The following is a 57,671-nucleotide window of genomic DNA, read 5'->3' as shown; positions in this document are numbered from 1 at the left end:
AGCGCGTAGCCGTGGACGTCGTCGGTGACCTGGATGCCGGTGAGCCGACGAGTGCCGGGCTCGTAGGAGTTGGTGATGTAGGCCTGCTCGCCGAACGGGCCGCGCGTGCCGAGCCTGAGCTGGCGCAGGTCACCCTGCGGGGAGAACGCCGCACCCTGGAGGTAGGCGCTCTTGCCGGTGGAGGTGAGCTGCTGTCCGGTGGCGTTGTACGTGTAGGAGACGACCTCGGAGGGCAGACCGCCCACCGCGGGCGACCCGTGCTGGCTCACGGTGCCGTCCAGCCGGAAGCCGGAGCTGAAGGACAGCTTCGGTCCCACCCCGGCGGCGACCAGCGGGTCGCTGTCGGGCAGGACGAGCTGGCTGCCGGTGACGTTGTAGAGGGCGTCGTACGAGGTGACCTTGCTGGTGTAGGCCTTGCCGGTCGTGGTGGCGCCGCCGTCGTAGCGGACGGACTGGGCCGGCTGCCCCTTGGCGACCGTGTCGAAGGTCCAGGCGGCGAGCTTGTCGGCGTCGGTCTTGCTGGTCTGCCACAGGCCCGTGGTACGGCCGAGTTCGTCGTACTCGTACAGCAGCTTCCGCGCGGTGTCCTCGTTCGGCGTGGTGCTGATCACCTGGTCGAGGCTGTTGTAGGCCGTGGTGGTGGTGCCCTTGTCAGGGTCGGTGGCGGACACCTGACGGCCGAAGAGGTCGTATGTGTAGGACCACTTGGCCTGGTCGGGGCCGGTGACGGTGTCCTGCTGGCCAGCCGGGTGGTAGGTGTGGCGCGTGGTGGTGTACTGGGTTCCGGTCGGCTGGGGACCGGCGTACTCGCGGCGCTCGGTCAGCCGGCCGAGGGCGTCGGTCACCATCGCGGTGGCCTGACCCCCGTCGGGGGCGCTGGTGGTGACCGTGTCACCGGTGTAGGTGGTGGTCGTCGTCCAGCGGGTCGTGCCGTAGGTCTTCGTCACGGCCTGCACGGCCCGGCCCGCGCCGTCGTAGACGGTGTCCGTCTGGATGGGGGCCTGACCGCCGGAGGTCTCGACCGGGGCCGGGGAGGGCGGCTCGGTGCTGTCCCAGATGTCGGCCTGCTCGCTGACGGCCATCCCCCGCGTGTCGTACTGGCTCACCGTGATCAGACGGCCGCCTTCCGGCGAGGGGGACTGCGTCTGCCGGAGGCGCAGCTGCGCGTCGTAGAAGGCGTAGCCGGTGTTGTAGCCGGCCGCGTCGCCCTTGAGAGTGCCGGTGGACACCCAGGACATCGCGGAGCTGGTGACGTGGTAGTCGTAGACGAAGTTCGGTGTCTTGCCGAGGATCTTGAGGCGGTTGGGCAGCCACACCTTGGTGACGCGCCCGAGGCTGTCGTACTCGGTCTCGGAGACCTTGCCGTTCGGGTCGGTCGTCCTGGTCGCCGACCCGGTGGCGAAGTCGATCTGAGTGGTGGTCCTGTGCTGCTTGATGTTCTCGACGGTGGTCGAGGTGAGCGGACCGGAGGCCGACGGGGTGTAGGTCGTCTTCGACACCAGCCGGTCGTCGGTGTCCAGAACGGTGAGGACGCGCCCGAGGGAGTCGAAAGTGAAGGTGAACAGCTTCTGCCACAGGGGCGCGTCGGCGGCGGAGTAGCCCTTGGCACGTCCGGTCCAGGTCTGCTGGCCCTTGGTGGGCTGCTGGTCCGACGACCAGGCGGTGGCGGAGGGGTTGTCGTAGACGATGGCCTCGTCGGAGACGACATCGCCGGGGCGGCCGGAGTCAGCGGGCAGGTCCAGGGCCGCGTCGCTGGTCGCGCACGCCCGCGACACGGTGCGGCTGCGGGACACCAGGGAGTTGATGCCGGCCGTGTCGTTGCGGGCGTACCAGGTGCGGGTGCACTTCTCGTCACCGGTGACGCCGTCGTCGCCGAGGTCCTCGACGGTGGCGGCCATACCGTAGTCGTCGTAGGTGGTCCGGACGGTGTGCACGCGGTCGTGGGCGGTACTGCCGCTGGTGATACGGGTGCGTGCGTGGGTGGCCGCGCTGCGCACGTAGTAGGCCTCGGTGTCCGCGTACGACTTGTGTTGCGTGGCGGTGCGCTTGGACCAGGGGTCGTTGACCGAGCCGCCGACCTCGCTGCCGCCGTCGTAGGTGACGGACTCGCGGGTGAATCCGGCGTACTGGCCGGAGTCGGTGATGGCAGGCGCCTTGACGCCGGTGACGGTGACCGTCTTGCGTGCGGTCGGGTCGGGGGTCCTGCCGTCCGGGCCGAGGACGCGGTCGCCGTTCATGCCGCGCAGGTAGACGGTGACGGACTTGCTTTGCGTCCCGGTGGACACGCCGGTGAGGTGTGTGACGCGTTCGAAGCCGCGCCAGTTCGACCAGGTCCGCTCCTTGGCGGGGGTCAGCGGGTCCTCGTTGTAGTGCCAGGCACCGCCGCTCGCGGCGTACTGGTAGGAGTGCTGCACCGCGAGGCCGCCGCCGGTGGGGTCGGTCACGGACACGGCGCTGACCGGGTACTTCTGGAACCAGTCGAGGACGGGCTCCTTCTCCCCGTTGGGCGACCAGTACACCGGGTAGCAGCGCCTGGTGTTGGTGTCGGGCTTGGGCATGCTCTGCCCGTGGGCGCAGTCGGCGGGCAGGTAGGTGACGATGGTCTGCGCGCCGGTCTCCGAAGTGATGGTCCGCAGGCGGGGCTTGTGCAGCGGCAGGATGTCGTCGGGGCCGTCGACGCGGTTGGCCAGCATTTCGTGGCCGAACGTGACGGGGTCGAGGGAGAGGTCGGTGCCGCGCTTGCCGGTGTGCCGGATCTCGTCCAGCCACAGCGACTGGTCGGTGGTGTCGCCGGTGTCGCCCGGGTCCAGGTACAGCTGCTTCAGCGTCCAGACGTCGACCGGCTCGTACGCGGGGGTGGACGCGGCCGCGTTCCAGGCGTACGTGGTGATGGAGGCCAGGCGCTTGCGGGTGAAGAACGTCGGGCCGGCGTTGCCGGTGCACTTGACGTCGGCCTTGCACACCGCGTCGAAAGGCACGTCGGGCCAGTTGTCGCGGGTGGTCTCGGTCAGGGAGTCGCAGCCGGTGCCGGTGGCCAGGCAGCGCTCCGCGTAGCTTAGGACGACCTTGTTCGTGGCCTTGTCGGGGCTCCCGATGCGCTGGCCGTAGCGGATCTCCTTGAGGTAGCCGCCGCGGGTGTAGGCGTCGCCGATGGTGTCGTCGCCCAGCTTGTCGTAGTGATTGGTCTCGGCGGCGTACCAGTAGGAGCTGGTGTTGCCTCGGGTGTCCTCGACGTAGTCGAGGTTCCAGCGCCAGGCCTGGGTCTTGGCCCGGCCGGAGAAGGACGTGCCGTCGCTGTAGCCGGGTTCGCCGCTGTCGTCACCGAAGACGGGCACGGTCCACGCGGAGTTGGTGCTGTCCCCGGCGCCGGCGCCGGGGAGCTTGTTCAGACCGAACACGTACTCGGTGCCGTCGCCGGTGGTGACGGTCCAGTACTCGCCGTTGTCGTCGCCGTTGTCGGCGCCGGTGGAGCGGGTGACCGTGGAGGCGTCGTCGTTCTTCAGCCGCCAGACTCCGGTGGTGTCGTCCTTGACGAGTTCGGACGCCCTGCCGTTGAGGACGAGGGAGGCGTTGTCGTACTTCCAGCACAGATCGAACTTGTCGGTCTGCCCGTCGTCGTCGCAGGAGCCGTACTTACGCTCGATGTAGGACGAGGTGAGGTCGAAGCCCTCACCGACCTGGCTGCCCTGGTTGTTGGTGGAGGCGGTGCGGCCGTCGACGCTGCCCGAGTCGTAGGAGATGGCCAGGTCGGGCTGCGGGCCTGCCGCGGCGGGCGGGACCCTCAAGGGGTAGGACCAGGTGAACGTGCCCGAGCCGCCGCCGGCCTCCCAGGTGGAAGAGGACGACAGCGGGGTGGCCTGGTAGTCGCCAGCCCCCGACTGCGTCCCGGCGGCGAGCGCCAGCATCATCGGCGCGTTGCCGGAGGGCAGGCTCAGCGCGGCGGAGACCCGTTGGTCCGTGCGCTTGTTCGCGGAGTCGAGCTCCGTGCGGGTTCGGCACTCCGACCTGGCCGGGGTGTCGTCGGCGCAGTCCGGCAGGCGGAACATCTGCAGGCGTCCGGCCCAGTCGCCGCCGTACGCGGAGGCGAAGGCGGAGTAGTCCACGTCCAGGTCGGCGCGGCCGCCGGTGGGGGCGGCGACCTTCAGCACCACGCCCTTGACGCCGAGTTCGGCCGCGTCCTGGTGGTCCAGCACCTCGACGGAGAGAGACCGCGCCTTCCTGCCCTTGGTGGGGGCGGCGGCGGAGACGGGCAGCGAACCGGCCCGCTTGGCGGCGACGGTCCGACTGCCCCCGAGGTTGAGGGTGGTCCTTCCGGGTGCGGGCCAGGAAGTGGCGTGCTGCTCGTCGCGGCGGGCGCGTTCGGCGGCCGAACGGTCCGCCTCCGCGGCCTTCCTCATGATGGCGGCGGTCCTGCTGTCGACCCGGGCCTTGAAGGGGTGGACCTTCGCGGAACGCGGCGGTTCGAGTCCGGGGGCGCCCAGCGGCTCGGGGCCGGCGGCGAAGGCGACGGGGGTGAGCAGGCCCGGGATCATCGCCAGGCCGGTGACAGCGGCGAGGCGCCGGGTCCAGCGTGCTCGCCTGCCACCCGAGCGTCCCCGGACGGACCGGGTTGTGCCGAAGGGATTCACGTGGCTACTTCCTGATTCGGGCCGGGCGGCGCTGCGCCGGGCCGTGATCATCAGTGGGACGACATCGACGTGCGGTGAGGGCACGCAGGAAGCGGGTGCTGCCGTGCGGGCGGCCTGCCCAGGGGCGCCGCCCGCACGGTGGGCACAGCGGTCAGGCGCTGCTGACCGGGTCGATGATCTGGGCGTTGATCTGGTCGGCGGTGAGGGCGCCGGTCCAGACGCGCAGACTCTCCAGACGGCCGACCATGTTGTTGCCGGTGGTGCCGCCGACGGTGCCGCGTCCCCAGCTCAGTGCTCCGTCACCCTGCTGGGGGTTCGGGAAGCCGGCCTCTTCCTCGCCGGACTGGCGGGTTCCGCCGACGTACAGGTGGAGCCTGCCCTGCGGTCCGTCGAGACCGGAGTCCCTGCCTTCCTGGGCGTCGAAGACCCCGGTCAGCGTCACCCAGGTGTCGGTCATCGCGAGATCGTCGGCGGACGCCGTGGCGCTCAGGGTGACCTTCCCGTCCGAGCCCGTGGCGGTGCGGGTGAACTCCCACAGGTAGACGTCCTGGGCGATCTTGTCGACCCACAGAGCCCACGAGGACTCGCCGCCCATGCGCTGCCCGGCCACCTGGCCCCGGTACCCGGCCGGCTTGGCCGAGAGCCCCGCGGAGTCCAGCCAGACCGCGGCGGACACGGTGAACGAGCCCGTCTCGTCGACGGCCGGGCCGGCGGACGACGCGTATGCCGTGCCGTCCAGGATCAGGGCGCCTTCCGCCTCGTCGACCGTCGTCCCGGAGACGGTCATGTCCGCGACCGGGTAGGAGCTCAGTTCCGGGATCGCGGTGCCGGTGGCGGAGGCGGTGTCCCAGTGCGCGACCAGTTCGTTGGCCGGTGTCCCGTCCGGCAGGAGTGCCTGGGCGTCCACGACCAGTTCCGCGGGGGACAGAGCGCGCTGCCAGGCCGTGACCTCGTCGATCAGTCCGACGTGGTGCTCTCCGTAGGAGCCGTTCGACTTGAAGCGGCCGAACTGCAGCCCTCCAGCCGCGGTCCACGGGGTGTAGGAGGGCGCGGCCTGCGACAGCACCACGGGCTGTCCCTGGGGGCGGCCGTTGACGAACAGCTGGATGGTGTCGTCGGAGGGGTCGGTGTCGGGGAGGTCGTCGTCGCCTTCCGTCCTGAACACTCCGGCCACGTGTGTCCACACGTTCGCCGCGGGGCTCTCCTGGTCCGCCACCGAGCGGATGTAGGCCGGGCCGGTCGAGTCCTTGTCCGTGCGGTTGAACACCCACTTCTTGAGGGCGCTCGAGTAGTAGAGGGCGAAGGCGCTGCCGTCGGTGCCCGGGGCCGACAGCACCACGCGGTTCGCGGTGGGGTCGGTCAGTTGCACCCATGCGGAGACCGTGAAGGAGTCCCGGGTGTTCACGACGGGTCCCGAGGTCGACGCGTAGCCCGTGCGGTGCATGGGGTCGGACGAGTAGTCGTTCAGCCGGAGCGAGTAGTCACCGTCACCGCGCCGCGCCCGGGAGGACCAACCAGGGTCGGCTCCGCCCAGGGCGGCATCGTGCCGTGTGCCGACCTCTGCGGTGTCCGCGGCGGTCGTCTGGCCGGGTCCGGGGGCGACGTCCAGATGCCACAGGCCGACCGGCCCCTCCGCGGGCTTCACCTTGAAGATGAACTCCTGCGGTACTCCCCAGCGGTTGTGGACGTCCTTCGCCCGCACCGACAGCACCTGGGTGCCGGCCAGCGGTGGGACGACGTCGTCCACCGTCGTCTTCAGCCCGCTGCCACGAGGCACGCTCACGGCCTGTGTGGAGAGCAGCTTCCACTCGTAGGCCGTGATGTCGGTCGAGCCGTCGGAGATGTCGGCGGTGTTCGGCTCGAACACGAAGCTTCCGGGAATTCCCGGGCCGCCTTTGCCCTCGCAGACCGTGGAACAGAGGATGTAGGGCGATACCGGAGTGATCCGCGGCGCCTTCGGCGCGGCCGAGTCCATCGTGAAGTAGCACCACGAGCTGTATCCGGACCAGAGATCACCGGGGACGGTGTTGTAGGTCCAGTGCGACTGGGTGCGTGCCTTGAGGCGGTACGAGGTGCCGTCGGCGAGCTTGCCGCCCGCGATGCGTTCCAGCGTGTTGTCCGGGTCCCAGCCGGAGTCGGGCGCGGAACCCGACCAGGCCTGACGCCAGACATTGTCGCTGCCGCGGGCCTGGAGCAGGAACTCAGCCTGCAGAAGGGCACTTGACCCCGAGAAGACCTGCGTCTGGAGCCGCGCCTGGACCGTCGGCGTCTCCGTCGTGACGACGAGGGGATCCGTGGAGGCCTTGCAGTACGCGGTCGTACCCGTCCCGGGGATGATTCCCACGTTGGTCGGCACGCCGGGCTTGTAGGCGTAGATCACCTGGAGTTCGGCGTTGTCGTCGAACCTCTTCCACGCGCGCGTGTCGGTCTCGTCGTGGGCTCGCAGCATCAAGGTCAGCCGGCTGATGGAACCACCGGCGAAGGAGCGGACGGTACTGGTGAGGTTCTCGTCCGGCTCACCGGGGTTGTCGTTGAACTCGATCCACGCGTCGGGCTGGTCCGGTGAGCAGAGGGTGCCTCGGCCTGCGGCCACGGAGCGGTCGACCATCAGGTCCAGCTGCGAGGGTCCCGGCCATTTGGTGGCTGCGGAGATGTTGTTGGTGCGCACCAGGTCGACCGTGTGCGGGTCGCAGTTGAACGACCAGGTCTCTCGCGCCCTGAAGGTGGCGTCCAGCACGTGCTTGCCGGCCAGCGCGGTCGGAGCGAACTCGAAGTACATGCGGTCGACGTAGCCGGCTCCGCAGGAGTACCCGTCCGCTGTGCCGCACTTGCCGACGCCCTTGTCCCCGTCGAACATCCAGAACGTGTCCCCGTCGGAGGAGATCTTCGTGCGCTCCTGCGCTCCCAGACCGATCGACGGGTCGATGTACACCGGATAGACCGTCTCGGGGCCCCGCAGCAGGCCGAGGTCCGGCCGTACGGCGATGGAGTTCTCGTCCACGCTCACCGGCAGCACCGCGCTGGAGTCCCCGCCGCCGGGCCGGGCCGGGTCCACCGATTCGTCGGCCCCGCTGTCGTCCGCGTCGGAACGCAGCAACTGCACCTGCGGTCCTGACGGAACATCACCCGCGGAGTCCCACATCTGCCCGGCGGGGCCATGGAGGACGGTGTTGCCGTCCTCGTCGAGAGCACGCACGCCACCGCCCGCCCCCGGCACCACGGTCAACCCAGCTCCGCGTGCGCTGAGTTCGACCCTCTCCAAAGCAGGGTTCCGGGCAGCCTCCGGCGTCCTGACGACGAGAACCTCCCGGTATCCCTCAGCCGTGGCCGTCAGTTGCAGGTCCACGCCGTCGAAGACGTCCTGGTAGGTCGCGGTGGCGCCGTCCAGGACGGGCTTCGGCAGCGCACCGGACCATCCGAGGGTGACCGACCGGCCGTGCTTTCCGATGCTGAGCATGTCCGCGCCGGGCCCGCCGCCGGAGAACGACAGGTCGACAACGGCTCCCTTGGGAGCCACCCGCCCGTCGGCCCGGTGCTCCAGCGTGGCGTCGACCGCCCCCCAGCCGCCGTCGGCCCGCTTGACGCGGCGCGGCGTGGTGGACTGCGTCAGGGTGAGTGTGCCGTCGGGGTTGGCGTACGTCGTGGTGTACTCGCCGCGCGCCTCCGTCACCTCGACGGGTTGTCCGGTGGCTTTCGCCCGCGCCAGGGCGGCGGCTTCGCCGGTCGCCGTCTCGGCGGCCGACGCCGCGGGTGCGATCGACCCCGGCAACACCGGCAACAGTGTCAGCACCAGCGCAGCAGCGGTGACACCCCCCAGCGCAGTCGCTCTCCTTCTTCGCGTACGCCGCACGGGGCCCCCACCCCACTGAAACTTCACAGATCCCCCTGGGCACAGCGGTCACACAGGCCACAGTGAGTAAACGTAAGGTTGCCTGAAGCAGTCAACTGAGTGTGCCGCATGTCACAGCGTCAGGTCTGCATGTGGCCTGAGCTGTTGTTTTCCCATGGACGGCGGAGCCGTCGCCTCACTTCCGGAGAAACCGTCAGGCCGTCGGACCGATAGGGCGAAGGCACCCTGCCGGAACAATCCGGTCGGTGCTCGGGAGGCCGGGAAGCGCTCTCGCGTGGTCGTGCCGCCCGGACCGGCACGGCGTGCCGCACGCTGCTGCGTCCGGACGGCGGTCCTGCGCCGGGCGGCACGCGTGCGGGACGCGCGGGTGGGGCGGGGCCGGGCGCGGGGAGGGGAGGGGTGCGCGAGCATGGGGGTATGTCGTCGTCTTCCGGTGTCTTCGGTCCGCTCGAGTTCCAGCTCGTGCTGCTGCGGCGGATGGCCGACCACAATCCCGGGCTGGTGGAGCGGGCCCGGGGGGCGTTGGGGGTGTCGGCCGGGGAGATGCGGGAGGCCAACCGGCGGTGGCAGGCGATGGTGCGGTCGCCGCGGGCGCGGGCGGCCTCGGCGCGGTACCGGTCGGTGCTCGGGCCGCCCGAGTCGACGGCCGGCCGCCGGATCGGGGACCTGGACTGCACCGCCTGGTCGTGGCCCGTGCCGCTCTGGCCCGACCTGCGCTTCGAGGTGCTGCTGGCGCCGAACGGCGCGGTGTGGAACGAGTGGCTGGTCCGCGCCCCCGGTGCGGCGGGCCCCGAGCTGCGCACACTGGCGGACCTCACCCCGTGGTCCTGCACCGTCGACGAGGCCGCCCGGGCCTTCGCCCCGGCCCGCCCGCTGGAGGGGACGGCTCCGACACGGTGGGGCCTGGCCTTCACCGCCCCCGACGCGAGCGGCGCACGCCGTCAGGTGGCGGCCGAGTTCAGCTGGGGACTGCTGCAGCGGGTCGCGGTGCGTTGACCTTCCCCCTCGGTGAAGCCCCAGCATCGACGGCGAAGGACGAGAACGACGCGAGGTACTCATGGACATGCTGACGATCGGCGCCTTCGCGAAGGCCTGCCGGCTGTCGCCGAAGGCCCTGCGCCTGTACGACGAGCTGCATCTGCTGCGCCCGGCCCGGGTGGACCCGCACACCGGGTACCGCTACTACACGGCGGGGCAGTTGGAGCGGGCCCGGCTCGTGGCGTGGCTGCGGCGGATCGGCATGCCGCTGGCGCTGATCCGCGAGGTGTGCGCCCGCCAGGAGCTCGACCCGGCCTCGGCGGCCGCGGAGGTCCGCGCCTACTGGGCGCGGGTCGAGGCCGAGACGGCGGTACGGCGGGACCTCGCCGCGTTCCTCGTCGGCCGTCTGTCGACCGCACGGGAGGACCCCGTCATGCTGGAACTCCGTTACGCCGCCCGCTCCGACCGGGGCCTGGTGCGCCCCGCCAACCAGGACGCCGCCCACGCGGGCCGCCGCGTGCTCGCGGTCGCCGACGGCTACGGCCCCGGCGGCGCGGGCGCCAGCGGCGCCGCCGTGCGCGCCCTGACCGCGCTGGACAGCGCCGAGATACCGGTGGGCGGGGTGCTGGACCTGCTGGAGGACGCGGTGCGCGAGGCGACCGAGGCGGTGCGGGAGGCGGCCGGCCCCGACGCACACGGCACCGACGCACACGGCACCGGCGGGTCCGGCACCGGCTCGGCCGGCTGCGACGGGTCCGGCACCGGCTCGGCCGGCTGCGGCGGGTCCGGCACCACGCTGACCGCCATGGTGTGGACGGGCTCCGCCCTCGCCCTGGCCCACATCGGCGACTCACGGGCCTATGTCCTGCGCGACGGCGCCCTGTTCCGCATCACTCACGACCACACCCTCGTGCAGTCCCTGCTGGACGAGGGCCGGCTCACGCCCGAGGAGGCGGAGACCCACCCCCGGCGGTTCCTGCTGCTGAAGTCCCTGTCCGCGGGCACCGGGCCGCTGCCGGACCTCCGCCTGCACGAGGCCCGCCCCGGCGACCGCTACCTGCTCTGCTCCGACGGCCTGTCCGCCGCCGTCCCCGAGGACGCCGTACGCCGCCTGCTGACCGACGCGGCCACCCCCGCCGACGCCGCCGACGCCCTGACGTACGCGGCGAACGAGGCGGGCGGCCCGGACAACGTCAGCTGCGTGATCGCGGACGTCCTGGCGCCCGCCGGCTGACCGGTGCCACAAGGCCCTTGAGCCGAGAGGCCGCACGGAGCGCCCACGGGGCGGGCGGTGAGCGGGGTCACTGGGTGGGGCCGGGCGCGGGGCGGTCGGGTCGGGTAGGAAGGGGGTGTCCGCCCCGGAGTCCGACGGCCGAACCCGACGAGGAGTGCCCGCGTGTCCTCTCTTCTCTTTCCCGCGCTCGCCCAGGGTCCGGGCGAGCACGTCGCCGTCCGGTTCGGCGACCGGTCGCTGACGTACGCGCAGCTCGCCGCCGCGGCCGGGGCCGTGGCGGCACAGGTGCGCGGCGCGGGCCGGGTCGCCCTGTGGGCGGCGCCCGAGCTGGAGACGGCGGTCGGCGCGGTGGGCGTACTGCTCGCCGGGCTGCCGCTGGTGCCGCTGAACCCGAGGTCCGGTGAGCGGGAACTGGCGCACATCCTGGCCGACAGCCGCCCGGAGGCCGTGCTCGCCGCGCCGGGCGCCGGACTGCCCCCGGCGCTGGACCGCCTGCGGCGCGTCGACGTCGGCACCGGCGCGCACGGCGGCGGGGCCCCCGCCCCGGGGGACACGGCCGGTGACGAGGAGCCCGCGCTGATCGTCTACACCTCCGGTACGACCGGTCCGCCCAAGGGCGCCGTCCTGCCGCGCCGTGCCGTCGCGGCGACGCTGGACGCGCTGGCCGACGCCTGGCGGTGGACGGACGCCGACGTGCTGGTGCACGCGCTGCCGCTGTTCCATGTGCACGGGCTGGTGCTCGGCGTGCTGGGGCCGCTGCGGCGCGGCGGCACCGTGCGCCACCTGGGACGGTTCAGCACCGAGGGCGTCGCACGCGAACTGGCCTCGGGCGCCACCATGCTGTTCGGGGTGCCCACGATGTACCACCGCATCGCCGAGGCGCTGCCCGGCGACCCGGAGCTGGCGACGGCGCTGGCGGGCGCGCGCCTGCTGGTGTCGGGGTCGGCGGCGCTGCCGCTGCACGACCACGAGCGGATCACGGCGGCCACCGGCCGGCGGGTGATCGAGCGGTACGGCATGACGGAGACCCTGATGAACACCAGTGTCCGCACCGGCGCCGAGGTCCGCGCCGGAACGGTCGGCCTGCCCCTGCCGGGTGTCGAGCTGCGCCTGGTGGAGGAGGACGGCTCCCCGGTCACCGCGTACGACGGGGAGAGCGTCGGAGAGGTCCAGGTGCGCGGCCCCAACCTGTTCACCGGGTACCTCAACCGGCCCGACGCGACCGCCGCCGCGTTCACCCCGGACGGCTTCTTCCGCACCGGCGACGTGGCGGTGCGCGAACCGGACGGCCAGGTCCGCCTCGTCGGGCGCAAGGCCACCGACCTCATCAAGAGCGGCGGCTACAAGACAGGAGCCGGTGAGATCGAGAACGCCCTGCTCGAACACCCGCAGGTGCGGGAGGCCGCGGTCACCGGGGAGCCGGACCCCGATCTCGGGGAACGGATCGTCGCCTGGATCGTCCCGGCGGACCCCGCCGCCCCGCCCGGCCTGGAGGAGCTGGCCGGGTACGTGGCGCGGCGCCTCGCCCCGCACAAGCGGCCGCGGGTCGTCCGCCACCTCGACGCCCTGCCACGCAACGAACTGGGCAAGGTCATGAAGCGGGCGCTGCCGTCGTGACCGGCGCGAGCGGCCCCGGGGGCCCCACGGGTCCCGGTGACCGAGGCCCCGCCGGCCCTGGCCCCGGTTCCCCCGGCCCCGGCGACCGCCTCGCCCCCGGTGGCGCCGGTGGCCCCCGGGGCGGCACCGGAGCGGCCGACCCGGCCGGCGCAAGGCAGGCAGCCGGCGCGGTCCGGGCAGCCGGTGCGGCCGGACGGCTCACCGCACGGCAGGTCATCGCCCTGGTCGCCGACGAGTTCACCGAACTGCCGCCGCCCGGGCACCCGTCCGCCCGCGGCACCGGGCCGCGTCCCCTGCCCGACGGGCCGCTCGCCTGGGACGGCTACGGCGCCGCCCTGGCGCGGGCCGCCGAGCGGACCGGCGAGCAGGAGTCCGTGGTGTGCGGCACGGCACGCGTCCAGGGCACGCCCGCCGTGCTGATCTCCTTCGAGTTCGGCTTCCTGGGCGGTTCCCTCGGCGAGCGCACCGGGGACCGCATCGAGGCGGCCTACGCGCACGCCCGCCGCCGCCGTCTGCCCGTCGTGCCGCTGATCGCGACGGGCGGCAGCCGGATGCAGGAGGGCATGATCGCCCTCACCCAGCTCCAGCGCGTGGCACGGCAGTCGGTGCTCGCCCGGGAGGCCGGGCTGGCGCAGGTCGCCGTCGTGCGCGACCCCACGACCGGCGGTGGCTGGGCCACCCTGGGCGCGGGCGCGGACGTGGTGCTGGCCCTGCCCGGCGCGCAGGTCGGCTTCGCCGGGTCCCGGGTCCGCCCGGCGGACGCCGACCCGGCCGCCTACACGGCCGAGGCGCAGGTGGCGGCCGGTGCGGTCGACGCCGTCGTCGCGCCGGAGGAGTTGCGCGACGTGCTGGGCCGCTGGCTGCGACTCCTCACGGCCTCCCGCCCGGCGGGCTCCGCACGGCATTCCTCCGCGCACTCCCCCGGGCCCGCGTCCGGGCGCTCCTCCGGACCCGCGTCCGCGCACTCCCCCGGGCCCGCGTCCGGGCATCCGTCCGGGGAGTCCGCCGAGGTCCCGGCGGGTCACCCGCCCGGAGAGTGCCGCGCCGACGCGCCCCGGGACTCTCCGAGAGGCCCGTACGGGGGGCCGGCCGGAGACCCGTCCGAAGGCTCCGGGCACCCGCCCGACGACGACTCACCCAACCACTCACCCGACACCTCTCGCGACGGCTTCCACGACGACTCCCCCGAGGCTTCCCCCGAGGCTTCCGCCGAGCCCGCTACCCCGCCCGCGCCGCTCGGCGCGCTCGGTCTCCCGGAGAGCGGCTGGGAGGCGGTGCGCCGGGCCCGCGCTCCGGAACGCCCCCGCGCTCAGGCCTACCTGGACGCCTACTTCACCGAGCGGGCGGCGATCAGCGGGGACCGCTGCGGCGGCACCGACCCGGGCATGCTGTGCGGCTTCGGCACGCACGACGGCCGTACGGTCGCCTACGCCGCCCAGTGCGGCACCGCGACCCGTCCGGCCGGCTACCGCACCGCCACCCGGCTGATCCGGCTCGCGGACCGGCTCGGCATCCCGGTGCTGACGCTGGTGGACACGCCGGGTGCCGCGAACGACGCCGAGGCGGAGCGGCAGGGCGCCGGTGCGGCGATCGCGGAGCTGTTCGCGGCGGTGGCGGGTGCCCGGACACCGGTGACCACGCTGGTGATCGGCGAAGGCGGTTCCGGCGGAGCGCTGGCGCTGGCCGCACCCGGCAACACCTGGGCCACACCGGACAGTTACTTCTCGGTCATCGCGCCCGAGCTCGCGGCCGCGATCCTCAAGCGGCCGGCCACGCAGATCCGGGCGACCGCCGGCCAACTCCGCCTCCGGCCACAGGACCTGGCGGCACTGGGCGTGAGCCGAACGGTGGATCGCCCGCTCCCCGGAACGAGCGGCCGCCGCCCGTGAAGGCCGACCGGGGTCCGCAGGGCGGCGGATGCCCCGCGCCCGGGCGGCGGGCCGCGGACCGCGGACGCCACGCGGAACGCACCCGCGATCCGTGAGGAGCGGCCGGACCGCCGGCATCCCCGCGGACACCCTCGCCGCCTCGTGCACGTCCACGTCCACGTCGGCATCGGCATCACCATCACCATCGCCATCGCCATCGCCATCGCCATCGCCATCGCCATCGCCATCGCCATCGGCCGACTGTCCTGAGCCGCGTCCGCGAAACGCCCCGGCGCACCCGGCCGGCGCCGCCTCCCCGTCCCGAGGAGGCGGTGCCCCGCGCCTCCCTCCGGCCTCCGTCCCGAGGGAGGGGCCCCGGCCGGGTGGTGCCCCCGTTCCGCGGCCTCACTCCGGTGGCCCGGTGATCTCCTGACCGGCACAGCCGCTCCGGCCGTCCCGGACCCGGCCCCGGGAAGACGCCCCGCCGGGACTCCCCAAGGGACTCCTGTTTGTTCCTCATTGCGAGGACACAGGGCAAATCAACCATTCGGCGGCACCCCGCCCGGCGCATCCCAGAAGGCGCCCGCACCCGCGCCCCGCACACGATGCGAGTACGGCCCGTCGCCCGGCGGGCCGTCACAGCGAGGCCCGCCAGTCGGGCGGCCCCACCGTCCGCGCTCTCGGGAGGACCCGCCAATGACCGCCAGTCTGGAGCAGTTGCGCCGCTGCCACTTCGCCGTCGACCTCGGCGCGGCCCGGACCCGGGTGTACGTCAAGGGGGCCGGCCTCGTCGTGGACCAGCCGTCCGCCGCCGCCGTCAACACCCGCACCGGCGCGCTGATCGCGGTCGGCGAGTTCGCTGAGAAGATGACCGGCCGCACCCCCAGCTACATCCGTGTGGTGCGGCCCGTCTCCGGCGGCACCGTGGTGGACATCGAGATGGCCCAGCGGATGCTGCGCCACCTGCTGGGCGACAAGATCCGCCGGTCGCTGCGGCGCAGGCCCCGGCTGCGGGCCGCCGCCTGCACCCCGCACGACGCCGACCCGCTCGCCCGCCGCGCCACCATCGAGACGCTGGTCGGCCTCGGCTCCCGCCGCGTCGAACTCGTCGACACCCTCATCGCCACCGCCGTCGGCTGCGGGCTCCCGGTCGAGCAGCCGGAGGCGACCATGGTGCTGGACTGCGGCGCCGCCGCCACCCAGGTCGCCGTGCTCTCGCTGGGCTCGATCGTCACCGCCGAGCGCATCCCGGTGGGGGGCGAGGCCGTCGACCACGCGATCGTGCAGCACCTCCGCCACGAGCACGAACTGATGCTGCCCAGCCAGTCGGTGCGGCCGCTCCAGCTCGCCCTCTCCGGCAACGGCCTGACCGCGCAGGGCCCCGCCTCCACGGAGATCCACGGCCGGGACGTCGCCACCGGCCTCGCCCGCTCCGTGCACGTCGACACCGCCGCCGTGCGGGACGCCATCCAGACCCCGCTCACGGCCGTCCTCGACGGCATCGGCAAGGTGCTGCGCGACTGCCCGCCCGACCTGGTCGCCGACCTCGCCGACCGCGGCATCATGATGGTCGGCGGCAGCGCCCTGCTGCCCGGCCTGGACCAGATGCTGCGGCAGGCCACCGGCATGCCGGTGCACATCGCCGAACGGCCCGACGTGTGCGCCGTGCAGGGCCTGGGCGCCATGCTGGAGGGCCGCATCCAGCCGCTGGAGCTGGACCCGCTGGCCGGCTGACGGCGCCGCCGCATGGCCGGGCCGTCCCCCTCCCGCCTGCCCTCCCGGGTACTCGACGCCGTCATCGCGGTCGGCACCGACCTCGACCTGCGCGGCACCCTCCGGCACATCGTGGACGGGGCCGCCCGGCTGACCGGGGCCGGCCGGGCCACGCTGTCCCTGACCGACCCGGCGCGGGACGGCCTCGGCGAGGTCCGTACCGCCCGGCCGCCGGCCCCGCCCGGGACGGCCGGCGTTCTCGACGTGCCCATCCGGGTGGGCGAGGAGGACTTCGGCCGACTGCACCTGGCCGGCAAGGCGGGCGGCGGCCCGTTCACGGCCGCCGACCGGCATCTGCTGTCCTTCCTCGCCGCCCAGGCCGGCATCGCCATCGGCAACGCCCGCCTGTACGAGGCCGCCCGGCAGCGCGAACGCTGGATCGAGGGCGCCGCCGCGGTCACCACCGCCCTGCTCACCGGCCGGGACGGCGACGACGCGCTGCGTATCGTCGCCGAACGCGCCCGCCTCCTCGCGGACGCCGCCGCGGGGGTCATCCTCCAGCCCACCCGGGAGGGCGGCATGGAGATCGTCACCGCCTCCGCGACCGACCGCCCCGGCCGCCCCGAGGGCTTCACGGCCGACGACGCCCGCGACGCTTCCGGTGCCTCCGGTGCCTCCGGTGATGCCGATGCCTCGGGTGCCGCCGGTGCCGCTGGTGCCGCCGACGACATCGTCGGTACGACCATCGCGCCGGGCAGCCCCGTGCTGGAGCAACTCCTCGGCGGGGAGCCGGTGTTCGTGGACGACTCGGCGACCGACCCGCGGATGACCACGCCGGTGCGGCACCGCTTCGGCCCCAGCATGATGCTGCCGCTCCAGTCCGGCGGCCGGCTGATCGGCACCCTCGCCCTCCCCCGCCGCCGCGGCGACCGCGCCTACACCTCCGTGGAGCGGCTCCTCGCCGTGCAGTTCGCCTCGCAGGCCGCCCTCGCCCTGGTGCTCGCCGACGCCCGCAAGAGCCGCGAGCGCCTCGCTGTCCTGGAGGACCGCGACCGCATCGCCCGGGACCTGCACGACCTCGTCGTCCAGCGGCTGTTCGCCACCGCGATGATGCTGGAGTCCGCCCGGCGGCGCGGCGAACCGGGTCCCGTCGACGAGGAACTGGGCCGGGCCGTGGACGAACTCCAGTCCACCATCCAGGAGGTCCGCACCGCGATCCTCGCGCTCCAGCAGCCGCCCGCCGACGCGCCGACCACGCTGCGCGGGCGGGTGCTGCGGGAGACGGCGGGGGCGGCGGCCGTGCTCGGCTTCGCGCCGTCCACCCGTTTCACCGGCCCGGTCGACAGCCGCGTACCGGACCGGACGGGCGGCCGTCTGGTGGCCGTGCTGCGGCGTGCCCTGGCCGAGGTCTCCCGCCGCCCGGACGTCTCCCGCGTCGAGGTCGCGGTCGACACCACGGTCACCCTGCCCGACGGCCGGCCGGGCGTCCGCCTCACGGTCGGCGACGACACCGCCCCCGACGCCCCGACCACCTGGGAGGGGCCGGTCTGAGGGCCGCGGGCCACGGTCCGGGCCGCCCGCCGGCCCGGCCGAAGCGGCCCTCCACGCAGTCCGCGGTGCGCTGGTCCCGCGGGGCGGAGAACATCGCCCCGGTGGGCCCGTGCTCGACGACGGCGCCGGGCGTGCCCTGCTCGGCGAGGAAGAACGCGCACTGGTCGCAGACCCGGGCGGCCTGCTGCGTGCTGATGGGTGACGATGACGGCGGTCACCTCGTGGGCCGGCTCCCTGACGGCCTCCTCGATGCGGCGGGTCGAGGTGGGGCCGAGGGCCGAGCAGGGCTCGTCCATGAGCAGCGCCCTGGGCCGCACCGCTTCGCGACCGGCTTCGCTCCCCGCCCCCGCGCGACCTGGAGAAACGCCACGAGGTGACGGCTTCTCAGCCGGTCGCCCCGCTCGCTCCGGGCGCCTCCGGGGCGGGTCGCGGCCCCCGCCGCTCCGCGCGGCGTACGGGCGAGCGCTTCAGCGGGCCGTGAGGCGCTCCCAGTTGCGGTGCCCGATGTCGGCCTTCTGCCCGTCGGTGAAGGGGGCGGTCTCCAGGAAGGAGCGGGCGACTCCGGCACTGGTGTCCACGAAGGGGAAGCCGGCGGGGCGGAACCCGTAGGTGAAGGGGTAGTCGGTCGAGTACAGCATCCGCTCGGTCCCCACGACCTCGGCCGTCCAGCGGAGGTAGCGGGGGCTGACGGTGCCGCTGCCCGCGATCCAGAAGTTCTGCCGGAAGTAGTCGGCGAGCGGCCGGTCCAGGCCGCCCGCGTCGGCGAAGAACCCGATGTGGTCGAGGTAGAAGAGCACGACCTCGCCCCAGTGGCCGGCGATCACCTGGAGGCCGGGGAACCGGTCGAAGACGCCGGAGAAGATCATCCGCAGGTACTGCAGGCCCAGGTCGTAGTACCAGCCGATCGCGGGCCCCGCCAGCGCGGTCCCGATGGGACCGAGGTCCGAGTAGTAGGCGTCGACGACGGCCTGCACGGGCATCTGGGGGTGGAAGTGGAGGGGGACCCGCAGCCGCTCCGCCGCGGCGTACACCTCGTCGTACCCGGGGTCGTCGGCGAGCCGGGACCCGGTGCGCCCGTAGAGCATGGCGCCGGGGAAGCCCAGTTCGGTGACGGCCCGCTCCAGCTCCGCGGCCGCGGCGGACGGTGACTGCGTCGGAACCGCCGCGAACGCCTGGAACCGGTCGGGGCGACCCGCCACGACCTCGGCGAGCTGGTCGTTGGCGTCGCGGGCCACGGCGACCGCGTCCGAGTCGGGCAGGTTCTGCACCCCCGGTGCCGATATCGACAGCACCGCCACGTCCACCCCCTGGTCGTCCATGTGCGCGAGCCGCGTCTCCGCGGTGTCGCGCAGCCGCCGGGCGACCGGGCTGTCACCGAACCCCAGGTTCGGCAGCTCCGGCGCTCCGGAGCGCGACCACGCGTCCGTGATCGCGGGCAGGACGACGTGTTCCTCCAGGGCGACGATCCGCAGTCGGTCGGTCATGCGACGCTCCTCCATGAGTGCTGTTTCCAGTGGAACCATACAGACCGTACCATCGATACTATCGACGGTATCACCGTTGAGGTATCGTTGATTCATGGCGTCACGCGCAAGGAACAGAACCGCTGCCGGTCCCGACACCGGCACCGTCGGCACTGGCCCCGCCGGCACCGGCACCACCGGCACCGGCACCGGCACCGCCGACACCGCGGCCGTCGACCGCGAACGAACCCGGCAGCGGGTCATCGAGGCCGCCATCGGCCTGCTGGCGCAAGGCGGCCGCGAGGCGGTGACCACCCGCGCCGTCGCCGATGCGGCCGGCCTCCAGCCGCCGGCCCTCTACCGGCTGTTCGGCGACAAGGACGGGCTGCTCGACGCCGTGGCGGAGCACGGCTTCACCGCGTTTCTCGCCACCAAGCGCGTCGACCCCGCCCCGCAGGACCTCATCGAGGACCTGCGAACCGGCTGGGACCTCGCGGTCGAGTTCGGCCTGACCAATCCCGCGCTGTACACGCTGATGTACAGCGAGCCCGCGAGGAGCAGCTCGGCGGCCTTCAGGGCCGGTCTGGAGATCCTGCGGGGCCGCGTCCGGCGCCTCGCCGCCGGCGGCTGGCTCCGCGTCGACGAGGAGCTCGCGGTCCAGATCATCCACGCCACGGCCCGCGGCGCGGTGCTCACCTGGCTGTCCCTGCCCGAGGACCGGCGCGACCCGGCCCTGCTCACCACACTGCGGGAGTCCATGGTCGCCGCCGTCACCAGCCGGCAGCCGGCCGTCCAGGAGCCGGGCCCCGCAGGCGCCGCCCGCGCACTGCAGGCCGCACTGCCCGAGCACACCTCGCTCAGCACCGCCGAGCGGCACCTGCTGAAGGAGTGGCTCAACCGCCTCGCCACCGACGGGTGAGGCGCGGCCACCGCCCCGCCCCCGAGGAGCGGCTGACCGCCGTTCATCTGCTGCGTGCCGTCGCCTTCGCCCGCGGGCCCGGTCTTCCCTGGCACCGTGTCCGGCCGGCCGTCGCCGACGCCGTCGCCGACGACCCGGACCGCACGTACGGCGACCGGGACATCGCCGACCTGCTCAGCTCCCCGCTCGGCGGTTACCTCACCACCGACATCGCGGACAACGTCACCGTCCACCGGCTCTTCCACGACAGTCTGCGCACCACCTTGCGAGAACGCCGGCGTGACCTTCTCACCACGGCGGGCGCCATGGCGGGCGCGCGCACCGTGCCCACCGCCCGGCCCCGGACAGCGCGCTGAGCACCACCGGCCCGGGCCGGGAAGGAGACGGTGGTCACAGATCCGTCCTTGGGCGACCGCCCGGTTCCTACACTCATCAGGTGAACGACTACGCATGCACCTACTGCGGCACCGTCGGTCTGGCCGAGGGCTTCATCGAGGACACAGGCGACAGCTCGCGCGGGTACGCGCGCTGGATCGAAGGGGCGCTGCAGCGGGGGATCTTCGGGGGCGCCAAGCGGCTGGGCCGGCCCCGGCGGCAGATCGAGGCGTTCCGCTGCCCCAAGTGCGGACACCTCGAACTGTTCGCCACCGGCGCGGTGTAGCGAGCCCCGTCGTCCCGAGGTGACCGCGCGGGCCGGAGACGAGTCGGCGCAAGGGCGCGCGTACCGCCCTGCCGCAGACCACCAGGCCGCCCCGGCCGGTGTCCGGGACGGCCGCGGCGTTCGCCCGGTGGCCGACCGGACGTCAGGAGACGACGTCCACCAGTACCTTGCCGACCGCGCCGCTCTCCACCGCTCGGTGCGCGTCGGCGGTACGGTCGAGGGAAAAGCGGAGCAGCGGCAGGCCGTGCTCCTCGCCGACCGGCAGGGCGCCGCCGCGGACGGCGGCGGCGACGTCCTGGACGGCCGCCGCGCGTGCCTCCGGACCGGCCGTGAACAGCACGAGGAACTGAAAGCGCGTGTTCAGCACCATGTTCTGCAACACGTCCAGTTCGACCGGCTTGCCACCGTCGTTGGCGTAGGTCGCGATCGTGCCGCGCGTCCGCAGCACGTCCAGGTCCAGTGCGAGGTTGGCGCCGAGCGCCACCTCGGCGACGATGTCCACGCCGTCCGGGGCGATCTCGCGGATCTCGGCGGCCGGGTCGCCCTCGCGGTAGTTGACCACGTGGTGGGCCCCGGCGGCGGTGGCCAGCCGCGCCTTCTCCGGGCCGCTGACCGTGCTGATGACGGTGGCACCGGCCCATCGGGCGAGCTGGATCACTGCGTGCCCCACCGCCCCGGCCCCGCCTGCGGCGAGCACCACCCTGCCGTCAAGTGCCCCGGGCTGCAGACGGCTCGGCCCGCCCTCGGCGACGGTGAGTGCGCGGTGTGCGGTGAGCGCGGGGACGCCCAGTGAGGCGCCGGCGTCGAACCCGATCCGGTCGGGCAGCGGCACGGCCCGGTCGGCGGGCACGACGGTGAACTCGGCTGCGGTGCCGGTGGGCCGCCCGGCGGCGGCCATGAACAGCCAGACCCGCTGGCCGATCCTGCCCTGGTCGACCCCCTCGCCGACGGCGTCGATCGTGCCGGCGCCGTCGAGGTGCGGGGTGATCTCGGGGAAGTGCTTGGGGTGGGCGACCCCGGAGCGGGCCTGCCAGTCGGTCGGGTTGACCCCGGACACGGCGACCCGGACGCGAACCTCGCCGGGGCCGGGGTCGGGCAGGTCGCGGTCGACGAGCCGCAGGACGTCGGGGGTGCCGTTGTCGCGGTAGATGATGGCCTTCATGATCCGTCCTCAGGGGTTCTTGCGGGTGTGGTCGCGGCCCGGTTCGTCCGGTCCGGTCGGCCGAGGGGAATCTCGCCGGAGCGGGACTCGACGGCATCGAGGGTGGCGAGGGTCGCGGCGTCCAGGGTGATCGCGCCGACCGCCATGTTGGCCTCCAGGTGGGCGGCGTCGGCCGTGCCGGGGATGAGCAGCACGTTCGGGGCACGGTGCAGCAGCCAGGCGAGGCCGACCTGGGAGGGTGTGACGCCCAGGGACACGGCCACGGCCTGCACGGCCGGCTCGTCGGCCGTCCTGGGCAGGCCCGGGACGGCCCCGCCGAGCGGGAAGAACGGCACCCAGGCGATGCCCTCGGCCTCGCACAGCCGCAGCATGTCCTCGTCCTCGCGGGAGACGAGACTGTACGCGTTCTGCACGCAGACGATGCCGGCCGGCAGGGCGCGGCGCAGGCCGTCGGGGGTGACGCCGCTCAGGCCGATCGCGCCGATCTTGCCCTCGTCGCGCAGGGCGGTCATCACCGCGAGCTGGTCGTCGAGGTCGACGACCTGGTCGCCCTCGGGACGCAGCCCGGGGCCGGTGTCCAGGCGGCGGAGGTTGACGACCGGGAGCCGGTCGACGCGCAGGCTGCGCAGGTTGTCCTCGACGCTCGCGCGCAGTTGCCCGGGCCGCTGTGCCAGGCGCAGCGGCAGGCGCCCGCCGGGGTCGGGGTCGGCGCCGACCTTCGTGACGACCAGGACGCCGTCCCCGGGGCGCAGCGCCTCGCGGATCACGTCGTTGGCGAAGCCGAAGCCGTAGAACTCGGCGGTGTCCACGTGGTCGACGCCCAGCTCGACCGCGCGGCGCAACAGCGCGACGGCGTCGCCGCGGCGGTCGCGCAGGCGCTCGAGCTGCAGGGCGCCGTAGCCGATCCGGAATACGGTGCGGGCGGCTAACGAAGCGGTCGCGGTGGTCATGACGCGGTCTCCTCGGTCGGTGATCGCAAGGCGGTGTACAGCAGTTCGGCCTGGTAGAGCGCCATGACCCGGTGGGCGATCGCCGTGGCGCGCTCCCGGGCCTCGGCCGGTTCGTGGTGCTCGGCCTTGACCAGCCACGCCGTGACGCAGTCGTGCAGCATCGCGCGCATCCGGTCGGTCATGTCGACGACGATGTCGCGGATGGCCGGGTCGGTGGTGGCCTCACCCCAGGTCTGCACGCCGACCCGGGCCTCGGCCGGGTCGATCGCGGCGGTCAGGCGGGAGAGCAGTTCGTCGGGGTCGGGCGGGGTGTCGCCCGCGGCGTACTCGCCGAGGACGTCGGCGCGTCGGGCGAGCACCTCGCGGGCGGCGGCCCGCACCAGGTCGGCCTTGTTGCGGTAGTGCGCATAGATCGAGCCGGCCGAGAGGCCGGACTCGGCGGTGATGTCGGCGATCGAGGTCCGCTCCAGGCCGTTGCGGCCGAAGCAGCGTACGGCGGCCTCGGCGATCTGGGTACGCCGGAGTTCCCTGCGCGCGTCGGTGAGCCGCGGCACCACACCTCCACAAAAAGAATACGGGTTCTGCTTGTGGGCACACTAACAGAACAGCTGTTTCCTTTGTGGCGGGTGAGTCGCACACGAACAGGAAGTCACGGCCCGTTACCGGCGCCTGCGCGCACTCGACGAAGCCCGCGAGCTGGTGACCGACGGCGCGCTGGACGTGGGCCTTCTTGCGGACAAGAGCAAGTACCGGCCCACGAGCACAGCCGACGCCGCCCCCGACACCGGAGCGCATGAGTGACCGTCGCCGACTACCTCATCGACACCTCCGCGCTGATGAACGGCGCGAACAGTCCACCTAATTGACCGTGCGGTGGGCCTGTCGCCGCTGCGCCAGCCAGCGACGGCCCGCCACAGCGGCCAGCACGTGTGCCGCGAAACCGACGGCGACGATCACGAGCCCGACGCGCGCACTGATCCACAGGTGCACCACGATGCCAGCCGACAACAGCAGCCAGAACATGATCCGGAAGGCGCGGTTCATCCGCAGAGACCGCCTCAACGCGCGGTCTCCGGTCGCACAGCATGGACGTACCGCAGCCACGGATACACATCACCGCGACCGCGGACGGCGAATCCTGCCTGCGCCGCGAGGCCGTCGAGTTCGTCGACCGGGTTGTGCTCCATCGCCGGGCCGGTCAGCGCGCCCACCAGGTGCCGGACCACCCTGCTGCGCGGCGGCCGGAAGTCCGCGAGCAGCAGTCGCCCCCCGGGGCGCAGCACCCGGAACATCTCGTCCATCGCGGCGGGCCGAAGTTCTGCGGGGATGTGGTGGATGGCCAGGCTCGTGACCACCACGTCGAAGGAGGCGTCCGGCGCCTGCAGGGCCTCAGCGACACCCGTCTCGTACGCACAGGCAGCCCCGTGGCTCTTCTTGCGCGCGTACTCGATCACGGTGGGCGAGGGGTCGACGCCCACCGCCTGACCGGCCGGGCCCACCGCCTTCGCGACCAACCGGGTCAGGTAGCCGGTACCGCACCCCACGTCCAGCACCCGGTCACCGGGCCGGGCGCCGCTGAGCTCCACCAGTCGTGTGTAGGCCCGGCGCCTCCGGCCTGCGAAGAACACTTCGACGAACGCCTCGTAGGTACGAGCCGGACCGATCGTCCGGCCCGGCGTGTCCGCATGTGGCGCGCCGTGCAGAAGTCGCCCGAGAGCCATCATCAACCCCTAACTTAGTTCCGACTAAGAACGACCACAGCTTAGTCATGACTAAGTTGTGGGTGCAATGGGGCTACGATGCCGAGGTGACCGACATCCGAACCGACCACCGCGAGGGCAAGGCGCGCACCCGGCTCAACTCCGCCGAGCGGCGGGAGTCGATCCTGGCCGCGGCCCTTGAGGTGTTCTCCGAGTCGGGCTACCGGCGGGGGAAGGTCTCGGAGGTCGCCGCCCGGCTCGGGGTGAGCGAGCCGGTGGTCTTCCAGAACTTCGGCTCCAAGTCAGCCCTCTACGCCGCTGTTCTGGAACGGGCCGTCGGCGCTGTGCGCGGCGCTCTCGTCGAGCAGGCCGACCAGGGAACACCCGTACCGGAGCTGCTCGCGACGTTTCTGGATCCCGGTCACATGGAACGCTTCCACGCCCCCGGCTCACTCGGATTCCTGTTCTCCGACGCCACCTCACTCACCGCCGAACCCGGCGTCGAGCGCGCCGCGCGCGCGGCTCTGCGGCAGCTCGCCGACGCGTTCGCCGAGCTGATCGGCCACGGTCAGCGCGAGGGCGGCATCCGTAGCGACCTCGACCCGCTCGCCGGTGCATGGTGGCTGATGTCGATCGTGTCCGCGCGCGCTTTCCGCGCCGCGGTCGTGGACGATCAACTCGAACTCGAGGCCCGGATCACCGGCATGACCCTGGACGCCCTGACCCCCCCGTCTGAAGCCGGCACCCGCTGACCGGCCCCGCCCAGCGAGTCGCTGCGACAGGCGTCGTGCCCAGTGTCACTCGTCGGCGGAACGCGACCTGGACACCGGGAAGGCAGCTTCCACGAAGCGGCGATCTGATCGGACAGCTTGCACCTGGAGCACGTCCGCCTCTCCCCCCCCCACGGCCACAGGCGCACTGCGCACATCTGAACCGCGCCGCCTCTGACGGACCGTTCAGCTCGGGGGCTGCTTTCCAGAACACTCATCAGGGCGCCTGAACCTGCTGCCAGCACGTGGTCGGCATGACCGCCGAGGAGATCAGGCAAGCCCGCGACATCGTCACGTGGCCGGGCATCGACGAGGGCAAGCCGGAGCCCGGCGCGAAGAGCCCGGCCCGCAAAGCGGCGAAGAACTACCTGACCGGCCCCGAGCTCCGGAAGCTGGATCGACTCGTCGGCCGGCTGTGCCTCCGAGCCGAGGACATCGCCGAAGACGACGTGCATCTCTCCCTGCCTCAGTGGCAGAGCCTCGTCGAGGTGGAGCTGACAACGGCCACCCGCCAGCTCGCGGCCTGACCAATTCCCCACGGCCTCCACTGCCTTCGGGCAGTGAAGGCCCTTTCGTCATGCGCAGGGTGATCAGCGGAGGGCGGGGATGTTCCCGGTCTTCCAGTCGTCGACTCTCCTGCGGATGCTGGACACCATCGGGAGCCCGTCCACCTCTGCGGGCGTGAACCACCGGACATCGGTGGACTCGTCGGACACCTCAAGCCGCCCTGCAACGGGGCGAGCCAGGAAGCAGATGGAGAACTCCTGCCGCACCTCGCCGTCGTCGTAGGCGAAGACGTGGCCGGGGTTGCTGTAGGTGCCCACGATGCCGATCACCTCGACATCGATCCCGGTCTCTTCGCGCGTCTCCCGGGCGGCGCAGCCAGGAAGGGATTCGCCGATGTTCATCGCGCCGCCGGGCAGTGCCCACATCCCGTTGTCCGCCCGACGTTGGAGCAGCAGGCGGCCGTCGTCGTCGACGACGATGACGGAGGCTGCCGGGACCAGGCTGTTCGCCGCCGGGGCGTCCGGGTCGTCCTCGTAGTCACGCCTGCCCATGGGGTTCCTTCCATTCCCACACCGGGGTACCGCGGTGCCACAGTTCTTCGACGTGCGAGGCGAACCGGTCGAACATGCCGTCCTTCTGGTGCCTGCGCAAGTGCATGGTGGGCGCATCGTGGCCGACCCGGTGCGTGAGGAGCGGAGTCACGATCATGTCGTCGTCGAACCGGAAGACGCTCAAGTGGGTGTGCCCGTCGCTGTGGCGGGCGTCGATACCAGGCTCAGCGCGGATCTTGTCCAGCTCTGCGAGCGTGACTCGGATGCGCGTGGACAGCGTGAGCGGCACGTCCTCGTCTTGCCCGGACCTCGTCCGGTCTCGCCTCCCGGCCAAGAAGCCCGCCGATCAGGACCAGGCTGGAGCCCGCCCCTCGATATACAGTGGAGCAGGTATACTGATATACATCGCCGTATACACAGGGAGCCGCAATGAGCCGAACCGTCATCGACCTCGACGACGAGGCACTGGAGGCAGCCGCCAGGGAACTCGGCACCACCACCAAGCGCGACACGATCAACACCGCCCTGCGCGAGGTTACCGCTCGCTACCGGCGCCTGCGCGCACTCGAGGACTCCCGGCAACTGGTGGCCGACGGAGCCCTGGACATCAACATCCTCCTGGACAAGAGCCAGTACCGGCCGTGACCGTCGCCGACTACCTCATCGACACCTCCGCCCTCGCCCGCGTCCTTCTCGCCCAGAACACGGCCGAGTGGGACGACAGGATCGCCGCCGGCCTCGTCGCGATCTGCGACCTCACGGAACTTGAGGTCCTCTACTCCGCTCGCTCTTCCGCGGACCGCGCTCGGCTGAAGGCGGCACTCGACGCCCACTACGTCTGGTGTCCGATGCCGGACGGCATCTACCGCCGCTCCCGCGTGGTCCAGGAGCGGCTCACCGCGAAGGGGGAACACCGCAGCGCGGGCCCGGTCGACCTCCTCGTCGCAGCCGCCGCCGAAGAAGCGGGCCTCACCCTGCTCCACTACGACCGCGACTTCGAAACCATCGCCCGGACCACGGGACAGCCAGTACGCACGATCGACCTCAGACAGTGATCCTTTTCCAACCTGACATGGAAGCGTGGGTAAGGGCGAGGACCGGTTTCGACAATCGCTGTGGCGCGGTTGGCGCTGCGGCAGACCCTCAGCAGGCGCCGGGCCTCGAGGGTGACGCCTGCGGCCGGCACAGTGGATCCTGGCGCGAGCGCCGACACACAGGCCGTCGCCCGCGGAAGGGGGCGCGGTCGGGCAGCCCGCTCCTTGGGGCGCCTTGTCCGCCCAGCATCTGATCCCGGCATCGCAACGCCCGGGCCCGGTCGCGCTCGCGCTGCCCCGGCTCCCGCTGCCCGCCCCGCAGCAGCCGAAGCACTGGCCGCGCTGAGTGCGCTGGCCTCTCGGGACGTCCTGGCGGATTCGCTGGACGCGACGGCGGACGAGGCCGCGCGCGACCTGGACCCTCCGCATCTGTACGCCTGGTGTCATCTGCGCGATGCGAAGCGGGTGTTCACGCTGTCGCGGATCCACGGTGTGATGCCCCCCGCATACCGCGGTCGGCGGGCCGGGGGATGCGGGGGCGCTCGTACCCAGCTGTAGTGGACCGCCCGGCTGCTGCCGCTGCACCACTCGAACCAGCCATGCCGCTCTGCATGCACCTCCAGGCCCTCGCGTCCACTATGCGTCCACTGGATCTTGGAGCACGGAGCCGCGAGGTGGCTTCCAGCGCACCCGATCGCTCGCATCACTGCAGGTAGGGGCCATGCCTGGATCTGTCAGGTCACTCTCTCCGGCTTCCAACTGCGCCCCTGAGCAGCGGATTCTCTCCGTTGAGTCAGAGTTCCTTCTCTCCCTGCCAGGAAGAGACGTTTCCGCAGTTCAGAGGCCTGAACTGGTGGGGCGGGTGGGACTCGAACCCACGGCCGACGGATTATGAGTCCGCTGCTCTAACCGGCTGAGCTACCGCCCCATAGCGGCGTGTCGCGTACATGTGTGCGCGCCGTCTGCCGCAGCATAGCCGCTCATACGATCTCCTGCTCCGGATGGTCGGCTTCGTGCGGCCTTCGTGACCATGAAGACTCCGCCGGGCTCCCGGCGGTTCCACCAGCCAGAACCGGACGTGGGAGCGGGCGTTCAACCGGGCACCGGACCGGGCGGGGGCCGGGCGGGGGCCGGGCAGCGAACCCGGGGACGGAGCCGGGTCGCGCGGACCGGCGCGGAGCCGGGCGGCGGGGCGGGAGTGCCGGCCGGCGCGGAGCCGGGCGGGAAGCGGACGGGGGTCCGGGCGGGCGGCGGGCGGGACGGGCGTGGGGCGGGCATGAAAAAGGACCCCGCCGGGGTCCTCGTTCATCGCGCTCCCCCGACTGGACTCGAACCAGTAACCTGCCGGTTAACAGCCGGCTGCTCTGCCAATTGAGCTACGGAGGACCGAGCTCCCCCGACTGGACTCGAACCAGTAACCTGCCGGTTAACAGCCGGCTGCTCTGCCAATTGAGCTACGGAGGAATGCCTCGTTGCATCGAACGTACCCGCCTGGGTATCCGCCAGGGGGCGCCCGCTCGCTGCGACACATACATTAGCGCAAGCAGGGGGGTGCTCCGCCAATCGGTACTCCCCCACGACGGAAGGGTGTCTCCGCCATGCGCTACAAGCTCACGTTCGTCGCCGGACTGGCGCTGGGTTACGTCCTCGGTACGCGGGCCGGTCGTGAGCGCTACGAGAAGCTGAAGGACTCCGCCCGCGGAATCGCGCAGAACCCTGCCGTCCGCAACACCGCCGAGAGCGCGGCCCAGCAGGGCCGCCAGTTCGCGGGACGGGCCTACCACGCGGTCAGCGAACGCGTCGGCGAGCGGGTCCCGGAGTCGGTGGCCCATCGCGTACGCCATCTCCGGGACCGCGACGGCGTCTTCCCCGAGGACGACGACTGGGGCACCAGCAACACCTGACCGTCGCCGCCGGACGGCTCCCCCGGCCGACGGCGACGTCCGTGCCCTCGGTCCGGCCGCGTGTCCCGTGCGGGCACGCGGCGCTTCCGGGGGCGCGCTCACCGGCCGGTGCCGGCACCGCACGGCGGACCGGCGCCCCGTGCAGGGACACCGCCCGTCCTCCGGTACGGCAAAATCTCCTGCATGGGGATAGTCGCCGGGTTGGACAGCTCACCCGATTTCACGCGCATCGTCGTCTGTGACGCGGACACCGGGTCCGTACTGAGGCAGGGCTACGCACCGCACCCACTGGAGAGCGCGGAGGACACGCGCCCCAGCGACGTGGACCCGCAGGCCTGGCTGCTCTCCCTGGGCGAGGCGGCGGGCGGCGGGCTGCTGGAGGGCGTGCAGGCCATCGGCGTGTCCGCGCAGGCCAACGCGGTGGTGCCGCTGGACGCGCAGGGCGCCACGGTGCGCCCGGCGATGACCGGCGGCGACAAGCGCGCCCAGGTCGCGGCCGCCGACCTGATCGACGCGCTCGGAGGCCGGGAGGCCTGGTCGCAGGCCGTCGGCTGCGTTCCCACCGCCGCGCAGGCCGTCACCAAGCTGCGCTGGCTGCAGAAGAGCGAGCCGGACAACGCCCGCCGCACCGCCGTCCTGCTGCAGGCCCACGACTGGCTGGTCTGGCAGCTGCTGGGCCGGCCGGTGCGCCGCACCACCGACCGCGGAGGAGCGTCCGGGACCGGCTACTGGTCGGCGGCCGGCGGCGCCTACCGGCCCGACCTGGTCGAGATGGCACTCGGCCACCAGGCCATGCTGCCGGAGGTGATCGGCCCGTCCGAGGCGGCCGGTACCACTCCCGAGGGCCTGCTGATCTCCGCCGGGACCGGCGAGACCATGGCCGCGGCGTTCGGCCTCGGCGTCGGGCTCGGCGACGCGGTGGTGTCGCTGGGGGCGTCCGGCTCGGTGATGGCCGTGCACCCCGAGCCGCTGCACGACGGCACCGGCATGATCACCTCGCTGGCCGACGCGACCGGCATGCACCTGCCCGTGGTGACCACCCTGAACGCCGTACGGGCCCTGCGCGGCACCGCCGAACTGCTCGGCCTGCCCGACCTGGAGACCCTGTCCGACCTGGCGATGAAGTCCACCCCGGGCTCGCACGGGCTGGTGCTGCTGCCCTACCTGGAGGGTGAGCGCACCCCGCACCTGCCGCACACCGCGGGGACCCTCGCGGGCCTCAGGCGCGAGGCGATGCGGCCGGAGCATCTGGCACGGGCCGCGTTCGAGGGCATGCTGTGCGGGCTCGCGGACGCGCTGGACGTGCTGCGCGGGCGGGGCGTGGAGGTGCGGCGGATCTTCCTGCTGGGTGCGGCCGCCGAACTGTCCGCGGTGCAGGCGGCGGCGCCGCCGCTGTTCGGGGCGCGGGTCGTGGTGCCGCAGCCGGCCGACTACGCCGCGATCGGCGCGGCCCGCCAGGCCGCCTGGGCGCTCGGCGTCTCGCAGGGCACGCTCGATCCGCGCACCCCGCCGGCCTGGCGGGGCGCGGCCGCCCAGGTGCTCGACCCGGGCGAGGACCTGGCCGTGGGACAGGCGGTGCGCCAGCAGTACGTGTCGGTGCGGGAGCAGACGCACCCGGGGGCGTTCCGCGCCTGACCGGTCGCGGCCCGCGGGGTGCCCGTCGCCCCGCCGTGCCCGGAGTCCCGGCGTCCGGTGCCCCGGACGCGGCGGGGCCGGGCGCCGGGCGGGTGTGCGGCACGCAGGCCACGCGGGCGGGGCACGCAGGCCGCGCGGGTGCGGCACGCAGGCGGCACGGGTGCGGCACGCAGGCCGCGCGGGTGCGGCACGGAGACCGCGCGGGTGCGGCACGGAGACCGCGCGGGTGCGGCACTGGTGCGGCACGGGTGCGGCGCGGGCGGGGGACGGTCACCCGCCTGTTGGGTTAATCGGTTGAGGTAACACGGGTGGGGTGTCCGACGATAGGGGCCAGGGGCAACCAAAGCCTTCTTGCCGACCACCGTCGCCGACCGACCCGTGCGACCGACTCGTCCGTCCGACCGACCGACTCGTCCGACCGACCGACCCAGCCGACCGCTCCAGCCCGCCGTCCCAGCCAATCGCTCCCGCCGACCGATCCAGCCGCCCCCTTCGCCGACGCCCGAGAGAAGCGACGTGCTCATACGACTTCTGCGGACCTACCTCAGGCCGTACCGAAAACCCATCGCCCTCGTGGTGCTGCTGCAGTTCCTGCAGACCAGCGCCACCCTCTATCTGCCGACGCTCAACGCGGACATCATCGACAACGGTGTCGTGCGCGGGGACGCCGGCTACATCCTCAGCTTCGGCGCCCTCATGATCGCGATCTCGCTGGTGCAGGTCGCGTGCAATGTCGGCGCGGTCTACTTCGGCGCCCGTACCGCGTCCGCGCTCGGCCGGGACCTGCGTGCGGCGGTGTTCGGCCGGGTGCAGTCGTTCTCCGCGCGTGAGGTCGGCCACTTCGGCGCCCCGTCGCTGATCACCCGGACCACGAACGACGTCCAGCAGGTGCAGATGCTGGCGCTGATGGCGTTCACGCTGCTGGCGTCGGCGCCGATCATGTGTGTCGGCGGCATCGTGATGGCGCTCGGCCTGGACGTGCCGCTGTCGGCGGTGCTGGTCGCCGTGGTGCCGGTGCTGGGCATCTGCGTGACGCTGATCGTGCGGGCGCTGCGGCCGCTGTTCCGCACCATGCAGCAGCGGCTGGACACGGTGAACCGGGTGCTGCGCGAGCAGATCACCGGCAACCGCGTGATCCGCGCGTTCGTCCGCGACACCTACGAGCAGCAGCGGTTCGGGCAGGCCAACACCGAGCTGACCGACGTGTCGCTGAGCGCGGGGCGGCTGCTCGCGCTGATGTTCCCCATCGTCATGACGGTGGTGAACCTGTCGTCGATCGCGGTGGTGTGGTTCGGCGCGCACCGCATCGACAGCGGCGGCATGCAGATCGGTGACCTGACGGCGTTCCTCGCCTATCTGATGCAGATCGTGATGTCCGTGATGATGGCCACCTTCATGTTCATGATGGTGCCGCGGGCGGAGGTGTGCGCCGAGCGCATCCAGGAGGTGCTGGGCACCGAGAGCAGCGTGGTGCCGCCGGTGGACCCGGTGCGGGAGCTGCGCCGGCACGGCCATCTGGAGATCCGCGGCGCCGGGTTCCGCTACCCGGGAGCGGAGGAGCCCGTCCTGAGGAACGTGGACCTGGTGGCCCGCCCCGGCGAGACCACGGCCGTGATCGGCTCGACCGGCAGCGGCAAGTCCACGCTGCTGGGTCTGGTGCCCCGGCTGTTCGACGCCACCGACGGCCGGGTGCTGGTCGACGGGGAGGACGTGGCCGGGGTGGACCCGCGGCTGCTGGCCCGGGTCGTCGGGATGGTGCCGCAGAAGCCGTACCTGTTCGCGGGCACGGTCGCGACCAACCTGCGCTACGGCAACCCGGACGCGACCGACGCGGAGCTGTGGCACGCGCTGGAGGTGGCGCAGGCCCGGGAGTTCGTGGCCGCGCTGGAGGGCGGGCTCGACGCGCCGATCGCGCAGGGCGGCACGAACGTCTCGGGCGGTCAGCGGCAGCGGCTGGCGATCGCCCGGACGCTGGTGCAGCGCCCGGAGATCTACCTGTTCGACGACTCCTTCTCGGCGCTCGACTACGCCACCGACGCCGCGCTGCGGGCCGCGCTCGGCCGGGAGACGGCCGACGCGACCGTGGTGATCGTCGCGCAGCGGGTGGCGACCATCCGCGACGCGGACCGGATCATCGTCCTCGACGAGGGCCGGGTGGTCGGCACCGGCCGGCATCACGAGCTGATGGCGGGCAACGAGACGTACCGGGAGATCGTGCTCTCCCAGCTGACGGAAGCGGAGGCTGCCTGATGGCCGGTCCGATGGGGCGGATGATGGCCCAGGGCGGCCCCGACCAGCGCTCGCTGGACTTCAAGGCGTCCTCGAAGCGGCTGGTGGCGCGGTTCCGGCCGGAGCGGCTGACCATCGCCGGGCTGCTGCTGTGCGTGCTGGTCAGCGTGGGTCTGTCGGTGGCGGGTCCGAAGATCCTCGGCCGGGCCACCGACCTGGTGTTCGCAGGCCTGGTCGGCCGGCGGATGGAGAGCGGCCCGAGCCGGGAGCAGGCCCTCGCGGCCATGCGCGAACGCGGTGACGGGGACGTCGCCGACATGCTGGGCGGCACCGACTTCACCCCGGGCCAGGGCATCGACTTCACCGCGGTGGGGCACGTGCTGCTGGCCGCGCTGGCGGTGTTCACGGCCGCCGGGCTGCTGATGGCCGTGGCGACACGGCTGGTGAACCGGGCGGTCAACCGCACCGTGTTCCGGATGCGCGAGGACGTACAGGGCAAGCTGTCCCGGCTGCCGCTGTCGTACTTCGACCGGCGTCAGCGCGGGGAGGTGCTCAGCCGTGCCACCAACGACATCGACAACATCGGCCAGACGCTGCAGCAGTCGATGGGCCAGCTGATCAACTCGGTGCTCACCATCATCGGCGTGCTGGCGATGATGTTCTGGGTGTCCTGGGTGCTGGCGCTGGTGGCGCTGGTCACCGTGCCGCTGTCGTTCGTGGTGGCGACCCGGGTCGGCAAGCGGTCGCAGCCGCACTTCGTGCAGCAGTGGCGCACCACCGGTCAGCTGAACGCGCACATCGAGGAGATGTACACCGGTCATACGCTGGTGAAGGTGTTCGGGCGGCAGGAGGAGTCGGCGCGGCAGTTCGCCGAGCAGAACGACGCGCTGTACGAGGCCGGGTTCAGGGCGCAGTTCAACAGCGGGGTGATGCAGCCGCTGATGATGTTCGTGTCGAACCTGAACTACGTGCTGGTCGCGGTCGTCGGCGGGCTGCGGGTGGCGTCCGGGACGCTGTCGATCGGTGACGTGCAGGCGTTCATCCAGTACTCGCGCCAGTTCTCCATGCCGCTGACGCAGGTCGCGTCGATGGCGAACCTGGTGCAGTCCGGGGTGGCGTCCGCGGAGCGGGTCTTCGAACTCCTCGACGCGGAGGAGCAGTCGGCGGACCCGGTGCCCGGCGTGCGGCCGGAGGAGCTGCGCGGGCGGGTGGCGCTGGAGAAGGTGTCGTTCCGCTACGACCCGGAGAAGCCGCTCATCGAGGACCTGTCGCTGACGGTGGAACCGGGCCGTACGGTCGCGATCGTCGGGCCGACCGGGGCGGGCAAGACCACGCTGGTCAACCTGCTCATGCGGTTCTACGAGGTGTCGGGCGGGCGGATCACCCTCGACGGGGTCGACATCGCCGCGATGTCCCGCGACGAGCTGCGCTCCGGGATCGGCATGGTGCTGCAGGACACCTGGCTGTTCGGCGGCACGATCGCGGAGAACATCGCGTACGGGGCGTCCCGCGAGGTCACCCGGGGCGAGATCGAGGAGGCCGCGCGGGCCGCGCACGCCGACCGGTTCGTGCGGACCCTGCCGGACGGCTACGACACGGTGATCGACGACGACGGCGCGGGGGTGAGCGCCGGTGAGAAGCAGCTGATCACCATCGCCCGCGCGTTCCTGTCCGACCCGGTCATCCTGGTGCTGGACGAGGCGACGTCCTCGGTGGACACCCGTACCGAGGTGCTGATCCAGAAGGCGATGGCGAAACTCGCGCACGGGCGGACGTCGTTCGTGATCGCGCACCGGCTGTCGACGATCCGGGACGCCGACACGATCCTGGTGATGGAGAACGGCTCGATCGTCGAACAGGGCTCGCACACCGAGCTGCTGGCGGCGGGCGGCGCGTACGCGCGGCTGTACGCGGCGCAGTTCGCGCAGGCGGTCGCCGAGGTGGACTGAGGCGGGTCCGGGAGGGGCCGCGGGAGGGCCCCGGCCGGCCTGTGGCTCCGCGGCGGGGCCGCGGCCGGCGGCCCCTCCCCCTTCCCGCGGCCGGTACGGTTCCGGCAGCTCCCGCGGCACCGGCCGGTCGGGCCGGTCGGGCCGGTCGGGCCGGTCGGGCCGGTCGGGCCGGTCGGGCCGGTCGGGCCGGTCAGTCCAGGTAGCCGCGCAGCTGGTCGGCGAACGCGTGGTCGCGGAGCTTGTTGAGGGTCTTGGACTCGATCTGCCGGATCCGCTCGCGGGTGACGCCGAAGATGCGCCCGATCTCCTCCAGAGTGCGGGGACGGCCGTCGACGAGTCCGTAGCGGAGCTGGACCACCTTGCGTTCGCGCTCCCCCAGCGTCGACAGGACCGCCTCCAGGTGCTCCCGGAGCAGCAGGAACGCGGCCGACTCCACGGGTGAGGCGGCGTCGCCGTCCTCGATGAGGTCGCCGAGGGCGACGTCGTCCTCCTCGCCGACCGGGGCGTGCAGGGAGACCGGCTCCTGCGCGAGGCGCAGCACCTCGCCGACGCGTTCGGGCGCCAGGTCGAGCTGGGCGGCGACGTCCTCGGGGGTGGGCTCGGAGCCGCGCTCCTGGAGCAGGCGGCGCTGGACGCGGACGACGCGGTTGATGAGCTCCACGACGTGGACCGGGACGCGGATGGTGCGGGCCTGGTCGGCGAGGGCGCGGGACATGGCCTGGCGGATCCACCAGGTGGCGTAGGTGGAGAACTTGTAGCCGCGGGCGTAGTCGAACTTCTCCACGGCCCGGATGAGTCCGAGGTTGCCCTCCTGGACCAGGTCGAGCATGGTCAGTCCGCGGCCGACGTAACGCTTCGCGACCGACACCACCAGGCGCAGGTTCGCCTCGATGAGGCGGCGCTTGGCGACGCGGCCCCGCACGACCAGCCGGTCCAGGTCGTGGGCGAGCCGGGTGTCCAGGTCGGGGGTCCTGAGCAGCTTCTCCTCGGCGAACAGGCCCGCCTCGACACGACGGGCGAGGTCGACCTCCTCGGCCGCGGTGAGCAGCGGGATGCGGCCGATCTCGCGCAGGTACTGGCGGAACAGGTCGGAGGAGGGGCCGCCGGTGTCGGCGCGGCCGCGCGCGGGCCGGGCCGGCTCCTCCGGTTCGGCCTGCTCCGCGGCGTCGTCGGCGTCCGCCGTCCGCAGCGCCTCGGCGGGCGGCTCCGCCGGCCCGTGCGGCTCCCGCGGCTCCCCCGGCTCCGGCGGGGACTTGCGGCCGGACTCGCGGCCGGGGGCGGCGTCGGGGCGGGGCACGGCGCGGCCCTGCGGCGGTACGGCGACGAGCACGCCGCCGTCGGCTCCGGGCTCCGGGCCGGTGGTGGCGTCGTTCTGGGCGAGGCTCTGGGTCTGCACGGGGGCGACCTCCAGGGTGATCGCTGCACAGTGGCACGGCAGCGCTGCTTCGGGGTCGGAGTCGGCGGCCTCGCCGCTGTCCGTCCCGTACGCGATGAGGGGAACCGCGGGGTGGAGGACCCGTGGGGGACGGACCGGCCGCGCTCCGAGGACTCGGGCACCGCCCCCAGTGTGGGGGAAGACACATCGCTGCCACGAGGGGCGTGCGGGCACTTTTTGCGTCCGGTCCGTGACCGGCCGGTTACCGTGCTGTCCGGACCGGGCCGCCGCCACCGCCCTGACCTGCGCCGGTCCCCGCCGGCCCGGACGCGCGTACGAAGGGTCGGCCGCGGCGCGCGGGGAAGGGGTCAGAGGGCCCCGGCGCCCTGCACCCGCAGGGCCTGGTCGTACTGCTGGAGCACCCACAGCTCGTTCTGGACGGTGGCCAGTTCGGCGGGGTCGCCGCCGGCGGCGAGCCGGGTGAGCTGGGACTGGACGTCACGGACCCGGCGTTCCACGGCGCGGCGGCGGACCTGGACGAGGACCGTGCCCGCGTACAGCTCGTCGACGGTGCGCCGCATGATCGCCTCGACGGCGAGCTCGGTCACCGTGGCGCGGACGGCGTCGTCGGGGGCCGCCTCCATGACGCGGACCAGGTACTGCTGCGGGTCGGGCACGCCGTACTCGGCGCCGCCCGCCTCCAGGATGGCCCGGCGTACGGCGGCGTAGGGCGGGGCGGTGAACTCGTCCAGGCCGTAGGCGTCGAAGGCCGGGGAGACCAGTTCCGGGCGCTGGAGGGCGAGCTTGAGCAGTTCGCGCTCGGTGGCGTAGACGGGGTTGCGCAGGTGCAGTGCGGGGCCGGACGGGGCGGGGGCGGCGGCCTGCGCGGGCTGCGGGCCGCGCTGCCGCTCGGGGGCCGGGCCGCGGCCGCCGCGCTCGCGGGCCCAGCGGGCGAGCTGGGCGACCCGTTTGACGACGAACTGGGTGTCGAGGATGCCGAGCATGCCGGCGAGCTGGACGGCGACCTCGTGCTGGGCTCCGCTGTTCTTGATCCGGGCGACGACCGGGGCGGCCTCGTCGAGGGCCGCGGCGCGGCCGGCCGGGGTGTTCAGGTCGTAGCGGCCGACGATCTGCCGCAGCGCGAACTCGAACAGCGGGGTGCGCGGTTCGGCCAGGTCGGAGACGGCGTCGTCGCCCTTGGCCAGGCGCAGTTCGCAGGGGTCCATGCCGTCCGGGGCGATGGCGATGTAGGTCTCGGCGGCGAACTTCTGGTCGTCCTCGAAGGCGCGCAGGGCGGCCTTCTGCCCGGCGGCGTCGCCGTCGAAGGTGAAGATCACCCGGGCCGAGCCGTTGTCCATCAGCAGGCGGCGCAGGATGCGGATGTGCTCGCCTCCGAAGGCGGTGCCGCAGGTGGCGATGGCCGTGGTGACCCCGGCCAGGTGGCAGGCCATGACATCGGTGTAGCCCTCGACGACGACGGCCCGGCTGGACTTGGCGATGTGCTGCTTGGCCAGGTCGATGCCGTACAGGACCTGGGACTTCTTGTAGATCGCGGTCTCGGGGGTGTTGAGGTACTTGGGTCCGTTGTCGGCCTCGTACAGTTTGCGCGCGCCGAAGCCGACGACGTCGCCGCCGATGTCCCGGATGGGCCACATCAGCCGGCCGCGGAAGCGGTCGATGGGACCGCGGCGGCCTTCCTGGGACAGGCCGGAGAGGACCAGCTCCTTGTCGGTGAAGCCCTTGCCGCGCAGGAAACGGGTGAGGTGGTCCCAGCCCTGGGGGCTGTAGCCGACGCCGAAGTGGACGGCGGCAGCCTGGTCGAAGCCGCGCTCGGCGAGGAAGATCCGCCCGGTCTCGGCCTCGGGGGAGGCGGCGAGCTGCTCCGCGTACCACTCGGCGGCGGTCTTGTGCGCCTCGACCAGGCGGATGCGCTCACCGCGCTGGTGGGCGGGGTTGTAACCGCCCTCCTCGTAGCGCAGGGTGATGCCGGCCTGCGCGGCGAGCCGCTCGACCGCCTCCGAGAAGGTGAGGTGGTCGATCTTCATCACGAAGGTGATGGTGTCGCCGCCCTCCTGGCAGCCGAAGCAGTGGAAGAGCCCCTTGCCCGGGCTGACCTGGAAGGAGGGTGACTTCTCGTCGTGGAACGGGCACAGCCCCTTGAGGTTGCCGCCGCCCGCGTTGCGCAGCTGGAGGTACTCGGACACGACGGCGTCGATGGGGACCGCGTCCCGTACCGCCTTCACGTCCTCGTCATTGATCCGTCCTGCCACGCGTGAAGTCTACGGGGGCCGACCGACAGCCCGGCCGCGCGTCCACGGCGGCCGGGGCGTGCGGCGGGGCTGCCGGGCGTGCGGCCGGGCGCCCGGGGCGGATGCCGGGCGCCCGGGGCGGGTGCCATGCGGCCGTGAGGCCGGGGCGGACGCCGTGAGGCCGTGAGGCCGGGGCGGACGCCGTGAGGCCGTGAGGCCGGGGCGGACGCCGTGAGGCCGTGAGGCCGGGCGGCCAGGGCGGACGCCGTGAGGCCGGGGCGGCCGGGGCGGGCGGCCGCCCGGCCGTCTCAGGCGGCGAGGTCCTCCAGCGGGACCTGCGGGTCGGCCAGGGCCTCCACGTCGACGGGTGCCCCGGAGCGGATCAGCCGCTGGATCTGCTCGGTGACGTCCCACACGTTGACGTTCATCCCGGCCAGCACCCGGCCCTGACGCACCCAGAACGCGATGAACTCGCGCTTCCCCGCGTCACCGCGGATCACCACCTGGTCGTAGGAGCCGGGCGGCGCCCAGCCGCTGTACTCCATGCCGAGGTCGTACTGGTCGGAGAAGAAGTAGGGCACCCGGTCGTAGACCACGTCCCGGCCGAGCATGGCGCGCGCGGCGGCCGGGCCGCCGTTGAGCGCGTTGGCCCAGTGCTCCACCCGCAGCCGGGTGTCGAACAGGGCGTGCGGGAAGGAGACCACGTCGCCGGCCGCGTGGATGTCCGGGTCGGAGGTGCACAGGCGGGTGTCGGTGAGGATGCCGCCGCCGTGCGCCCGGTCGGCGATCTCCAGCCCGGCGGCCTCGGCGAGCGCGGTCCGCGGGGCCGCGCCGATCGCGGCGAGTACGCCGTGCGCGGGGTGCTCCTCGCCGTCGGAGGTGTGGGCGGCGAGGACCATGCCGTCCTGTCCGGTGATCTCGGTGAGCCGCGCCCCGAAGTGGAAGCGGACGCCGTGCTCGCGGTGCAGCTCGGCGAAGAGCATGCCCAGCTCGGGCCCGAGGACCCCGTGCAGCGGGGTCGGCTCGGGCTCGACGACGGTGACCTCGGCGCCGTACTCGCGGGCCGCCGCGGCGACCTCCAGGCCGATCCAGCCGGCCCCGGCGATCACCAGGTGGCCGTTGTCCCGCCCGAGGGAGGCGAGGACGTGCTTGAGGCGCTCCGCGTGGGCGAGCCGCCGCAGGTGGTGGACGCCCGCCAGGTCGGTGCCGGGGATGTCCAGGCGGCGCGGTTCGGCGCCGGTCGCGAGGAGCAGCTTGTCGTAGTGGACGAGCGTGCCGTCGTCGCCGAAGCGGACCGTCCTGGCCGCCCGGTCGACCGCGTCGACGCTCTGGCCGAGGTGCAGCTCCACGTCGTGGCGCGCGTACCAGGCCGGCTCGTGCACGAAGACGCTGTCGCGTTCCTCCTTGCCGAGCAGCAGGCCCTTGGAGAGCGGGGGCCGCTCGTAGGGGTGGTCGCGCTCGTCGCAGATCAGTATCACCCGCCCCGTGAAGCCCTCCGCCCGGAGCGTCTCGGCCGCCTTCGCTCCGGCGAGACCGCCTCCGACGATGACGAATGTCTGATCCGCGTCGACCACTTGTTGCCTCCTCGTTGACGTGGCGTCACATGCGAGCGTCCCGCACCCGGCGTGATGGGGGAAGAGGGAGTGACCCGTTCAGGCCACGGAGGGTCACATTCCTACGGTGTATGCCCCTGTCACGGGTACCCCGTCAGGCGGGCGTGCAGCGCGCGGGCCGACGCGTCGGTGAGGGACGCGATCTGGTCCACGATCACCCGTTTGCGGTCCCGGTCGTCGCGGGCCCGGTCGAACAGGGCACGGAACTGCGGGTCGAGTCCGTCGGGCGCCCGGCGGGTGAGCGCCTCGGCGAGCGCGGCGACCACGATCCGCTGGTCCGCGCGGAGCCGGGTCTGCTCCTCGCGCTGCATCACGTACCGGTCGGCGACCGCCTTGAGCACGGCGCACTCCATCCGCGCCTCGCGCGGCACGACGAGTTCGGCGCCGTAGCGGGTGAGCCGGCCGCCGCCGTACGCGGCCCGGGTGGCGGCCTCGGCGGCCAGGCAGAACCGGCCGATGAGCTGGCTGGTGGCGTCCTTCAGACGGGCCTGGGCGAGGGCCGTGCCGTCGTAGCCGTGCGGCCACCAGGGCTGGTCCTGGAGCCGGTCGAGGGCCTCGGCGAGCTCGGCCGGGTCGGTCCCGGCGGGCACGTAGCGGCCGACGGCCACCGCGAACACCTCCCGCCGCTCGGGTTCGGCGTGCAGCACGTTGGGGTCGATGTGCCCGGCGTGCAGGCCGTCCTCGACGTCGTGCACCGAGTACGCCACGTCGTCCGCCCAGTCCATGACCTGTGCCTCGAAGCAGGTGCGGGTGCCGGGGACGTGCCTGCGGACCCAGGCGAAGACCGGCCGGTCGTCCTCGTACACCCCGAACTTCGGGGAGGCCGGGTCGGTGGGGTGGGCGCCGAGCGACCACGGGTACTTGGTGGCCGCGTCCAGGGCGGCCCGGGTGAGGTTGAGGCCGACGGAGCCGTCCTCGGTGAACCGCTTCGGCTCGATGCGGGTGAGCAGCCGCAGGGACTGGGCGTTGCCCTCGAAACCGCCGATGTCGGCCGCGAACTCGCCCAGGGCCTGTTCGCCGTTGTGGCCGAACGGGGGGTGGCCCAGGTCGTGGGAGAGGCAGGCGGCCTCCACGAGGTCGGGGTCGCAGCCCAGGGCGGCGCCCAGCTCGCGGCCCACCTGGGCGCATTCCAGGGAGTGGGTCAGCCGGGTGCGCGGGCTCGCGTCCCAGGCGCTGCCGGTGGCGCCGGGCGTGACGACCTGGGTCTTCCCGGCGAGCCGGCGCAGCGCGGAGGAGTGCAGGACCCGGGCCCGGTCGCGTTGGAACGCGGTGCGGCCCGGGCGCTTGTCCGGCTCGGGGGCCCAGCGGTCGGTGTCGGTGTCGTCGTACGCGGTGCCTGGCATGGTCCGACACTAACCGCGCCCGGCTCCGCGCCGGGTACCGCCCGTGGGTGCGCGGGGCGCCTCACCGGGTCACGGGGCCGCGCGTGCCGCGACCGGGCCGCCGGGTGCGGTGCACCGCCGGGGCGCGGTGCCGGCCGGGCGGCGTCCTCCGCCGGGCCGGATGCGCACCGTCGGGCCGGAGGATGTGCTCCGCCCGGGACGTTGTGCTCCGCCCGGGACGTTGTGCCCGGTCAGGCCGCGGTGGCCGTGGTGGCGGCGCGGGCCCGGTCGTAGCGGTGCAGGACCAGCCGGGCCATCGCGGGGTGGGCGCCCAGCGGGGCGGAGGCGATCCCCGGAGCCGCCTCGGCGCACTCGGTCGCGAACCGGCCCGGCGCGGTGAAGCAGGACGCCACGGCGACGCGGTGGCGGCCCTGCGCGGCCAGGGCGCGTACCGCGCGGGCGACGGTGGGCTCGGCGGTGGTGGCGTAGGCGGGGGCGACCGGCACCCCGAGGCGCTCGGCGAGCAGCTGGGCGATGCGGCGGGTGCCGGCCGCGGACTCCGGGTCGCGGGAGCCGGCGGCGGCCAGCACGACGGCGCCGGCCCGGCGCTCGGCGGCACTCCGCGGGGTCTCCCAGCCGGCCTCGACGAGACGTTCGTAGAGGGTCTCCACGAGCAGCGGGTGCGGGCCGAGCGGTTGTGCCACCCGGGCCCGGCCGTGCGCGCGGGCGGCGGTCTCGGGGAGGTCCCGTTTGACGTGGTGGCCGGGGCTGAGCAGCAGCGGGACGAGCACCGAGTCACCGGGCAGGGCGTCGAGGGTGTCGGTCAGCAGCGGCGCGTTCAGCTCGATGTGGCCGAGGTGGACGGCGAGGTCCGGGCGCAGCTCGCCGACCCGCTCGGCCAGCGCGCGCACCGTGGCGAGGGCGCGCGGGTCCCGGCTGCCGTGGGCGGCCAGGACGAGCGCGGGGGGCGCCTGGAGCGAGGTGAGGCCGAGCCGGCCCGAGAGCTCGCTGCTGAACCGGTCCCTGAGGTACGCCGTCATGGGGAGAGGGTGCCGCCCCGAGGTTGCGCCGCCGTTGCACGGCCGTCACGGGCGTCTTCCGCGGGTTTCACACCTGCCCGGCGGACGGGGTGAGGCGGGCCCGGTGGGGCGGCCGGGCGTGCCGGGCGACGGCTCGGCGGGAGGGGTCGCGGGCGAACCGGAGCGGGGCGCGGGGCGTCGCCCCCGGTCCCACCCGGACCTCACGGCGGCTCCGGGCGCCCGGGTGAGGCGCTGGTGCGCTGCGTGTAACCTGCGGCCGCCCCGGGGCGTAACACGCCCGACCCACGCTGAGGTGCATGGACAGCATCGCGACGCCCACCCACTGCCCGTACTGCGCCCTGCAGTGCGGGATGCTCCTGTCGCCGGCACCCGACGGGGGCGTCGAGGTGACCGAGCGCACCGACTTCCCGGTGAACCGGGGCGCGCTGTGCGGCAAGGGTCGCACCGCTCCGGCCCTCCTCGCGCCGGGCGCCCGCCTCACCACGCCGCTGGTGCGGTCGGGCGGCACGCTGGTGCCGGCCGGCTGGGACGAGGCGCTCGACCGGATCGCCGGGGCCCTCGCCCGCACCCGCGCCGGACACGGGCCGGACGCGTGTGCGGTGTTCGGCGGCGGTGGTCTGACCAACGAGAAGGCCTACAGTCTGGGCAAGTTCGCCCGGGTCGCGCTGGGCACCTCGCAGATCGACTACAACGGCCGGTTCTGCATGGCGTCGGCCGCCGCCGCGGGCATCAGGGCGTTCGGCCTGGACCGCGGACTGCCCTTCCCGCTGGAGGACATCCCGCGGACCGGGTGCGTGATCCTGGTCGGCTCCAACCTCGTCGAGACGATGCCGCCGGCGCTGCGCTACCTCACCGAGCTGAAGGAGAACGGCGGCACGCTGATCGTCGTCGACCCGCGCCGCACCCGCACCGCCGAGCAGGCCGACCTGCATCTCGCCCCGCGGCCGGGCAGCGACCTCGCCCTCGCGCTGGGCCTGCTGCACCTGGTCGTCACACAGGGCCGCACCGACGAGGAGTACGTCCGTACCCGCACGGCCGGCTGGGAGGAGACGCGCGCGGCGGCGATGGCGTACTGGCCCGAGTACGTGGAGCGGATCACCGGCGTGTCCGTGCCCGAGCTGCGTGAGGCGGTCCGGCTGTTCTGCGCGCCCGGGACGGCGATGGTGCTCACCGCGCGCGGGCCCGAGCAGCAGTCCAAGGGCACCGACACGGTGAGCGCCTGGATCAACCTGTGTCTGGCCACCGGCCGGGCGGGCCGTCCGCTGTCCGGATACGGCTGCCTGACCGGGCAGGGCAACGGGCAGGGCGGCCGCGAGCACGGTCAGAAGGCCGACCAGCTGCCCGGCTACCGCAAGCTGGACGACCCCGAGGCCCGGCGGCACGTGGCCGGGGTGTGGGGCGTGGACCCCGACACGCTGCCGGGGCCGGGGCGCAGCGCGTACGAGCTGCTGGACGCGCTCGGCACCGACGTCCGGGCGCTGCTGCTGATGGGCTCCAACCCGGTGGTCTCGGCGCCGCGGGCCGCACATGTGGAGGGGCGGCTGCGGGCGCTGGACTTCCTGGCGGTGGCCGACGTGGTGCTGTCGGAGACCGCCGAACTCGCCGACGTGGTCCTGCCGGTGACGCAGTGGGCGGAGGAGACCGGCACCACGACCAGCCTGGAGGGCAGGGTGCTGCTGCGCCGCCGCGCGATCAGCCCGCCGGAGGGGGTGCGCAGCGACCTGGAGGTGCTGCACGGCCTCGCTGAACGGCTGGGCGTGGAGAAGGGCTTCCCCACCGACCCGGAGACGGTGTTCGAGGAACTCGGCCGGGCGAGCGCGGGCGGCCCCGCGGACTACTCCGGGATCACGTACCGGAGGCTGGCGGAGGAGAACGGCGTGTTCTGGCCGTGCCCGGGGGCACCGGCCGCGAGGCCCGGAGCGGAGACCGGCGGACCCGGAGCAGAGACCGGCGAGCCCGGAGCAGAGACCGGCGGACCCGGAGCAGAGACCGGCGGACCCGGAGCAGAGACCGGCGGACCCGGAGCAGAGACCGGCGGACCCGGAGCAGAGACCGGCGAGCCCGGAGCAGAGACCGGCGGACCCGGAGCAGAGGCCGGCGGACCCGGAGCAGAGGCCGGTGGGTCCGTGGCAGCGGAGCCGGCGGACGGTCGCGGCGGGCACGGTGACGGCGGGCGGGCGGCGGCGGGCGCCGAGGGCGCCGAGGCCGCCGGGGCCACCGAGGCCACCGGGGACGCCGAGGTGCACCCGGGCACGCCGCGGCTGTTCCTCGACCGGTTCGCCACGCCCGACGGGCGGGCCCGGTTCGTGCCCGTGTCGTACCGGGCGATCGCCGAGGAACCCGACGAGGAGTACCCGGTGCTGCTGACGACGGGCCGGGTGGTGGCGCAGTACCAGTCGGGTGCGCAGACCCGGCGGGTGGCGGAGCTCAACGCCGCGGCGCCCGAGCCCTTCGTGGAGCTGCACCCGCGGCTGGCGGCCCGGCTGGGCGCGGCCGAGGGGGACCCGGTGGCGGTGGTCTCGCGGCGCGGCCGCGCGGTCGCCCCGGCCCGCATCACGGCGTCCATCCGCTCCGACACGGTGTTCATGCCCTTCCACTGGCCGGGCGAGGGCCGCGCCAACACCCTCACCAACCCCGCCCTGGACCCGACCTCGCGGATGCCGGAGTTCAAGGCGTGCGCGGTACGGCTGGAGGCGGTCCCGGTCCCGGAGCAGGTCCCGCGCCCGGCGCCCTGAGCAGGCCGGGCCGGCCGCCACCCGACCGACGCGGCCGGGAGGCCCGCCCGGCCCGGTGGCCGGCACGAGCGGTCACCTGGCGGGTCCGGCAGGGTGAGGGCGTCCGAGCCAGTCGCCGCCCGGTACGAGGCGCCCGCGGGTCCGCAGCCGGGCGGCGACGGCAGGCCCGGCGAGATAGACCCAGGCACGGACGGCGGTGCCGTCGGCGTCGCGGACCACCTCGCGCTCGACGCGCTCGTAGAGGCTGCGGCGCGGGTCGCCCGGGACGTACTCCTCCAGGAGGTCGAGCGCGCCGAGGAGTGCGCCGTAGGCCTCCGGCCGGGCGGTGACGAGTTCACCGCGCACCGCGCCGCCGGCCCCTTCCACGGCGTAGGGATAGCCGGGGCCGTCGTAGAGCACCGCACCGGTGAGCCGGGCGGGGTCCGCGGCGCGGGTGCGGCCGCGCAGGAACAGACCGTGGTTGGCCTCGCCGGGGCGGAGGGTGCCGTAGACGAAGAACGGGAGGGGCTGCGGGCGCTGGCTCACGGAGCCGATTCTCCCGCGTCGCGGGCCGAGGCCGTCGGGCCGGGCCCGGCCCCGGCCTCCGTGCGGTCGCGCGCTTCGCCGCCGGGTCCGTGATCACCCGTTCACTCCTTCGCCGTGCGCCCATCGGGTGGTTCTCCGCGGGACACCCGCACCACGGCTGTGACCTGCCGAAACGGTGCTCACCAGACGCCTTCGCCCGGGCCGTTCCGGGCGGTTCGGTACATATCTGACGGGTCGTCAGCAAGCGGACCGGACGGCCTGCCCTTTACCTCGGAGGTGCAGGGGGGAGCCCAGGGCACCCGATGAGCTCGTGAGGAGCAACCGCATGCGACGTACCGTCCGGCTGCTGTCCGGCGCCGCGCTGGCCGCCGCCGTCGGCGGGCCGATGGCCGCGCCCGCCCTCGCCGCGGGCGGGCTGGAGCTGCTTCCCTCGCACGCCGTGCCGGGCAGTCCGGTCGCCGTGAGCACCGCCGCCTGCGGAGCCGGCGGCACGGGTGACGGGGACGCCGGCGCGGTCGGGGCCGGGCACTTCCCGCTGGCGCCGGGCACCCCCGGCGGCGAGGCGAGCGGCCGGTTCAAGGTGCCGCCGGGCGCCCAGCCGGGGACGTACGAGATCGTCGTGCGGTGCGCCCGCGGCGGGCGGGAGGTCCGCGGGGACCTCGTGGTGACGCTCACCGCCGTGCAGCCGCGCGGCAGTGTGAAGACAGGGGTCGGCGGCGCCCTGGGCCCCGATCCCGTGCAGGCCGCGGCCGGTGTGGCGGCGCTCGCCGTCGCCGCCGCGGGCGGTACCTGGCTCCTGCATCGCCGGGCGAGAGGCGACGGGATCTGACGGGCACCCTCCGCTGCCCGTCCGCCGGTACCGCATGTCCCCTCCCCCTCCGGTCCGCCCGCCCCTCGCGGCCCGGAGGGGGCTCGGGCCCGCCCGATCGGAGGTCCAGGTGCGCAGCCACGGCAACACCGCCGTAGCGGCCGTCACGGCCGGCGCGCTGTGCGCCGGCGCCTGGCTGCTGCACGGCGCCACCGCCGAGCACCCTCCGCCACAGCCGTCCGCCGCCGAGGCGAGTCCCGGCCCCGGGGAGGCGTCCGCCGCGGCCGCCCCCGCTCTGCCGCCCTCCCCGCCGGACCGCGTCCGCATCCCGGCCATCGGTGTGGACGCGCCCCTGACGGGCCTCGGGCTGACCCCGTCGGGCAGCCTGGACGTGCCGCCGGCCGGGGACCCGAACCTGGCCGGCTGGTACGAGTCCGGCACCACGCCCGGCGAGAGGGGCACGGCGATCGTCGCGGGGCACGTCGACAACGCCGACGGGCCGGCCGTGTTCTACTCCCTCGGCGCGCTGAAGAAGGGCAGTGTCGTCGACGTCGACCGGCGGGACGGCGGCACGGCCCGGTTCACGGTGTACGCCGTGGAGGTCTACCGGGCGGCCGACTTCCCCGACCGGAAGGTGTACGGAGCCGCGCCCCGCCCCGAGCTGCGGGTGATCACCTGCGGCGGCGGCTACTCCCGCGCGACCGGCTACCAGGGCAACGTGGTCGTCTTCGCCCGCCTGACGGACTCCACCCGCTGAGCGGCCGGCGCCCGGGCGGTGCGGCCCGTCCTCGGGGTCAGGCCGCCCACTGCTCCCACGCCATCTTCGCCACCAGCGAGAACACCACCGTCAGCAGCACGATCCGGACGAAGCCGCTGCCCTTCTTCAGCGCGGTGCGGGCCCCCAGCGTGGCGCCCGCGAGGTTGAAGAGGGCCATCAGGGCGGCGAGTTGCCACAGCACCGCGCCCTGCCAGGCGAACATGGCGAGGGCTCCGGCGTTGGTGCAGCAGTTGACGATCTTGGCGGTGGCCGAGGCGGACACCAGGTCGAGATGGAGGACGGCGGTCAGCGCGAGCACCAGGAAGGTGCCGGTGCCGGGGCCTACGAGCCCGTCGTAGAAGCCGATGCCGAGGCCGGCCAGGCCGATCGCGGCGAGGATGCGGCGGCGGGTGACCGGGCCGGGCGCCGGAGCCGAACCGAAGCCGGGCCGCAGGATCACGAAGGCCGCGACGCCCAGCAGCACCACCATGATCACCGGCTTGAGGACCTCGGTGCTCATGCCCGCCGCGAAGAAGGCGCCCGCCGAGGACCCGGCGAGCGCCGCGAGCCCGATCCGCACGGCCAGCCGCACGTCCACCGGGGCCTTGCGGGTGTAGGTCACCGCCGCCCCCGTCGTGCCCACGATCGCCACCGCCTTGTTGGTGCCGAGCGCGGTCGCGGCCGGGGTGCCGCCCGGCAGACCGAGCAGCAGGGCGGGCAGAAGCAGCAGCCCGCCACCGCCCACCACGGCATCGATCCAGCCGGCCGCGAGCGCGGCCGCGCACAGGACAACGATCATGGTCAGCGATATGTCGGGCATGATCGCGACCCTATGGGACCGGATACATGCCCTGTCCACGCGATATCCCCGGTTCAGAGGATCCCTTGAGCTTCCCCGCCCCTTTGGGCCCTCGTGGGGAGCGCCTGCCGAGGCGACCGGGACCCGGCCGCTCCGCGGCAGGCGCCGAGGCGGGGCGGGGCCCGCCGGCAGACGAGGATGCCGCGCGCGGGCCGGTCGAACCGTCCCCCGGGGCGCTCTGCCGGGGTGTCGCCGCCCGGCGGAGAGGGGGAGCGCGGCCCGTGCCCCGCGGACACCGTGACCGGCGGGGGCCGGCGCCGTCCGCGCCTCACAGCCGGGGCGCGGCGCGGTTGAGGGCAGAGTTCCCCGCGTGAAACAGACGTGATGCGGCCGGGTAACACCCGCAGCGCACGCTCGGCGGCATGACCTCGAATGCGCGTGTGGTGGTGATCGGCGCCGGGCTCGCGGGCGTGCGGCTCGCCCAGCGGCTGGCGGAGCTCGGCACGCCCGCGGTCCTCGTCGGCGAGGAGGAGCACCGGCCCTACAACCGGGTTCTGCTCGCGGAGGTGCTGGCCGGGCGGTACGACCCCGAGGTGATCGCGCTGCCCGCCCCGGCGGGCCTGGTACGGGCCCGCGTGAGGGGCATCGACCGCGCCGCGAGGAGAGTGACGTGCGCGGACGGCACCGAGATCGCATACGACACGCTGGTCCTGGCCACCGGCTCCAACCCGGTGCTTCCCCCGCTGCGCGGCCTGTTCGCCACCGGGCACGCCCTGCCCGACGGCGTGCACGCCTTCCGCACCATGGACGACTGCCTGGAGCTGTCGAAGGCCGTGCGGCCCGGCGTCCGGGCCGTCGTCGTCGGAGGCGGGCTGCTCGGCGTGTCCGCCGCCCGCGCCCTCGCCCTGCGCGGTGCCTCGGTGGTCCTCGCCCAGCAGTCCGAGCGCCTGATGGAGCGCCAGCTCGACCCGGACGCCTCCCGGCTCGTGCACCGGCACCTCACCGGGCTCGGCGTCGAGATCCACACCGAGTGCCGGGTGCGGGACGTGCGCTGCGAGGGCGGCGCGGTCCGCTCCGTGGAGATGTCCGACGGCTATCCGCTGGACGCCGACCTCGTGGTCCTGGCCTGCGGGGTCCGCCCCCGGGTGGGCCTCGCCGAGGACGCCGGGCTGCCCGTCCGGCACGGTGTCCTGGTCGACGACGAGCTGCGCACCGGTGACCCCGACATCTTCGCCGTCGGCGACTGCGCCCAGCACGACGGTGTCGTCTACGGGCTCGCCGCGCCCGCCCTGGAACAGGCCGAGGTCCTCGCGCGGCTGCTGGCCGGGGAGGGCGGCGCCCGGTACCGCGGCACCCGCTCCCTCACCCGGCTCTCCCTCACGGGACACGAACCCGCCGGACACCCTGCGGCCGGAAGCGAACCCGGTGGGGGCGAACCCGACGCCGGCCGCCCCGCCGGGGACGGCCCGGCCCGCACCGTCGCCACCGGCCCCGGGTCCGCCCCCACCGGCCCGGCCGGCACGCTCCCGGCCGCCGCCGGCCCGGCCGGTCTCGACCTCGCCGCGTTCGGCGAGACCGTTCCACGGCCGGGCGACGACGTCGTCCAGCTCGCCGACGCCACCCGCGGCACCTACCGCAAGGTCGTGGTCCGCGACGACCGCCTCGTCGGCGGGGTGCTCGTCGGCGAACTCGGCGCCGTCGGCACGCTGGCCCGCGCCTGGGAGGGAGCCGAACCGCTCCCCGCCGACGGCCCCCTGCTGCACCTGCTCACCAACGACGGAGGCTGCTGAATGACCGCCACCCCGGGGTCCACCCCCACGATCGTGCTCATCGGCCACGGCATGGTCGGCCAGCGCTTCCTGGAGGCGCTCGCCGAGCGCGGCCTGACCGCCACGCACCACGTGGTCGTCCTCGCCGAGGAGTCCCGGCCGGCCTACGACCGCGTCCAGCTCACCTCCTACTTCTCCGGCACCACGCCCGAGGACCTGTCGCTGTCCGACGCCCGGTTCCTGGACACCCACGGCATCGAGCTGCGCCTGGGCGACCCGGCCGAGCGCGTCGACCGGGACGCGAAGCAGGTCACCACCCGCTCGGGACACACCGTCCGCTACGACGTCCTGGTGCTGGCCACCGGCTCCTACCCGTTCGTGCCGCCCGTCCCGAACCGGGACGCCGACGGCTGCTTCGTCTACCGCACCATCGACGACCTGCTCGCCATCGAGGCCTACGCGGCGGCCCGGGCCACCACCGGCGCCGTGGTCGGCGGCGGGCTGCTCGGACTGGAGGCCGCGGGCGCGCTCAAGGGCCTCGGACTGGAGAGCCACATCGTCGAGTTCGCGCCGCGCCTGATGCCGGTCCAGGTCGACGAGGGCGGTGGCGCGGCCCTGCTGCGCACGATCCGGGGCATGGGCCTGAGCGTGCACACCGGGGTCGGCACCCAGGAGATCCTGACCGGCGCGGACGGTGCCGTGACCGGCATGCGGCTGTCCGACGGGTCCGCACTCGATGTCGACATGGTGGTGTTCAGCGCGGGCGTGCGCCCCCGCGACCAGCTCGCCCGGGACTGCGGGCTGGCCGTCGGCGACCGCGGCGGCATCACCGTCGACGAGCAGTGCCGTACGGTGACCGACCCGAGCGTGTTCGCCATCGGCGAGTGCGCGCTCGCCGCGGACGGCCGGGTGTACGGCCTGGTCGCCCCCGGCTACGAGCAGGCCGCGACGGCGGCCGCGGCCATCGCCGCCGAGGAGTCGTCCTTCACCGGCGCGGACCTGTCCACCAAGCTGAAGCTGCTCGGCGTGGACGTCGCCTCCTTCGGGGACGCGCACGGCGCCACCGAGGACAGCCTGGACGTCGTCTACTCCGACTCCCGCTCCGGCCTCTACAAGAAGCTGGTCATCGGCCACGACGGCACCCTGCTCGGCGGCATCCTGGTCGGCGACGCGGAGGCGTACGGCACGCTGCGCGCGCTGACCGGGTCGGTGCCGCCCCTCGCGCCGGAGAGCCTGGTGCTGCCGGCCGGGGCGGGCGGGCCCGCGCAGCTCGGCCCGGCGGCGCTGCCGGACGAGGCGGTCGTGTGCTCCTGCCACAACGTCACCAAGGGCGCGATCCGCGGCGCGGTCACCGAGCACAGCTGCACGAGCGTGCCGGAGGTGAAGAAGTGCACCCGGGCCGGCACCGGCTGCGGCAGCTGCCTGAAGGTCCTCGGCCAGCTCGTCGACGCCGAACTGGCCGCGAGCGGCGTCGAGGTCGACCAGGGGCTGTGCGGCTGCTTCGCGCACACCCGCGAGGAGCTGTACGAGATCGTCCTGGCCCTGCGCATCACCTCGTACCGGGAGCTGCTCGACCGGCACGGCCGTGACGGCGCCCGCGGCGGCGACGGCTGCGAGGTGTGCAAGCCCGCCGTCGGCTCGATCATCGCCTCCCTCGCCCCGACGATCGGTGCGAGCGGCTACGTCCTCGACGGCGAGCAGGCCGCCCTCCAGGACAGCAACGACCACTTCCTCGCCAACCTCCAGCGCAACGGCTCGTACTCCGTCGTCCCCCGCGTCCCGGGCGGTGAGATCACCCCGGAGAAGCTCATCGTGATCGGCGAGGTGGCGCGGGACTTCGGCCTCTACACGAAGATCACCGGCGGTCAGCGCATCGACCTGTTCGGCGCCCGTGTGGAGCAGCTCCCGCTGATCTGGACCCGGCTGGTCGACGCCGGCTTCGAGTCGGGCCACGCCTACGGCAAGGCGCTGCGCACGGTGAAGTCCTGCGTGGGCGAGACCTGGTGCCGCTACGGCCAGCAGGACTCCGTGCGCATGGCGATCGACCTGGAGCTGCGCTACCGGGGTCTGCGCTCCCCGCACAAGCTGAAGTCGGCGGTGTCGGGCTGCGCCCGCGAGTGCGCGGAGGCGCAGTCGAAGGACTTCGGGGTGATCGCCACCTCCCAGGGCTGGAACCTCTACGTCGGCGGGAACGGCGGCGCCACCCCGCGCCACGCGGACCTCCTCGCGCAGGACCTCTCCGACGCCGAACTGGTCCGCCTGATCGACCGGTTCCTGATGTTCTACATCCGCACCGCGGACCGGCTGGAACGCACCTCGGCCTGGCTGGAGCGCATCCCGGGCGGCCTGGACCACGTACGGGACGTGGTCGTGCACGACTCCCTCGGCATCTGCGCGGAGCTGGAGTCGCTGATGGCCGACCATGTCGCGCACTACCGCGACGAGTGGGCCGAGACCATCACCGACCCGGAGAAACTCGCCCGGTTCGTGTCCTTCGTGAACGCGCCGGACACGCCCGACCCGGTCGTCGGGTTCGTCCCGGAGCGGGACCAGATCAAGCCGGACCTGCCCCTGCTGACCATCGGCCACCGCCCTCTGGAAGGGAGCGCCCAGCGTTGACCCCCGCATCCGGGACGACGGGCCCCACCGCGTCCACCGCGTCCACCGTATCCACCACCTCCGCGGCGTCCGCCGCGTCCACTGTGTCCGCCGCGTCCGGCGCCCCGGCGGGGGCGGCCGCCCCCGCCGGCCGGACGGACGGGAGCGTACAGATCCTCCTGCCGGGCGACGGCTGGCTGACGGTCTGCGAGCTGAGCCGGCTGCTGCCCGGCCGCGGGGTCGCCGCGCTGCTGCCCGACGGGAGCCAGGCCGCCGTGTTCCAGGACCGGGCCGGACGGCTGTACGCGATCGACAACCGGGATCCGTTCAACGGCGCGGCCGTCCTCGCGCGCGGTCTGACCGGCAGCCACGACGGCCGCCCGTTCGTGGCCTCCCCGCTGCTGAAGCAGCGCTTCGACCTCGCGTCGGGTGTCTGCCTGGACGACGACTCGGTGAGCGTGACGACCTACCAGGTCCGAACGGTCTGACCGGTCAGACCGGTCTGACCGGCGGGCCCGCCCCGCCTCGCGCGCACGGGGTGCGCACCCTCAACGACGGGGTGCGCACCCCGCTGCACGCACGCACGGGCGGCGGGGCGGGGCCGTCGTCGGGTCACTCGCAGCCGACGCCGTCGCCGTCCCGGTCCAGGTGGCGCCCGTAGCCCGGCTCGCCGATGTGCACGGGTGCGGCGCCGGCGGCCCGCGCCTCGCTGCAGTTGCCGTAGTACACCGAGCCGCCGGACCCGCCCGAGGAGCCCGACCCGCCGGACGAACCGTCACCGCCGCCCGCGGGGGCGGCGGTGACGGTCCGGGTGACGCGTACGGTGGCGGTCTCGGTGACGGTCTCGGTGACGGTGACGGCCGGTTCCGGCTCGGCGGTCGGGGTCGTGGTGACCGTCGCGGTGACCGTGGCCGTGGCGGGGGCCGAGGCGGCCAGCGCCTTCGCGTCCCCGTCCGAGTCCTCGGAGCCGCCCGAGCCGCCTCCGCCGATCGCCACGCCGAGGAAGAGCGCGAGGGCGAGCGCGGGCAGGACGTAGCGTTTGCGGGCCCAGCGGGGTGCGGGCGCGGTGCCGGGCGCGGGCTGGGGAGGCGGTGGCATGGTGTACGGGTTCGTCATGGGGTCCCCCGGGCAGGTGTGGCGTCGGGCGACGACCGTACGCCGCCCGCGGCCGACGCGAAGGACGTGTAACGCTTTCGTGACCGCGGGTGAGGGGCCCGTGGGCCGCGGGAGGGCCTGTGAGGCGGCCGGGCACCCCTGTCCCGGGGGCCGGTGCCGTCCGTGGCGGCGGAGCAGCACGGAGGAGGGGCGGCGCCCGCACGGGTGTCCCGCACGGGTGCCGCCCCTCCTTCCTGGTGGTCCGGAGCCGCCGGCGATCGGTTCTGAGGGTCGGGGACCGTCGGCGGCTCCGGGGTCTGTGACGCGGTGGGTAGCGGTCAGCGGTGGTCGCTGCCCTCCGCCTGCGAGGCCGCGCGGCCGGCCTCCAGGCGGGCCACCGGGATGCGGAACGGGGAGCAGGAGACGTAGTCCAGACCCACCTCGTGGAAGAAGTGCACGGACTCCGGGTCGCCGCCGTGCTCACCGCACACGCCCAGCTTCAGGTCGGGGCGCGTGGCGCGGCCGGCCTCCGCCGCGGCCTTCACCAGGGAGCCCACGCCGTCCTTGTCGATCGTCTCGAACGGGCTGACGCCGAAGATGCCCTTCTCCAGGTAGGCGGTGAAGAAGCTGGCCTCCACGTCGTCGCGGGAGAAGCCCCACACCGTCTGGGTGAGGTCGTTGGTGCCGAAGGAGAAGAACTCCGCGGCCTCCGCGATCTGGCTCGCCGTCAGCGCGGCGCGCGGCAGTTCGATCATCGTGCCGATCGCCAGCCTGAGCTCGGTTCCGGTGGCGGCCTCGACCTCGGCGATGACCCGGTCGGCCTCCTCGCGGACGATCTCCAGCTCCTGGACGGTGCCGACGAGCGGGATCATGATCTCGGCGCGGGGGTCGCCCTTGGCGTTCTTGCGCTCGGCGGCGGCCTCGGCGATGGCGCGGACCTGCATGGTGAACAGGCCGGGGATGACCAGGCCGAGGCGTACGCCGCGCAGGCCCAGCATCGGGTTCTGCTCGTGCAGCCGGTGCACGGCCTGGAGCAGGCGCAGGTCGTTCTCGTTGGAGTCCTTGCGGGACTCGGCGAGGGCGACGCGCACCGAGAGCTCGGTGATGTCGGGCAGGAACTCGTGCAGCGGCGGGTCGAGCAGGCGGACGGTGACGGGCAGGCCGTCCATCGCGGAGAACAGCTCGACGAAGTCCCGCTTCTGCAGCGGCAGCAGCTGCGTGAGGGACTCCTCGCGCTCGGCGTCGGTGTCGGCCAGGATGAGCCGCTCGACCAGTTCCCGGCGGTCGCCGAGGAACATGTGCTCGGTGCGGCACAGGCCGATGCCCTGGGCGCCGAAGCGGCGGGCGCGCAGCGCGTCCTCGGCGTTGTCGGCGTTGGCGCGTACGCGCAGGCGGCGCTTGCGGTCGGCGAAGGCCATGATCCGGTGCACGGCCTCGACGAGTTCGTCGGCGTCGTTGGCGCCGGCGTGCATACGGCCCTCGAAGTACTCCACGACCGGGGACGGCACGACCGGGACCTCGCCCAGGTAGACCTTGCCGGAGGAGCCGTCGATGGAGATCAGGTCGCCTTCCTCGACGACGTGTCCGCCGGGCACGGTCATCCGGCGGCGCTTGGTGTCGACCTCCAGTTCCTCGGCGCCGCAGACACAGGTCTTGCCCATGCCGCGGGCCACGACGGCCGCGTGGGAGGTCTTGCCGCCGCGGGAGGTGAGGATGCCCTCGGCCGCGATCATGCCGTCCAGGTCGTCGGGGTTGGTCTCGCGGCGGACGAGGATGACCTTCTCGCCGGAGCGGGACCACTTGACGGCCGTGTAGGAGTCGAAGACGGCCTTGCCGACCGCGGCCCCCGGGGAGGCGGCGATACCCCGGCCTACCTGCTCGACCTTCGCACTCTCGTCGAAACGCGGGAACATCAGCTGCGCGAGCTGGGCGCCGGTGACGCGCTGGAGCGCCTCGGCCTCGTCGATCAGACCCTGGTCCACGAGCTGGGTCGCGATGCGGAAGGCGGCACCGGCGGTGCGCTTGCCGACCCGGGTCTGCAGCATCCACAGCCGGCCGCGCTCGATGGTGAACTCGATGTCGCAGAGATCCTTGTAGTGGTTCTCCAGGGTCTCCATGGTCTGCATCAGCTGGTCGTACGACTTCTTGTCGATCTGCTCCAGCTCGGCGAGCGGCACGGTGTTGCGGATGCCCGCGACCACGTCCTCGCCCTGGGCGTTCTGCAGGTAGTCGCCGTAGACGCCCTGATGGCCGGAGGCGGGGTCGCGGGTGAAGGCGACGCCGGTGCCGGAGTCGGGGCCGAGGTTGCCGAAGACCATCGAGCAGACGTTGACGGCGGTGCCGAGGTCGTGCGGGATGCGCTCCTGGCGGCGGTAGAGCTTGGCACGGTCGCCGTTCCAGGACTCGAAGACGGCCTTGATCGCGAGGTCCATCTGCTCGCGCGCGTCCTGCGGGAAGTCGCGGCCGGCCTCGGTCTTGACGATCTTCTTGTACTTGGTGACGAGCTTCTTGAGGTCGGCGGCCTCCAGCTCGGTGTCGACGGTGACCTTCTTGGCGGCCTTGGCCTTGTCCAGCTCGTCCTCGAAGAGGTCGCCGTCCACGCCGAGGACGGTCCGGCCGAACATCTGGATCAGGCGGCGGTAGGAGTCCCAGGCGAACCGGTCGTCGCCGGCCTGCTTGGCCAGGCCCTGGACCGACTTGTCGGACAGGCCGATGTTGAGGACGGTGTCCATCATGCCGGGCATGGAGAACTTGGCACCGGAGCGGACCGACACCAGCAGGGGGTCGTCGGCCTGGCCGAGCTTCTTGCCCATGCGCTGCTCCAGCGCGTCGAGGTGCGCACTCACCTCGTCACGCAGTGCCACCGGCTCCTCGCCACTGTCGAGGTAGACCTTGCAGGCCTCGGTGGTGATGGTGAAGCCCGGAGGGACGGGAAGACCCAGATTGGTCATCTCGGCGAGGTTCGCACCCTTTCCGCCGAGAAGGTCCTTGAGGTCCTTGTTGCCCTCGGTGAAGTCGTAAACGAACTTGTTGTTTTCCGACACGGGTCCCAACTCCTCGAGGACTCGGTGGCTGCCCTGACGGCGAGGAACATACCCAGATCGAAGGCGCCTGGGTACGTCCACTCGTGCGTCATACGCCTGTAACCGGTCGTCCGCCACCGGATCGAAAGTCAAAGGATGGTAAGCAGAGAAGAGCCTTTGCGTTCACTTCTTGAACGCATACTCGCCCAACAGGCGCCTGGATCGCTCATATGAGCATCGTCGAGCACGCCTGATTTCGATCGATGAACGATCAAGGGGTGGCACTCAGTGCCACCCCTTGAGGAAGTGCAGACGTCCTCCAACCGCTCATCTGAGCGCAACCCTTATCAAGGGTGGCGAGAATCACGCCGTCGCGGGCCGCCGGAGACCACCATGCGGACCGGTGTCCGGACCGGAAACCCGCCTGTCATCAGCACGCCTCACACCCCGAGCGCCCGCAGTCGCTCCTCGGCCCGGTCGGGCGCGTAGAGGTGCTCCACGACCAACGCCCCGGCCCCCACCAGCCCGGCCCGCTCCCCGAGCCGGGAGGTCACGATGTCCAGGTGGGCGGTGGAGCGCGGCAGCGCCCGCTGGTACAGCAGCTCGCGCACCCCGGTGAGGAACGGCGTCCCCGCCAGGTCCCCGGCGACCATCAGCACGCCCGGGTTGAGCAGGGTCACCACGGTCGCCAGCACCTCCCCCACCATCCGTCCCGCCTCCCGCGCGAGGCCCACCGCCTCCGGATGCCCGGCCGCGAGCAGGGCGCGCACATCGGACCCGGACTCGGCCGGCACCCCGGCCTCGGTCAGCCGCCGGGCCACCGCGCCGCCGCTGGCGACCGCCGCCAGACAGCCGTAGGAGCCGCACCGGCACAGCTCCTGGGCGCCCTCCGGCACCCGGATGTGCCCGATGTCCCCGGCGCCGCCGTCGATACCCCGGTACACCGAGCCGCCGACCACGACCCCGGCGCCTATCCCGGTGGAGACCTTCACCAGCACGAACGCCCCGCAGTCCGGGTGTCCCGCGCGCTGCTCGCCGTAGGCCATGAGGTTGGCGTCGTTGTCGACCAGCACCGGGACCCCCGGCCCAC

General features: G+C 73.5%; 42 protein-coding genes, 3 tRNA genes and 1 pseudogene (2 of these 46 cut by a window edge). 23 read left to right on the top strand and 23 right to left on the bottom strand.

Features of this window, described 5'->3' with window-relative positions; all coding sequences use genetic code 11:
* Positions 1-4,532, bottom strand: partial view of an RHS repeat domain-containing protein gene (locus AC5K6T_RS03830; protein ID WP_493205612.1) — the 5' portion only. It extends 2,236 nt beyond the left edge of the window; only the first 4,532 of its 6,768 coding nucleotides appear in the window; it begins with the start codon at positions 4,530-4,532; the stop codon falls past the left edge of the window.
* A 247-nt stretch (positions 4,533-4,779) separates the two neighbouring features.
* Entirely contained in the window at positions 4,780-8,415 is a 3,636-nt protein-coding gene (locus tag AC5K6T_RS03825) for a laminin G domain-containing protein (protein WP_493207318.1), read from the bottom strand.
* 480 nt (positions 8,416-8,895) lie between these two features.
* On the opposite strand from AC5K6T_RS03825, the gene AC5K6T_RS03820 reads away from it, so the two are divergent.
* The 6 genes from AC5K6T_RS03820 to AC5K6T_RS03795 all read left to right on the top strand — a co-directional run bounded on the left by AC5K6T_RS03820 (position 8,896) and on the right by AC5K6T_RS03795 (position 17,439).
* Positions 8,896-9,474 (top strand): hypothetical protein, encoded by a 579-nt coding sequence (locus AC5K6T_RS03820; RefSeq protein WP_493205610.1) that lies wholly within the window; start codon positions 8,896-8,898, stop codon positions 9,472-9,474.
* Between the two features lie 61 nt (positions 9,475-9,535).
* Positions 9,536-10,690: a MerR family transcriptional regulator gene (locus AC5K6T_RS03815; RefSeq protein ID WP_493205608.1), complete on the top strand. Its 1,155-nt coding sequence runs from the start codon at positions 9,536-9,538 to the stop codon at positions 10,688-10,690.
* Between the two features lie 162 nt (positions 10,691-10,852).
* Positions 10,853-12,307: an acyl-CoA synthetase gene (locus AC5K6T_RS03810; protein WP_493205606.1), complete on the top strand. Its 1,455-nt coding sequence runs from the start codon at positions 10,853-10,855 to the stop codon at positions 12,305-12,307.
* A gap of 215 nt (positions 12,308-12,522) precedes the next feature.
* A complete protein-coding gene (locus AC5K6T_RS03805) occupies positions 12,523-14,196 on the top strand; it encodes a carboxyl transferase domain-containing protein (RefSeq protein ID WP_493207316.1) in 1,674 nt (557 codons plus the stop codon).
* Positions 14,197-14,871: 675 nt separating this feature from the next.
* Positions 14,872-15,909 (top strand): rod shape-determining protein, encoded by a 1,038-nt coding sequence (locus tag AC5K6T_RS03800; RefSeq protein WP_493205604.1) that lies wholly within the window; start codon positions 14,872-14,874, stop codon positions 15,907-15,909.
* Between the two features lie 12 nt (positions 15,910-15,921).
* Complete coding sequence (locus tag AC5K6T_RS03795; RefSeq protein WP_493205603.1) at positions 15,922-17,439, top strand: GAF domain-containing sensor histidine kinase; 1,518 nt, start codon at positions 15,922-15,924, stop codon at positions 17,437-17,439.
* Positions 17,440-17,906: 467 nt separating this feature from the next.
* Here AC5K6T_RS03795 and AC5K6T_RS03790 read toward each other — a convergent pair whose 3' ends face one another.
* Positions 17,907-18,923 carry an amidohydrolase family protein gene (locus tag AC5K6T_RS03790; RefSeq protein ID WP_493205601.1) on the bottom strand — a complete coding sequence of 339 codons (1,017 nt, stop codon included), beginning with the start codon at positions 18,921-18,923 and terminating at the stop codon, positions 17,907-17,909.
* A gap of 94 nt (positions 18,924-19,017) precedes the next feature.
* Between AC5K6T_RS03790 and AC5K6T_RS03785 the strand changes: the two genes are divergently transcribed.
* The 3 genes from AC5K6T_RS03785 to AC5K6T_RS03775 all read left to right on the top strand — a co-directional run bounded on the left by AC5K6T_RS03785 (position 19,018) and on the right by AC5K6T_RS03775 (position 20,482).
* A complete protein-coding gene (locus tag AC5K6T_RS03785) occupies positions 19,018-19,821 on the top strand; it encodes a TetR/AcrR family transcriptional regulator (RefSeq protein WP_493205599.1) in 804 nt (267 codons plus the stop codon).
* A complete protein-coding gene (locus AC5K6T_RS03780) occupies positions 19,818-20,177 on the top strand; it encodes a hypothetical protein (protein ID WP_493205597.1) in 360 nt (119 codons plus the stop codon). Before AC5K6T_RS03785 ends, AC5K6T_RS03780 begins: the two co-directional genes overlap by 4 nt.
* 80 nt (positions 20,178-20,257) lie before the next feature.
* The gene (locus tag AC5K6T_RS03775) at positions 20,258-20,482 is read left to right on the top strand and encodes a hypothetical protein (protein ID WP_493205595.1); all 225 of its coding nucleotides are present in this window, start codon (positions 20,258-20,260) and stop codon (positions 20,480-20,482) included.
* A 142-nt stretch (positions 20,483-20,624) separates the two neighbouring features.
* Here the strand turns inward: AC5K6T_RS03775 and AC5K6T_RS03770 are convergent, their stop codons facing one another.
* From AC5K6T_RS03770 to AC5K6T_RS03750, 5 genes are all read right to left on the bottom strand, one after another.
* Positions 20,625-21,644: an NADPH:quinone reductase gene (locus tag AC5K6T_RS03770; protein WP_493205593.1), complete on the bottom strand. Its 1,020-nt coding sequence runs from the start codon at positions 21,642-21,644 to the stop codon at positions 20,625-20,627.
* Positions 21,641-22,594: an aldo/keto reductase gene (locus tag AC5K6T_RS03765; RefSeq protein ID WP_493205591.1), complete on the bottom strand. Its 954-nt coding sequence runs from the start codon at positions 22,592-22,594 to the stop codon at positions 21,641-21,643. The genes AC5K6T_RS03770 and AC5K6T_RS03765 overlap by 4 nt, the downstream gene beginning before the upstream one ends.
* Positions 22,591-23,148, bottom strand: coding sequence for a TetR/AcrR family transcriptional regulator (locus tag AC5K6T_RS03760; RefSeq protein ID WP_493205589.1), 558 nt, complete (start codon positions 23,146-23,148; stop codon positions 22,591-22,593). Before AC5K6T_RS03760 ends, AC5K6T_RS03765 begins: the two co-directional genes overlap by 4 nt.
* A gap of 304 nt (positions 23,149-23,452) precedes the next feature.
* Entirely contained in the window at positions 23,453-23,638 is a 186-nt protein-coding gene (locus AC5K6T_RS03755; RefSeq protein WP_493205587.1) for a hypothetical protein, read from the bottom strand.
* Positions 23,639-23,652: 14 nt separating this feature from the next.
* A complete protein-coding gene (locus AC5K6T_RS03750) occupies positions 23,653-24,318 on the bottom strand; it encodes a class I SAM-dependent methyltransferase (RefSeq protein ID WP_493205585.1) in 666 nt (221 codons plus the stop codon).
* 83 nt (positions 24,319-24,401) lie between these two features.
* Here AC5K6T_RS03750 and AC5K6T_RS03745 point away from each other — a divergent pair, with 83 nt between their 5' ends.
* Positions 24,402-25,046 (top strand): TetR/AcrR family transcriptional regulator, encoded by a 645-nt coding sequence (locus tag AC5K6T_RS03745; protein ID WP_493205583.1) that lies wholly within the window; start codon positions 24,402-24,404, stop codon positions 25,044-25,046.
* A 263-nt stretch (positions 25,047-25,309) separates the two neighbouring features.
* Complete coding sequence (locus tag AC5K6T_RS03740; RefSeq protein WP_493205581.1) at positions 25,310-25,591, top strand: hypothetical protein; 282 nt, start codon at positions 25,310-25,312, stop codon at positions 25,589-25,591.
* A gap of 63 nt (positions 25,592-25,654) precedes the next feature.
* On the opposite strand, the gene AC5K6T_RS03735 is transcribed toward AC5K6T_RS03740, so the two are convergent.
* Positions 25,655-26,122, bottom strand: coding sequence for an NUDIX hydrolase (locus tag AC5K6T_RS03735; protein ID WP_493205579.1), 468 nt, complete (start codon positions 26,120-26,122; stop codon positions 25,655-25,657).
* The gene (locus tag AC5K6T_RS03730) at positions 26,109-26,411 is read right to left on the bottom strand and encodes a hypothetical protein (protein ID WP_493205577.1); all 303 of its coding nucleotides are present in this window, start codon (positions 26,409-26,411) and stop codon (positions 26,109-26,111) included. Before AC5K6T_RS03730 ends, AC5K6T_RS03735 begins: the two co-directional genes overlap by 14 nt.
* Positions 26,412-26,551: 140 nt before the next feature.
* On the opposite strand from AC5K6T_RS03730, the gene AC5K6T_RS03725 reads away from it, so the two are divergent.
* On the top strand, positions 26,552-26,767 hold the full coding sequence (locus AC5K6T_RS03725) for a type II toxin-antitoxin system VapB family antitoxin (protein ID WP_018889935.1): 216 nt from the start codon (positions 26,552-26,554) through the stop codon (positions 26,765-26,767).
* Positions 26,764-27,177 carry a PIN domain nuclease gene (locus AC5K6T_RS03720; RefSeq protein WP_493205575.1) on the top strand — a complete coding sequence of 138 codons (414 nt, stop codon included), beginning with the start codon at positions 26,764-26,766 and terminating at the stop codon, positions 27,175-27,177. Before AC5K6T_RS03725 ends, AC5K6T_RS03720 begins: the two co-directional genes overlap by 4 nt.
* A gap of 830 nt (positions 27,178-28,007) precedes the next feature.
* Here the strand turns inward: AC5K6T_RS03720 and AC5K6T_RS03715 are convergent.
* The 3 genes from AC5K6T_RS03715 to AC5K6T_RS03705 all read right to left on the bottom strand — a co-directional run bounded on the left by AC5K6T_RS03715 (position 28,008) and on the right by AC5K6T_RS03705 (position 28,620).
* Positions 28,008-28,084 (bottom strand) — tRNA-Ile (locus AC5K6T_RS03715).
* A 385-nt stretch (positions 28,085-28,469) separates the two neighbouring features.
* Positions 28,470-28,542, bottom strand: a tRNA-Asn gene (locus AC5K6T_RS03710).
* Between the two features lie 5 nt (positions 28,543-28,547).
* Positions 28,548-28,620, bottom strand: a tRNA-Asn gene (locus AC5K6T_RS03705).
* A gap of 134 nt (positions 28,621-28,754) precedes the next feature.
* Between AC5K6T_RS03705 and AC5K6T_RS03700 the strand changes: the two genes are divergently transcribed.
* The 4 genes from AC5K6T_RS03700 to AC5K6T_RS03685 all read left to right on the top strand — a co-directional run bounded on the left by AC5K6T_RS03700 (position 28,755) and on the right by AC5K6T_RS03685 (position 34,873).
* The gene (locus AC5K6T_RS03700) at positions 28,755-29,060 is read left to right on the top strand and encodes a YtxH domain-containing protein (protein WP_493205573.1); all 306 of its coding nucleotides are present in this window, start codon (positions 28,755-28,757) and stop codon (positions 29,058-29,060) included.
* A 183-nt stretch (positions 29,061-29,243) separates the two neighbouring features.
* Positions 29,244-30,695, top strand: a complete 1,452-nt coding sequence (locus AC5K6T_RS03695; RefSeq protein ID WP_493205571.1) for a xylulokinase — start codon at positions 29,244-29,246, stop codon at positions 30,693-30,695.
* Between the two features lie 516 nt (positions 30,696-31,211).
* Positions 31,212-32,945, top strand: coding sequence for an ABC transporter ATP-binding protein (locus AC5K6T_RS03690; RefSeq protein ID WP_493205569.1), 1,734 nt, complete (start codon positions 31,212-31,214; stop codon positions 32,943-32,945).
* The gene (locus AC5K6T_RS03685; protein ID WP_493205567.1) at positions 32,945-34,873 is read left to right on the top strand and encodes an ABC transporter ATP-binding protein; all 1,929 of its coding nucleotides are present in this window, start codon (positions 32,945-32,947) and stop codon (positions 34,871-34,873) included. The genes AC5K6T_RS03690 and AC5K6T_RS03685 overlap by 1 nt, the downstream gene beginning before the upstream one ends.
* A gap of 190 nt (positions 34,874-35,063) precedes the next feature.
* Here AC5K6T_RS03685 and AC5K6T_RS03680 read toward each other — a convergent pair.
* The 5 genes and pseudogenes from AC5K6T_RS03680 to AC5K6T_RS03660 all read right to left on the bottom strand — a co-directional run bounded on the left by AC5K6T_RS03680 (position 35,064) and on the right by AC5K6T_RS03660 (position 42,472).
* A pseudogene (locus AC5K6T_RS03680) lies at positions 35,064-36,430 on the bottom strand (RNA polymerase sigma factor).
* A 186-nt stretch (positions 36,431-36,616) separates the two neighbouring features.
* Positions 36,617-38,518, bottom strand: coding sequence for a DNA primase (gene dnaG, locus AC5K6T_RS03675; RefSeq protein WP_493205565.1), 1,902 nt, complete (start codon positions 38,516-38,518; stop codon positions 36,617-36,619).
* Positions 38,519-38,805: 287 nt separating this feature from the next.
* Positions 38,806-40,071 carry an NAD(P)/FAD-dependent oxidoreductase gene (locus AC5K6T_RS03670; protein ID WP_493205563.1) on the bottom strand — a complete coding sequence of 422 codons (1,266 nt, stop codon included), beginning with the start codon at positions 40,069-40,071 and terminating at the stop codon, positions 38,806-38,808.
* Positions 40,072-40,190: 119 nt separating this feature from the next.
* On the bottom strand, positions 40,191-41,453 hold the full coding sequence (locus AC5K6T_RS03665; protein WP_493205561.1) for a deoxyguanosinetriphosphate triphosphohydrolase: 1,263 nt from the start codon (positions 41,451-41,453) through the stop codon (positions 40,191-40,193).
* A gap of 230 nt (positions 41,454-41,683) precedes the next feature.
* The gene (locus AC5K6T_RS03660) at positions 41,684-42,472 is read right to left on the bottom strand and encodes a sirohydrochlorin chelatase (protein WP_493205559.1); all 789 of its coding nucleotides are present in this window, start codon (positions 42,470-42,472) and stop codon (positions 41,684-41,686) included.
* Positions 42,473-42,768: 296 nt separating this feature from the next.
* Here AC5K6T_RS03660 and AC5K6T_RS03655 point away from each other — a divergent pair, with 296 nt between their 5' ends.
* Complete coding sequence (locus tag AC5K6T_RS03655; RefSeq protein ID WP_493205558.1) at positions 42,769-45,207, top strand: molybdopterin oxidoreductase family protein; 2,439 nt, start codon at positions 42,769-42,771, stop codon at positions 45,205-45,207.
* Between the two features lie 72 nt (positions 45,208-45,279).
* Here the strand turns inward: AC5K6T_RS03655 and AC5K6T_RS03650 are convergent, their stop codons facing one another.
* Positions 45,280-45,732, bottom strand: a complete 453-nt coding sequence (locus AC5K6T_RS03650; RefSeq protein WP_493205556.1) for a gamma-glutamylcyclotransferase family protein — start codon at positions 45,730-45,732, stop codon at positions 45,280-45,282.
* 325 nt (positions 45,733-46,057) lie between these two features.
* Between AC5K6T_RS03650 and AC5K6T_RS03645 the strand changes: the two genes are divergently transcribed.
* Positions 46,058-46,561 carry a GVDTG sorting domain-containing protein gene (locus AC5K6T_RS03645; protein ID WP_493205554.1) on the top strand — a complete coding sequence of 168 codons (504 nt, stop codon included), beginning with the start codon at positions 46,058-46,060 and terminating at the stop codon, positions 46,559-46,561.
* A 109-nt stretch (positions 46,562-46,670) separates the two neighbouring features.
* A complete protein-coding gene (locus AC5K6T_RS03640; RefSeq protein ID WP_493205552.1) occupies positions 46,671-47,297 on the top strand; it encodes a class F sortase in 627 nt (208 codons plus the stop codon).
* 37 nt (positions 47,298-47,334) lie between these two features.
* Here AC5K6T_RS03640 and AC5K6T_RS03635 read toward each other — a convergent pair whose 3' ends face one another.
* On the bottom strand, positions 47,335-48,117 hold the full coding sequence (locus tag AC5K6T_RS03635) for a sulfite exporter TauE/SafE family protein (RefSeq protein ID WP_493205550.1): 783 nt from the start codon (positions 48,115-48,117) through the stop codon (positions 47,335-47,337).
* A gap of 401 nt (positions 48,118-48,518) precedes the next feature.
* On the opposite strand from AC5K6T_RS03635, the gene AC5K6T_RS03630 reads away from it, so the two are divergent.
* The 3 genes from AC5K6T_RS03630 to nirD all read left to right on the top strand — a co-directional run bounded on the left by AC5K6T_RS03630 (position 48,519) and on the right by nirD (position 52,951).
* Positions 48,519-49,886, top strand: coding sequence for an NAD(P)/FAD-dependent oxidoreductase (locus AC5K6T_RS03630; RefSeq protein WP_493205548.1), 1,368 nt, complete (start codon positions 48,519-48,521; stop codon positions 49,884-49,886).
* On the top strand, positions 49,887-52,484 hold the full coding sequence (gene nirB, locus AC5K6T_RS03625) for a nitrite reductase large subunit NirB (RefSeq protein WP_493205546.1): 2,598 nt from the start codon (positions 49,887-49,889) through the stop codon (positions 52,482-52,484). It begins immediately after the preceding gene.
* A 152-nt stretch (positions 52,485-52,636) separates the two neighbouring features.
* On the top strand, positions 52,637-52,951 hold the full coding sequence (nirD, locus tag AC5K6T_RS03620; protein WP_493207314.1) for a nitrite reductase small subunit NirD: 315 nt from the start codon (positions 52,637-52,639) through the stop codon (positions 52,949-52,951).
* A gap of 124 nt (positions 52,952-53,075) precedes the next feature.
* On the opposite strand, the gene AC5K6T_RS03615 is transcribed toward nirD, so the two are convergent.
* From AC5K6T_RS03615 to AC5K6T_RS03605, 3 genes are all read right to left on the bottom strand, one after another.
* Entirely contained in the window at positions 53,076-53,579 is a 504-nt protein-coding gene (locus tag AC5K6T_RS03615) for an excalibur calcium-binding domain-containing protein (RefSeq protein WP_493205544.1), read from the bottom strand.
* Between the two features lie 317 nt (positions 53,580-53,896).
* Positions 53,897-56,611 (bottom strand): pyruvate, phosphate dikinase, encoded by a 2,715-nt coding sequence (ppdK, locus tag AC5K6T_RS03610; RefSeq protein ID WP_493205542.1) that lies wholly within the window; start codon positions 56,609-56,611, stop codon positions 53,897-53,899.
* Between the two features lie 410 nt (positions 56,612-57,021).
* Positions 57,022-57,671: the 3' portion of an ROK family protein gene (locus AC5K6T_RS03605; RefSeq protein WP_493205540.1), read on the bottom strand. 553 nt of this gene lie beyond the right edge of the window; 650 of the gene's 1,203 nt are visible here — the last part of the coding sequence; its start codon lies beyond the right edge, outside the window; its stop codon occupies positions 57,022-57,024.

Source organism: Streptomyces sp. B8-7 (genome assembly GCF_058833805.1).
Note: the sequence above shows the minus strand (reverse complement) of the source record. Positions and strands in the feature narration are given on the sequence as shown.

Coding starts and splice junctions, on each gene's coding strand:
- AC5K6T_RS03615 (WP_493205544.1), bottom strand. CDS start 53,579: ATGACGAACCCGTACACCATGCCACCGCCTCCCCAGCCCGCGCCCGGC.
- AC5K6T_RS03725 (WP_018889935.1), top strand. CDS start 26,552: ATGAGCCGAACCGTCATCGACCTCGACGACGAGGCACTGGAGGCAGCC.
- AC5K6T_RS03655 (WP_493205558.1), top strand. CDS start 42,769: ATGGACAGCATCGCGACGCCCACCCACTGCCCGTACTGCGCCCTGCAG.
- AC5K6T_RS03795 (WP_493205603.1), top strand. CDS start 15,922: ATGGCCGGGCCGTCCCCCTCCCGCCTGCCCTCCCGGGTACTCGACGCC.
- AC5K6T_RS03660 (WP_493205559.1), bottom strand. CDS start 42,472: ATGACGGCGTACCTCAGGGACCGGTTCAGCAGCGAGCTCTCGGGCCGG.
- AC5K6T_RS03785 (WP_493205599.1), top strand. CDS start 19,018: ATGGCGTCACGCGCAAGGAACAGAACCGCTGCCGGTCCCGACACCGGC.
- AC5K6T_RS03790 (WP_493205601.1), bottom strand. CDS start 18,923: ATGACCGACCGACTGCGGATCGTCGCCCTGGAGGAACACGTCGTCCTG.
- AC5K6T_RS03695 (WP_493205571.1), top strand. CDS start 29,244: ATGGGGATAGTCGCCGGGTTGGACAGCTCACCCGATTTCACGCGCATC.
- AC5K6T_RS03630 (WP_493205548.1), top strand. CDS start 48,519: ATGACCTCGAATGCGCGTGTGGTGGTGATCGGCGCCGGGCTCGCGGGC.
- AC5K6T_RS03635 (WP_493205550.1), bottom strand. CDS start 48,117: ATGCCCGACATATCGCTGACCATGATCGTTGTCCTGTGCGCGGCCGCG.
- AC5K6T_RS03800 (WP_493205604.1), top strand. CDS start 14,872: ATGACCGCCAGTCTGGAGCAGTTGCGCCGCTGCCACTTCGCCGTCGAC.
- AC5K6T_RS03815 (WP_493205608.1), top strand. CDS start 9,536: ATGGACATGCTGACGATCGGCGCCTTCGCGAAGGCCTGCCGGCTGTCG.
- AC5K6T_RS03820 (WP_493205610.1), top strand. CDS start 8,896: ATGTCGTCGTCTTCCGGTGTCTTCGGTCCGCTCGAGTTCCAGCTCGTG.
- AC5K6T_RS03665 (WP_493205561.1), bottom strand. CDS start 41,453: ATGCCAGGCACCGCGTACGACGACACCGACACCGACCGCTGGGCCCCC.
- AC5K6T_RS03755 (WP_493205587.1), bottom strand. CDS start 23,638: ATGAACCGCGCCTTCCGGATCATGTTCTGGCTGCTGTTGTCGGCTGGC.
- AC5K6T_RS03765 (WP_493205591.1), bottom strand. CDS start 22,594: ATGACCACCGCGACCGCTTCGTTAGCCGCCCGCACCGTATTCCGGATC.
- AC5K6T_RS03685 (WP_493205567.1), top strand. CDS start 32,945: ATGGCCGGTCCGATGGGGCGGATGATGGCCCAGGGCGGCCCCGACCAG.
- AC5K6T_RS03770 (WP_493205593.1), bottom strand. CDS start 21,644: ATGAAGGCCATCATCTACCGCGACAACGGCACCCCCGACGTCCTGCGG.
- AC5K6T_RS03645 (WP_493205554.1), top strand. CDS start 46,058: ATGCGACGTACCGTCCGGCTGCTGTCCGGCGCCGCGCTGGCCGCCGCC.
- AC5K6T_RS03700 (WP_493205573.1), top strand. CDS start 28,755: ATGCGCTACAAGCTCACGTTCGTCGCCGGACTGGCGCTGGGTTACGTC.
- AC5K6T_RS03750 (WP_493205585.1), bottom strand. CDS start 24,318: ATGATGGCTCTCGGGCGACTTCTGCACGGCGCGCCACATGCGGACACG.
- nirB (WP_493205546.1), top strand. CDS start 49,887: ATGACCGCCACCCCGGGGTCCACCCCCACGATCGTGCTCATCGGCCAC.
- AC5K6T_RS03735 (WP_493205579.1), bottom strand. CDS start 26,122: ATGGGCAGGCGTGACTACGAGGACGACCCGGACGCCCCGGCGGCGAAC.